The organism is Rossellomorea sp. RS05 (assembly GCF_039822645.1).
Lineage (GTDB): Bacteria > Bacillota > Bacilli > Bacillales > Bacillaceae_B > Rossellomorea > Rossellomorea marisflavi_B.
The window spans coordinates 287,105-343,983 of the sequence record NZ_JBDKWY010000003.1 but is presented as its reverse complement, the minus strand read 5'-3'; the positions used below and the strand labels follow the sequence as shown (position 1 = coordinate 343,983).

At 49.5% G+C, this 56,879-nt stretch carries 60 protein-coding genes, 2 riboswitches and 1 other annotated feature (2 of these 63 running past the window's edge); of the genes, 40 read left to right on the top strand and 20 right to left on the bottom strand.

Translation table 11 applies throughout. The features are described 5' to 3' along the window. Nucleotides 1-182: the 5' portion of a DUF6154 family protein gene (locus ABJ225_RS11545; protein ID WP_053426250.1), read on the bottom strand. It extends 64 nt beyond the left edge of the window; only the first 182 of its 246 coding nucleotides appear in the window; the start codon lies at nt 180-182; its stop codon lies beyond the left edge, outside the window. A gap of 205 nt (nt 183-387) precedes the next feature. Between ABJ225_RS11545 and ABJ225_RS11540 the strand changes: the two genes are divergently transcribed. The 3 genes from ABJ225_RS11540 to ytkD all read left to right on the top strand — a co-directional run bounded on the left by ABJ225_RS11540 (nt 388) and on the right by ytkD (nt 1,712). After that, the gene (locus tag ABJ225_RS11540) at nt 388-777 is read left to right on the top strand and encodes a phage holin family protein (RefSeq protein ID WP_286188456.1); all 390 of its coding nucleotides are present in this window, start codon (nt 388-390) and stop codon (nt 775-777) included. A gap of 57 nt (nt 778-834) precedes the next feature. Next, a complete protein-coding gene (locus tag ABJ225_RS11535; protein ID WP_347320263.1) occupies nt 835-1,158 on the top strand; it encodes a hydrolase in 324 nt (107 codons plus the stop codon). Nucleotides 1,159-1,250: 92 nt separating this feature from the next. Beyond that, nucleotides 1,251-1,712: an RNA deprotection pyrophosphohydrolase gene (gene ytkD, locus ABJ225_RS11530; RefSeq protein ID WP_218247724.1), complete on the top strand. Its 462-nt coding sequence runs from the start codon at nt 1,251-1,253 to the stop codon at nt 1,710-1,712. Here ytkD and ABJ225_RS11525 read toward each other — a convergent pair. The 3 genes from ABJ225_RS11525 to ABJ225_RS11515 are packed head-to-tail and all read right to left on the bottom strand — an operon-like array spanning nt 1,699 to nt 4,285. After that, nucleotides 1,699-2,496, bottom strand: a complete 798-nt coding sequence (locus ABJ225_RS11525; protein WP_347320261.1) for an ABC transporter permease — start codon at nt 2,494-2,496, stop codon at nt 1,699-1,701. The genes ytkD and ABJ225_RS11525 overlap by 14 nt on opposite strands. Then, the gene (locus ABJ225_RS11520; protein WP_347320259.1) at nt 2,486-3,253 is read right to left on the bottom strand and encodes an ABC transporter ATP-binding protein; all 768 of its coding nucleotides are present in this window, start codon (nt 3,251-3,253) and stop codon (nt 2,486-2,488) included. Before ABJ225_RS11520 ends, ABJ225_RS11525 begins: the two co-directional genes overlap by 11 nt. Nucleotides 3,254-3,313: 60 nt before the next feature. Then, nucleotides 3,314-4,285 carry an ABC transporter substrate-binding protein gene (locus ABJ225_RS11515; protein ID WP_218247752.1) on the bottom strand — a complete coding sequence of 324 codons (972 nt, stop codon included), beginning with the start codon at nt 4,283-4,285 and terminating at the stop codon, nt 3,314-3,316. Between the two features lie 126 nt (nt 4,286-4,411). Between ABJ225_RS11515 and ABJ225_RS11510 the strand changes: the two genes are divergently transcribed. The 3 genes from ABJ225_RS11510 to ABJ225_RS11500 all read left to right on the top strand — a co-directional run bounded on the left by ABJ225_RS11510 (nt 4,412) and on the right by ABJ225_RS11500 (nt 6,363). Further along, on the top strand, nt 4,412-5,218 hold the full coding sequence (locus ABJ225_RS11510) for an alpha/beta hydrolase family protein (protein WP_481900622.1): 807 nt from the start codon (nt 4,412-4,414) through the stop codon (nt 5,216-5,218). A 3-nt stretch (nt 5,219-5,221) separates the two neighbouring features. Beyond that, nucleotides 5,222-5,464, top strand: a complete 243-nt coding sequence (locus ABJ225_RS11505) for a DUF2584 domain-containing protein (RefSeq protein ID WP_148986086.1) — start codon at nt 5,222-5,224, stop codon at nt 5,462-5,464. Between the two features lie 86 nt (nt 5,465-5,550). Then, complete coding sequence (locus tag ABJ225_RS11500; RefSeq protein ID WP_347320257.1) at nt 5,551-6,363, top strand: YwqG family protein; 813 nt, start codon at nt 5,551-5,553, stop codon at nt 6,361-6,363. Between the two features lie 251 nt (nt 6,364-6,614). On the opposite strand, the gene ABJ225_RS11495 is transcribed toward ABJ225_RS11500, so the two are convergent. Then, complete coding sequence (locus ABJ225_RS11495; protein ID WP_347320255.1) at nt 6,615-6,947, bottom strand: hypothetical protein; 333 nt, start codon at nt 6,945-6,947, stop codon at nt 6,615-6,617. Nucleotides 6,948-7,075: 128 nt separating this feature from the next. Next, a riboswitch (cobalamin riboswitch) is annotated at nt 7,076-7,257 on the top strand. Between the two features lie 132 nt (nt 7,258-7,389). Here ABJ225_RS11495 and ABJ225_RS11490 point away from each other — a divergent pair. The 3 genes from ABJ225_RS11490 to ABJ225_RS11480 all read left to right on the top strand — a co-directional run bounded on the left by ABJ225_RS11490 (nt 7,390) and on the right by ABJ225_RS11480 (nt 9,512). Continuing rightward, nucleotides 7,390-7,929, top strand: a complete 540-nt coding sequence (locus ABJ225_RS11490; RefSeq protein WP_218247729.1) for a hypothetical protein — start codon at nt 7,390-7,392, stop codon at nt 7,927-7,929. Nucleotides 7,930-7,933: 4 nt separating this feature from the next. Then, nucleotides 7,934-8,860 (top strand): ABC transporter substrate-binding protein, encoded by a 927-nt coding sequence (locus tag ABJ225_RS11485; RefSeq protein ID WP_218247730.1) that lies wholly within the window; start codon nt 7,934-7,936, stop codon nt 8,858-8,860. 97 nt (nt 8,861-8,957) lie between these two features. Further along, a complete protein-coding gene (locus tag ABJ225_RS11480; protein ID WP_218247731.1) occupies nt 8,958-9,512 on the top strand; it encodes a biotin transporter BioY in 555 nt (184 codons plus the stop codon). 334 nt (nt 9,513-9,846) lie between these two features. Here ABJ225_RS11480 and ABJ225_RS11475 read toward each other — a convergent pair whose 3' ends face one another. The 3 genes from ABJ225_RS11475 to ABJ225_RS11465 all read right to left on the bottom strand — a co-directional run bounded on the left by ABJ225_RS11475 (nt 9,847) and on the right by ABJ225_RS11465 (nt 12,606). After that, complete coding sequence (locus tag ABJ225_RS11475) at nt 9,847-10,635, bottom strand: GNAT family N-acetyltransferase (protein WP_079516658.1); 789 nt, start codon at nt 10,633-10,635, stop codon at nt 9,847-9,849. A 308-nt stretch (nt 10,636-10,943) separates the two neighbouring features. Continuing rightward, nucleotides 10,944-11,729, bottom strand: coding sequence for a glucose 1-dehydrogenase (locus tag ABJ225_RS11470; protein ID WP_048013494.1), 786 nt, complete (start codon nt 11,727-11,729; stop codon nt 10,944-10,946). A gap of 22 nt (nt 11,730-11,751) precedes the next feature. After that, the gene (locus ABJ225_RS11465) at nt 11,752-12,606 is read right to left on the bottom strand and encodes a GRP family sugar transporter (protein ID WP_048007382.1); all 855 of its coding nucleotides are present in this window, start codon (nt 12,604-12,606) and stop codon (nt 11,752-11,754) included. A gap of 175 nt (nt 12,607-12,781) precedes the next feature. Here ABJ225_RS11465 and ABJ225_RS11460 point away from each other — a divergent pair, with 175 nt between their 5' ends. Further along, nucleotides 12,782-12,931 (top strand): lmo0937 family membrane protein, encoded by a 150-nt coding sequence (locus ABJ225_RS11460; RefSeq protein ID WP_142128989.1) that lies wholly within the window; start codon nt 12,782-12,784, stop codon nt 12,929-12,931. An 88-nt stretch (nt 12,932-13,019) separates the two neighbouring features. Here ABJ225_RS11460 and pckA read toward each other — a convergent pair whose 3' ends face one another. Further along, the gene (gene pckA, locus ABJ225_RS11455) at nt 13,020-14,606 is read right to left on the bottom strand and encodes a phosphoenolpyruvate carboxykinase (ATP) (protein ID WP_347320252.1); all 1,587 of its coding nucleotides are present in this window, start codon (nt 14,604-14,606) and stop codon (nt 13,020-13,022) included. Between the two features lie 289 nt (nt 14,607-14,895). Next, nucleotides 14,896-15,031, top strand: a riboswitch (SAM riboswitch). A 211-nt stretch (nt 15,032-15,242) separates the two neighbouring features. Between pckA and metK the strand changes: the two genes are divergently transcribed. Further along, nucleotides 15,243-16,442 (top strand): methionine adenosyltransferase, encoded by a 1,200-nt coding sequence (gene metK / locus ABJ225_RS11450; protein ID WP_048007384.1) that lies wholly within the window; start codon nt 15,243-15,245, stop codon nt 16,440-16,442. A 369-nt stretch (nt 16,443-16,811) separates the two neighbouring features. Here metK and ABJ225_RS11445 read toward each other — a convergent pair whose 3' ends face one another. Beyond that, nucleotides 16,812-17,327: a gamma carbonic anhydrase gene (locus ABJ225_RS11445; RefSeq protein WP_347320250.1), complete on the bottom strand. Its 516-nt coding sequence runs from the start codon at nt 17,325-17,327 to the stop codon at nt 16,812-16,814. An 86-nt stretch (nt 17,328-17,413) separates the two neighbouring features. On the opposite strand from ABJ225_RS11445, the gene ABJ225_RS11440 reads away from it, so the two are divergent. The 4 genes from ABJ225_RS11440 (at nt 17,414) to ABJ225_RS11425 (ending at nt 23,002) form a co-directional block, all read left to right on the top strand. Next, the gene (locus tag ABJ225_RS11440) at nt 17,414-18,217 is read left to right on the top strand and encodes an alpha/beta fold hydrolase (protein WP_053426264.1); all 804 of its coding nucleotides are present in this window, start codon (nt 17,414-17,416) and stop codon (nt 18,215-18,217) included. Between the two features lie 24 nt (nt 18,218-18,241). Continuing rightward, complete coding sequence (locus ABJ225_RS11435) at nt 18,242-19,315, top strand: tetraprenyl-beta-curcumene synthase family protein (RefSeq protein ID WP_218247735.1); 1,074 nt, start codon at nt 18,242-18,244, stop codon at nt 19,313-19,315. Nucleotides 19,316-19,516: 201 nt separating this feature from the next. Next, nucleotides 19,517-21,886 carry an immune inhibitor A domain-containing protein gene (locus ABJ225_RS11430; protein ID WP_481900621.1) on the top strand — a complete coding sequence of 790 codons (2,370 nt, stop codon included), beginning with the start codon at nt 19,517-19,519 and terminating at the stop codon, nt 21,884-21,886. 108 nt (nt 21,887-21,994) lie between these two features. Further along, nucleotides 21,995-23,002 carry an LLM class flavin-dependent oxidoreductase gene (locus ABJ225_RS11425; RefSeq protein ID WP_347320247.1) on the top strand — a complete coding sequence of 336 codons (1,008 nt, stop codon included), beginning with the start codon at nt 21,995-21,997 and terminating at the stop codon, nt 23,000-23,002. Between the two features lie 35 nt (nt 23,003-23,037). On the opposite strand, the gene mnmM is transcribed toward ABJ225_RS11425, so the two are convergent. Both mnmM and mnmL read right to left on the bottom strand, forming a co-directional pair. After that, the gene (gene mnmM / locus ABJ225_RS11420; protein WP_347320245.1) at nt 23,038-23,610 is read right to left on the bottom strand and encodes a tRNA 5-(aminomethyl)-2-thiouridylate-methyltransferase MnmM; all 573 of its coding nucleotides are present in this window, start codon (nt 23,608-23,610) and stop codon (nt 23,038-23,040) included. Beyond that, nucleotides 23,607-24,572 (bottom strand): tRNA modification radical SAM protein MnmL/YtqA, encoded by a 966-nt coding sequence (gene mnmL / locus ABJ225_RS11415; RefSeq protein WP_347320243.1) that lies wholly within the window; start codon nt 24,570-24,572, stop codon nt 23,607-23,609. Before mnmL ends, mnmM begins: the two co-directional genes overlap by 4 nt. A 177-nt stretch (nt 24,573-24,749) precedes the next feature. Here mnmL and ABJ225_RS11410 point away from each other — a divergent pair, with 177 nt between their 5' ends. From ABJ225_RS11410 to ABJ225_RS11400, 3 genes are all read left to right on the top strand, one after another. After that, nucleotides 24,750-25,043, top strand: coding sequence for a YtzC family protein (locus ABJ225_RS11410; RefSeq protein WP_347320241.1), 294 nt, complete (start codon nt 24,750-24,752; stop codon nt 25,041-25,043). Further along, a complete protein-coding gene (locus ABJ225_RS11405) occupies nt 25,040-25,198 on the top strand; it encodes a glycogen biosynthesis protein GlgD (RefSeq protein ID WP_218247738.1) in 159 nt (52 codons plus the stop codon). The genes ABJ225_RS11410 and ABJ225_RS11405 overlap by 4 nt, the downstream gene beginning before the upstream one ends. Before the next feature lie 178 nt (nt 25,199-25,376). Further along, nucleotides 25,377-26,564, top strand: coding sequence for an MDR family MFS transporter (locus tag ABJ225_RS11400; RefSeq protein ID WP_347320239.1), 1,188 nt, complete (start codon nt 25,377-25,379; stop codon nt 26,562-26,564). Between the two features lie 214 nt (nt 26,565-26,778). Here ABJ225_RS11400 and ABJ225_RS11395 read toward each other — a convergent pair whose 3' ends face one another. Then, entirely contained in the window at nt 26,779-27,300 is a 522-nt protein-coding gene (locus tag ABJ225_RS11395; protein ID WP_347320237.1) for a cupin domain-containing protein, read from the bottom strand. 152 nt (nt 27,301-27,452) lie between these two features. Here ABJ225_RS11395 and ABJ225_RS11390 point away from each other — a divergent pair, with 152 nt between their 5' ends. The 6 genes from ABJ225_RS11390 (at nt 27,453) to ABJ225_RS11365 (ending at nt 34,803) form a co-directional block, all read left to right on the top strand. Then, a complete protein-coding gene (locus ABJ225_RS11390; protein WP_218247741.1) occupies nt 27,453-28,811 on the top strand; it encodes a sigma-54 interaction domain-containing protein in 1,359 nt (452 codons plus the stop codon). A gap of 361 nt (nt 28,812-29,172) precedes the next feature. Beyond that, nucleotides 29,173-30,495, top strand: coding sequence for a GntP family permease (locus ABJ225_RS11385; RefSeq protein WP_218247742.1), 1,323 nt, complete (start codon nt 29,173-29,175; stop codon nt 30,493-30,495). A gap of 15 nt (nt 30,496-30,510) precedes the next feature. Next, on the top strand, nt 30,511-31,287 hold the full coding sequence (locus ABJ225_RS11380; protein WP_218247743.1) for a 3-hydroxybutyrate dehydrogenase: 777 nt from the start codon (nt 30,511-30,513) through the stop codon (nt 31,285-31,287). 132 nt (nt 31,288-31,419) lie between these two features. After that, nucleotides 31,420-31,637 (top strand) — a binding site (T-box leader). Nucleotides 31,638-31,729: 92 nt separating this feature from the next. Continuing rightward, on the top strand, nt 31,730-34,144 hold the full coding sequence (gene leuS, locus ABJ225_RS11375) for a leucine--tRNA ligase (RefSeq protein ID WP_056534798.1): 2,415 nt from the start codon (nt 31,730-31,732) through the stop codon (nt 34,142-34,144). A 59-nt stretch (nt 34,145-34,203) separates the two neighbouring features. Continuing rightward, on the top strand, nt 34,204-34,518 hold the full coding sequence (locus ABJ225_RS11370) for a rhodanese-like domain-containing protein (RefSeq protein ID WP_218247744.1): 315 nt from the start codon (nt 34,204-34,206) through the stop codon (nt 34,516-34,518). Nucleotides 34,519-34,620: 102 nt separating this feature from the next. Further along, a complete protein-coding gene (locus tag ABJ225_RS11365; protein ID WP_048007400.1) occupies nt 34,621-34,803 on the top strand; it encodes a sporulation protein Cse60 in 183 nt (60 codons plus the stop codon). A gap of 268 nt (nt 34,804-35,071) precedes the next feature. On the opposite strand, the gene ABJ225_RS11360 is transcribed toward ABJ225_RS11365, so the two are convergent. After that, nucleotides 35,072-36,340, bottom strand: coding sequence for a BaiN/RdsA family NAD(P)/FAD-dependent oxidoreductase (locus tag ABJ225_RS11360; protein WP_218247745.1), 1,269 nt, complete (start codon nt 36,338-36,340; stop codon nt 35,072-35,074). Between the two features lie 226 nt (nt 36,341-36,566). Here ABJ225_RS11360 and ABJ225_RS11355 point away from each other — a divergent pair, with 226 nt between their 5' ends. Both ABJ225_RS11355 and ABJ225_RS11350 read left to right on the top strand, forming a co-directional pair. Then, nucleotides 36,567-38,186: a putative polysaccharide biosynthesis protein gene (locus ABJ225_RS11355; RefSeq protein ID WP_056534803.1), complete on the top strand. Its 1,620-nt coding sequence runs from the start codon at nt 36,567-36,569 to the stop codon at nt 38,184-38,186. A 56-nt stretch (nt 38,187-38,242) separates the two neighbouring features. Beyond that, nucleotides 38,243-38,959 (top strand): pseudouridine synthase, encoded by a 717-nt coding sequence (locus ABJ225_RS11350; protein ID WP_056534805.1) that lies wholly within the window; start codon nt 38,243-38,245, stop codon nt 38,957-38,959. 653 nt (nt 38,960-39,612) lie between these two features. On the opposite strand, the gene ABJ225_RS11345 is transcribed toward ABJ225_RS11350, so the two are convergent. Then, nucleotides 39,613-39,834, bottom strand: coding sequence for a DeoR family transcriptional regulator (locus ABJ225_RS11345; RefSeq protein ID WP_056534809.1), 222 nt, complete (start codon nt 39,832-39,834; stop codon nt 39,613-39,615). A 353-nt stretch (nt 39,835-40,187) separates the two neighbouring features. On the opposite strand from ABJ225_RS11345, the gene pepV reads away from it, so the two are divergent. The 3 genes from pepV to ABJ225_RS11330 are packed head-to-tail and all read left to right on the top strand — an operon-like array spanning nt 40,188 to nt 42,795. After that, the gene (pepV, locus tag ABJ225_RS11340; RefSeq protein WP_347320232.1) at nt 40,188-41,600 is read left to right on the top strand and encodes a dipeptidase PepV; all 1,413 of its coding nucleotides are present in this window, start codon (nt 40,188-40,190) and stop codon (nt 41,598-41,600) included. Nucleotides 41,601-41,645: 45 nt separating this feature from the next. Continuing rightward, a complete protein-coding gene (gene dat / locus ABJ225_RS11335; RefSeq protein ID WP_347320230.1) occupies nt 41,646-42,503 on the top strand; it encodes a D-amino-acid transaminase in 858 nt (285 codons plus the stop codon). A 13-nt stretch (nt 42,504-42,516) separates the two neighbouring features. Beyond that, the gene (locus ABJ225_RS11330; protein WP_218247260.1) at nt 42,517-42,795 is read left to right on the top strand and encodes a hypothetical protein; all 279 of its coding nucleotides are present in this window, start codon (nt 42,517-42,519) and stop codon (nt 42,793-42,795) included. A 108-nt stretch (nt 42,796-42,903) separates the two neighbouring features. On the opposite strand, the gene cysK is transcribed toward ABJ225_RS11330, so the two are convergent. Beyond that, nucleotides 42,904-43,833, bottom strand: a complete 930-nt coding sequence (cysK, locus tag ABJ225_RS11325) for a cysteine synthase A (RefSeq protein ID WP_347320228.1) — start codon at nt 43,831-43,833, stop codon at nt 42,904-42,906. 176 nt (nt 43,834-44,009) lie between these two features. Between cysK and thpR the strand changes: the two genes are divergently transcribed. The 5 genes from thpR (at nt 44,010) to ABJ225_RS11300 (ending at nt 49,530) form a co-directional block, all read left to right on the top strand. Continuing rightward, entirely contained in the window at nt 44,010-44,594 is a 585-nt protein-coding gene (gene thpR, locus ABJ225_RS11320; RefSeq protein ID WP_347320226.1) for an RNA 2',3'-cyclic phosphodiesterase, read from the top strand. Further along, entirely contained in the window at nt 44,578-45,531 is a 954-nt protein-coding gene (locus tag ABJ225_RS11315; RefSeq protein WP_347320224.1) for an NERD domain-containing protein, read from the top strand. The genes thpR and ABJ225_RS11315 overlap by 17 nt, the downstream gene beginning before the upstream one ends. Beyond that, nucleotides 45,528-46,463, top strand: coding sequence for a diacylglycerol/lipid kinase family protein (locus ABJ225_RS11310; protein WP_347320222.1), 936 nt, complete (start codon nt 45,528-45,530; stop codon nt 46,461-46,463). Before ABJ225_RS11315 ends, ABJ225_RS11310 begins: the two co-directional genes overlap by 4 nt. Nucleotides 46,464-46,467: 4 nt before the next feature. After that, nucleotides 46,468-48,624 carry a type I pullulanase gene (pulA, locus tag ABJ225_RS11305; RefSeq protein ID WP_347320220.1) on the top strand — a complete coding sequence of 719 codons (2,157 nt, stop codon included), beginning with the start codon at nt 46,468-46,470 and terminating at the stop codon, nt 48,622-48,624. 132 nt (nt 48,625-48,756) lie between these two features. Then, nucleotides 48,757-49,530, top strand: coding sequence for a phosphotransferase family protein (locus tag ABJ225_RS11300; protein ID WP_056534826.1), 774 nt, complete (start codon nt 48,757-48,759; stop codon nt 49,528-49,530). On the opposite strand, the gene ABJ225_RS11295 is transcribed toward ABJ225_RS11300, so the two are convergent. Then, nucleotides 49,531-49,809, bottom strand: a complete 279-nt coding sequence (locus tag ABJ225_RS11295; protein WP_053427717.1) for a YtzH-like family protein — start codon at nt 49,807-49,809, stop codon at nt 49,531-49,533. Between the two features lie 212 nt (nt 49,810-50,021). Here ABJ225_RS11295 and trmB point away from each other — a divergent pair, with 212 nt between their 5' ends. Together trmB and ABJ225_RS11285 are read left to right on the top strand one after the other, a co-directional pair. After that, nucleotides 50,022-50,666, top strand: coding sequence for a tRNA (guanosine(46)-N7)-methyltransferase TrmB (gene trmB / locus ABJ225_RS11290; protein WP_056534828.1), 645 nt, complete (start codon nt 50,022-50,024; stop codon nt 50,664-50,666). 116 nt (nt 50,667-50,782) lie between these two features. Further along, a complete protein-coding gene (locus tag ABJ225_RS11285; protein ID WP_347320217.1) occupies nt 50,783-51,625 on the top strand; it encodes a YtnP family quorum-quenching lactonase in 843 nt (280 codons plus the stop codon). A 46-nt stretch (nt 51,626-51,671) separates the two neighbouring features. Here the strand turns inward: ABJ225_RS11285 and ABJ225_RS11280 are convergent, their stop codons facing one another. Further along, on the bottom strand, nt 51,672-51,983 hold the full coding sequence (locus ABJ225_RS11280; RefSeq protein ID WP_056538342.1) for a hypothetical protein: 312 nt from the start codon (nt 51,981-51,983) through the stop codon (nt 51,672-51,674). A gap of 191 nt (nt 51,984-52,174) precedes the next feature. On the opposite strand from ABJ225_RS11280, the gene ABJ225_RS11275 reads away from it, so the two are divergent. The 3 genes from ABJ225_RS11275 (at nt 52,175) to ABJ225_RS11265 (ending at nt 54,170) form a co-directional block, all read left to right on the top strand. Continuing rightward, the gene (locus ABJ225_RS11275) at nt 52,175-53,248 is read left to right on the top strand and encodes a M42 family metallopeptidase (protein ID WP_218247266.1); all 1,074 of its coding nucleotides are present in this window, start codon (nt 52,175-52,177) and stop codon (nt 53,246-53,248) included. 58 nt (nt 53,249-53,306) lie between these two features. Continuing rightward, complete coding sequence (locus ABJ225_RS11270) at nt 53,307-53,834, top strand: DUF84 family protein (RefSeq protein WP_347320215.1); 528 nt, start codon at nt 53,307-53,309, stop codon at nt 53,832-53,834. A 168-nt stretch (nt 53,835-54,002) separates the two neighbouring features. After that, complete coding sequence (locus ABJ225_RS11265) at nt 54,003-54,170, top strand: hypothetical protein (RefSeq protein ID WP_347320213.1); 168 nt, start codon at nt 54,003-54,005, stop codon at nt 54,168-54,170. Between the two features lie 43 nt (nt 54,171-54,213). On the opposite strand, the gene ABJ225_RS11260 is transcribed toward ABJ225_RS11265, so the two are convergent. Beyond that, on the bottom strand, nt 54,214-55,707 hold the full coding sequence (locus ABJ225_RS11260) for a peptide MFS transporter (protein ID WP_347320211.1): 1,494 nt from the start codon (nt 55,705-55,707) through the stop codon (nt 54,214-54,216). Nucleotides 55,708-55,913: 206 nt separating this feature from the next. After that, nucleotides 55,914-56,357: a YtoQ family protein gene (locus ABJ225_RS11255; protein ID WP_347320209.1), complete on the bottom strand. Its 444-nt coding sequence runs from the start codon at nt 56,355-56,357 to the stop codon at nt 55,914-55,916. Nucleotides 56,358-56,528: 171 nt separating this feature from the next. Here ABJ225_RS11255 and ABJ225_RS11250 point away from each other — a divergent pair, with 171 nt between their 5' ends. Continuing rightward, on the top strand, nt 56,529-56,879 hold the 5' portion of the coding sequence (locus tag ABJ225_RS11250; protein ID WP_347320207.1) for a hypothetical protein. It continues 150 nt past the right edge of the window; the window shows 351 of its 501 coding nt (coding positions 1-351); the start codon lies at nt 56,529-56,531; its stop codon lies beyond the right edge, outside the window.

Here is a 56,879-nt window from a genome sequence, read left to right as displayed (position 1 = left end):
GTTTCAAATATGTATAAACGGAAGAAGTATTCCAGTTCCCCGGTTTCCAGCTCATTCAGCATCTCAAGAAGTTCTTCCCGTGAGGTGTCTTCAAGGATGGTAAGGGCAATAAGATCCAAATCTTCATCGGTACCTTTAATCCTGCCGCGGTACATTTCATAAATCTCTTCGATCAGCTTCATGCGCTTCACCTCCCTTGTGTTCATTCTATCACGAACCCTTCTCAATTACTCCACATATTATGTGGGGACAACTCTATTTTTGTCATTACCCACCCCCGATATAAACTAATCATTTTGCTCCATTCCCATGATCAATGGATATGAGCCGGAGTGCCGGTTCTAGATGCATATGGAAGCAAGGTTTACGGAAAGGAGATGCTTACGTTTGGAAAGAGTATTATTGGTGGCAGGCTCGGGAATGGGGGCATTCATCATCCAGTTATTCGGTGAATGGAACCCCTTGTTGACTTTTCTGGTTGCCGTTGTCATCCTCGATTATTTCACCGGCGTCATCGCAGGTGCCATAGAAGGGAAACTATCGAGCAGATTCGGTCTCAAGGGAATTGCCCGGAAAGTCCTGATTTTTGCCTTGGTGACCGTCGCGCACTTATTAGATACTATATTGTCAGATCAGTACTTTATTCGTAATGCGACCATCATTTTCTATATATGCAACGAAATGATTTCCATCATTGAAAATGTCGGACGTGCAGGGGTACCTGTCCCGGAATTTTTGAAGAAAGCAGTGGAAGTCCTGAAAAAGAGAGGGAAATGAATAGAAAATGTGAAATTGAGGAAAATGAGGATAGGAAGATGAAAAGGGGTGGACCGCTTGCAGGAAGAACGGAATGATTATTACATTGAAGTCGCGACTGGTGAGATCTCAAGGAGCTCGACAGATTCCCCGTGGAACTTCAAGATCTCTGCTACAGATGAAGAAATCATCGGGCTGCGTGAGATCTTCGACTCCAACCATTCGGTGAGCTGGCAGAACTTTTACCGCGCTCACGTACCCTATGTCCAATATCACTTCGACCGGGAAAATGATGCGTACGATGGAAATCTTCATCGCGTATATGAGACCCTCCATCGATTGGGGGATGAAGAAGCCCGCACCTTCATCGAAAGCATGGGAATTCTCAAATCCTCCGACTGACCTTAACATGAAACCGGTCCACCAGAGCTTTTATGGTGGACCGGTCCTTTTTATTTGTGGTTATAATGGTAGAAAGAATGAGGTGAAGCATAATGGAACAATTCAAGGATGCAAACGGACTGGACGTCCACTTTTCATACAGGCGAGATGCCTTTTCCCTGGAATCCGGGCATGTCCTCGTCATTTGCAGGCACGGTGAAGACTGGGTGTTCACCCGCCATAAAAAGAGAGGCCTCGAATTCCCCGGGGGAAAGAGGGAAGAGGGAGAATCCCTGGAGGAAGCGGCCATACGGGAGACGTATGAAGAAACGGGGGCCGTCATCACGGAACCGGCCTTCATAGGAGAATACAAGGTGCATGGCGACGCCCCGTTCGTGAAGACGATCTTTTTCGGGGAAGTGACGGAGATCATCGACAAGGAGGACTATCTTGAAACGGATGGGATCTTCCTGTGGAACGGAGACTGGACCGGGATACAGGATGACCCATCGTTCAGTTTCATCATGAAGGACCGTGTCATTGAATTGGCACTGAAGAAGGTCACGAACGGATAAGCTTTTTCTCAATAAGTTCAACGACTTTGTACATAAGGGTGGCGCAGATGGCGATCACGAGAAGGGACATGAGGACAAGGGTGAAGTTGAACACCTGGAATCCATAAATGATCATATAGCCAAGTCCCTTGGCCGATACGAGAAATTCCCCCACGATAACCCCCACCCATGACAGTCCGACGTTCACCTTCAAAGTCGAGATGATGGTAGGGAACGAGGAAGGAAGGATCACTTCCTTAAACGTGCGACTGCGCTTTGCCCCGAATGTGTGCATCACCTTCAGGTAATTGGGGTCGACTTCCCTGAAGGAAGTGTACACAACGATCGTAGTGATGATGACGGAAATGATCGTCCCCATGGCGATGATCGATGAAAAGCCCGGTCCGAGCCCGACGATGAGGATCGGACCCAGTGCCACCTTCGGCATGGCGTTCAGGATCACAAGATAAGGATCCAGAACCTTCGAGAGGAATGGAGACCACCATAAAAGGGCGGCGAGGAGTGTCCCGAGCAGCGTCCCGAGTATGAAGCCGATTACCGTCTCCCCGAGGGTAACGGATAAGTTGGTGATGAGACTTCCATCTGAAAGTTTCTCCATGAACAGATTCCATATTTTCGTCGGGGAGCTGAAGATGAGGGGGTCGATCCAGGACTGCCTGCTCGCCGCTTCCCATGCCCCGAAAAATACAATGAAGATCAAGCCTTGGTAAAGCCATACCAGGCGTTTTTCTTTTTTCAGGCTCTGAATATACTCCTTGTGTTTTTGATGCGTGTCACGCGTCAAGGCTTTCAAGCTCCTTCCATATCATTTGGAAAAATGCAGGGTAATCATCGTGATTCCTGACATCAAACGGTGTTTGCCCGCGCAACTCGGCCGGAACCTCGAAGGTCGCATGGATTCGTCCAGGTTTGGCTGCGAACAGATAGATGCGGTCGCTCATGGCAATCGCTTCGCCGATGTCATGGGTAACGAGGATCGCTGTCTTCCCGAATGACTTCAATGTAGTGAAGACAAGATCTTCAAGCTTCAGTTTCGTCTGGTAATCGAGGGCGGAGAAAGGCTCATCAAGGAGAAGGAGCCTTGGTTCGGTGATGAGCGTCCTGATCAAGGCGGCCCGCTGCCGCATGCCTCCAGACAGTTCCCTTGGATAGAGGTTTTGTACCCCTTCAAGGCCCATTTCCTTCAACAGGGCAGAGGCCTCTTTCCTTTTCTCGGGGGTAACGGTGCCCTTGATGGACAGACCGATCAAAATATTCTCCTCAATCGTCTTCCACGGGAAGAGATAATCCTGCTGGAGCATGTATCCGGTCAGGTCCCTTCTCTCGGAAATGGAGCGCCCTTCAAGATTCACGGATCCTTCTGTGGGATCCATGAGGCCCGCGATGATGGAAAGGAGGGTGGTCTTGCCGCACCCGCTCGGTCCGATGAACGAAATGAATTCACCTTCATCCACATGAAGGGAAACATCCTCGATGGCGGAATTGGCTGATTTTAAGGAAAAGTACGTATGGCTGATGGAATCCAACGATAAAAAACTCAACAGTGAACCCTCCTGTCTGATACGTAAGAAGGGCTGACACATCCGTCAGCCCGATCTTAGCTATTCTTTGGCTGCTTTTTCGGCAATCGACGTATTCACGAGCGTATCGTGATCGATCCTTTCAGGCAGTTCTCCCGCTTCATCCATGATGTTCTGGAGATTTTCCCACTCTTCCTGATCGAGTATCGGATCGGTAGCATAGGAGCCTTGTGATTTGTAGCGGTCCACGACGGTTTCCATGATGCCGGGATCTGTATCCTCAAAGTACGGTGCAATCACATCGGCGATCTCTTTCGCACTGGCTTGATCCACCCATTGCTGTGCCTTGTAAAGGGCACGGGTGAACTTATCGACGGTTTCATCGTTCTTGTTCATATAGCTTTCTTTTGCCATGAAGGTCGTGTAAGGCACATGTCCGGACTCAGTTCCGAATGAGGCGACGATATGGCCTTTTCCTTCTTTCTCGAAGATGGAAGCGGTCGGTTCGAATAGCTGTACATAGTCACCTGTACCGGATGCGAAGGCATTCGCCACATTCGCGAAATCGATGTTCTGGATCAAGTCGAGATCCTTGTGCGGATCGATGCCGTGCTCCTTCAGCACATATTCGCCGACCATCTGTGGCATGCCGCCTTTACGCTGGCCGAGGAAGGTCGTTCCCTTCAACTGATCCCACTCGAAGTTCTCCACCTTTTCCCTGGAGACAAGGAAGGTACCGTCGGTCTGGGTGAGCTGGGCGAAGTTGATCACCGGGTCATCCGAGCCCTGGGCGTGGACATAAATGGACGTTTCCGATCCGACAAGGGCGATGTCGGCTCCGTTCGACAGGAGGGCCGTCATCGTCTTGTCCCCGCCCCAGGTGGTTTTCAGCTCGACATCCAATCCTTCGTCTTCGAAGAATCCTTTCTCGATTGCTACATATTCCGGTGCATAGAAGATCGATCGGGTGACTTCTGCCACACGTACTTTCTCAAGGGGTTCTGCCTGTTTTCCGCAGCCTGAGGTCAATAAAGCAATTCCGGCGACTGCCATGCCGGTCCGTATCCACTTTTTCACAGCCGTTTCCTCCTTTACTGCATGACCGACAATTTACCTGTCACGCACGGTTTTCATTTGCTAAACCATTGTATGTTTGGGGTAAAATATGTGTGAATACCCATGGGAAAGGAAGAGATGATGAAAAACGGGACGATTATACAAAAATATGAATTCCCTTCCCCGAATCCTTCGATCAGGATGTACGAGCTGACGTATATGTCTGGCGGATTGAAGGTGAAGGGGATGCTTGCGGAGCCAGCGAATGGCAGCGGGTACCCCGGCTTCCTGTACTTAAGGGGAGGAATCAAGGGAGTGGGGAAAGTGAGGCCAGCGAGGATCGGCCAGTTTGCTTCCCACGGCTTCATCGTCTTTGCCCCTTATTACCGGGGGAACCTCGGTGGAGAGGGAAGCGAGGACTTTGCCGGTGATGATCGCGAGGATGCCGTATCTGGAGTGGAACTTCTGCGGGATCATCCTCGGGTGACAGGAGGGGTCCATGTGTTCGGATTCTCCCGCGGCGGGGTAATGGCCCTTCTGACGGCCATCGAACAGTCTGATGTTGCTTCCGTCGTCTCCTGGGGAGGAGTAACGGACATGTTCCTTACATACGAAGAGCGGGTCGATCTGCGCCGCATGATGAAACGCGTCATCGGCGGGACCCCGAAGAAAGTACCCGAGCGTTATGAGTGGAGGACACCGCTCTTCCAGCTTGATCGCCTGAAAGCACCGGTCCTGATCATTCACGGTGAACAGGATCAGAACGTCTCCATCGAACATGCGCACCGCCTTGAAGCGGGGCTGAGGGAAATGGGGAAAACCGTTGAGACACAGTATTATCAAGCCTACACGCATTATTTCCCGCCACGTAAGAATCAGGAAATCGTTGCAGGAATGTGTGAGTGGATGAAAAAACAAGAGGGGGAATGACCGATGGGCATGCCGATGGAACTGAACACCATGATCGTAACGAAGAATAACGAAATTAGAGAAGAAGAGAATCTCTTCACGCTTGTGAAAGAGGGGTACCGCCTCTACCCGATGGAGATTCCCATTGAAGTAAGGGTGACTAAACACAGCGAGCCGAACGCCATCGGCCGAATCGAAGAACTCCGTTGGAAAGACGGGGAAACATCGATTACGTACCGGCTGCTTTCTTTGAACTCAACAAACTGAAGTAGCCGGCAGGTTCATCAATGACAGACAGGAATCCTTTCTGTATGATGGGAAAAAGATGCTTTTTTTCCAAGGAGGAGATGAATGTGGCACAATCGGTCAACCTGCAAGCGAAGCTGGCCCCTTACCGAACAGCACTTGATGGAACGGAGATTCCGTCTGTCCATCTGCATATAAAAGAAGGGAAAACCGGCCCTTATGATAGTAAGATTGCCGGGGATCCATATTTCCCGAAGGCGGATGAGTATCCTGTGGACGGGGAGGGGCACCCGATGAAACTGTTGGCCCAGATCAATTTCGGTCAGCTCCCGAAGCTCGAAGATTATCCCGAATCAGGACTCCTGCAGATATTCATTTCGGTACATGATGATCTGTACGGAATGAACATCGATCAGAAGCAGGACCAAAAGGATTTCCGCATCAGATTTATAGAAGAGCCGTTCCTGCCGAAAGAAGAGCTGATATCCGATTTTTCTTTCGTGAAAATCCCCGATGACGTGTATTTCCCTGCCACGAAGGAAGGTGCCGTCCTGGCGGAATTGACCAGTGAAACAATCAGCGCCGGCGACTACCGCTTCGAGAAGGTGTTCGGGAAGGAAAGCTGGGATCTGTTTGAATCCATGACCGATGATGGTGAAGAGGCAGACGCCCTCATGGATGAATTCTATGAAACCCAGAGCGGTTTCGGACATAAGATCGGAGGATATCCGGGCTTCACACAGGAGGATCCGCGTCAGTATGAAGATCAAGACCATGCACTCCTGCTGCTTCAGATCGACTCGGATGATGAAGTGGACATGATGTGGGGCGACTGCGGCATTGCCAACTTCTTCATAAAAAAAGAAGATCTTAAGAAGAAACAATTCGGCAATGTGGTCTATAACTGGGATTGTTCATAATACGAGCCGGCACAGGAAAACCCGAATTCATTTGCCTACGATCAGGCGATTGAATTCGGGTTTTTAACTTTTTTGGAACAAAAGAATTTTATTGGTTCCAGTGGTTGATTGGAGTGCAAGATGTAGACTCCTGCGGGAGAGTAGCTAATGTGAGACCCCGCAGGCCTGCCGATGAGGCTCACGGGCTACCCGCGGAAAGCGAAGTCTTGCACGGAAATCATAAGCGGTATAAGAAACACTAATCGAGTTCTTCATTTTTCAATCTCTTCGTAGAGGAGGTATCGTTCATCAGAAGTCTTGGCAATGAGGTAGTTGCTGTGGTCCTTCACATAATAAAGATCCGTTCCCTTCTTCAGGTGATTCGCCGTATAGTCTTTTTCAGGGTGGAACTCATCCCCGATCTTCTCCTTGATCACCCCTGCTTTCCCGTCTAGGGTGAGCGTCTTCTTCACAGGCAGCAGCACATATCCTTTCCCGTTCAACACCAGCATATCCCCGTATCCACACAACTCGTAGCTCTTTTCTTCACTTCCGCAGCCTGCCAGCAGCAGGAAAACGAAGCTCATTGGGATCAACCATTTCATGCCATCATCCCTTCTTGTTTGTTTGTCCTTTTCATTCCTATTCAGAACCGGACGGGTTCATGAGAGGGATCTGAAAAAATAGAAACACCCCAAGGGGGCTCACATGGTATAATGGTCCTTAAGTGAATAGACCTTCGCAGAAATCAGGTGCGCTCGCGCATAAAGGGAATCCGGTGAAAAACCGGAGCTGTTTCCGCAACTGTAAGTGCTGACGAACCAAGGGAAAACCCACTGTTCAACAATGAACGGGAAGTGCCTTGAAGTAGGAGGATGCACAAGCCAGGATACCTGCCTGATTTCCATCGTATTATGCTCTTCGGAAGTTAAGGGGATGGTGCGGCTTGATGCATCTTTTTTGATGATGATTGCCGGCCGTTTGGCTGGTTTTTTTATGCCCGTTTCCGCTACGATCGGTGATTCACTAAAAGAGAAGAAAGGGAGGATGAACGTGGGAAAAAAGGATTTCAGGTACATCTGTTATCCGTATATGAGGGAATCCCAGTCGACGGTCGACTTTGAAATCAGGACGGATTCCCTGGCAACGAGGATCGGTCAGGCCTCTTCATTGACAGAGGGGAGAGTCCGTGAAGATCTGCTTTATCTTTGTGAGATGGCGTATCACCTGAATGGTTCGGTGCGGGGGGAGATGGCTATCTCCCTCCAGGATCTGCAGCGATTGAGCGACCTGTATGACACGTACGTGAACGAAGTGGAAGAGGAAATCAGAACGTTCCTGCTTCCCCAGGGATGCTACGCGGCGACGGTCCTTCATACGTGCAGGAGCGAAGCGAAGAAATCGGTCAGGGCCCTACATAAGGTAAGCCTCGAACAGAAAGTGGACAATCTGCTGTTCAAATATGCGCACCTGATGGCAAATGTCCTGTTCGTCATGGCCGTGTATGTGAATAAAGGTGAAGGGGTAAAAGAAATCCCTTTTATCAGCAAGTCCTATGGACGATCAAAATCAGGCAAGGGAGAATAGTGAAATGAAAAAACAAGCATGGATCGGATTGTTCATCAGCATCGGTCTCATTCTATCAGGATGTGGAGCCGGGGAAGAAACAGCATCAACAAAAAAAGAAGAAAAGTCTACTGCCTATAGCGTCAAGGATGACCGGGGAGAAGAAGTCACATTCAAAAAGGTACCGGAGACCGTCGTTTCCCTGCAGCCGAGCAATACAGAGATCCTGTATGCCGTCGGAGCAGGGGATAAGGTGGTCGGGGTGACAGAATTCGATCATTATCCGAAGGAAGTGGAGGATCTCGAGGTCATCTCCGATTCTATGACAGTGAATACGGAAAAAGTGATTTCCCTGGATCCGGACGTGGTGATTGCCTATACAACAGGTGATGAAGCAGGAGTCAAGCAGCTTGAGGATGCGGGCATTCCCGTCTTCGTCATCCAGTCTGCTCAAACCTTTGACGACGTTTACGGCGATATCGAACAGGTGGCAAAGGTGATGGGGGCTCAAAAAAAGGGGAACGAAGTGATTGAAGGAATGAAGAAGCAAATCTCCGATGTCGGCGAAAAGGTCAAGTCCCTTGACGAAAAAGAAAAGGTCTATTTTGAAATCAGTCCAGCTCCTGAGATCTATACGGCCGGTAGCGCGACCTTCCAACAGGAGATTCTCCAGGCTGCTGGTGTGGATAATGTATTTGCCGATCAGGAGGGCTGGCCGAAGCTCGGGGAAGAAGAAATCATCAAACGGAACCCGGCAACCATCCTGACTACAGTGAACTATGTGGAAAATCCAGTAGATGAAATCAAATCCAGGACCGGCTGGGACACCATCGATGCGGTGAAGGGTGACCGGGTCATCTATCTTGATTCCGATGTCATGTCCCGACCGGGCCCGAGGATCGGTGAGGCAGTCGAAATCACAGCCAAGGCTGTTTATCCGGACCTTTTCTAGAATTGATAATCGTGTAAAAGAAAGCCTTTTCAAACTTGCTTTTGATATGTAAACTAATAATATAATTAAGTTTACATATTTTAAGGGGTGCATGTAAATGGATCGAGACAGGTTGAGAATGATTATTCAGTGCGGGGTGTTTGCGGCGATCACTGGAATCTTTGCGCAGATGGAGATTCCCCTGCCCCTCGTGCCCATCAGTGGGCAGACGTTGGCAGTGGGATTGACGGCGACGATTCTTGGGAGCCGCTACGGGGCGTTTGCCCTCATCGGATACACAGCCATCGGGGCAGCCGGACTCCCTGTGTTTGCAGGGATGAGCGGAGGTGCCCATGTCCTGGTCGGGCCGACGGGAGGGTACATCTTCGGTTTCATCGCGGCGGCTTATGTGACAGGATTGATTCTGGAGAAAACTTCTTTCAACCTGCCCATGGCCATGGTAGCCAATCTGGTCGGGATGGTCGTGACCCTGATTCTCGGGACGATCCAGTTGAAGTTCGTGGCAGACCTTGGGTGGAGCCAGGCGATGGCAGCAGGGGTCTATCCGTTCCTGGTAGGAGGAGTGATCAAGGCGGCCCTTGCCAGTTGGCTTGGGATCGTCGTACGCAATCGCTTGGTGCAGGCCAGGTTGATCAAGCCGGCAGTCGCCTGAAGACTTTCGAACAATAAAGGAAAGAGATTGGCACAAATCTAAAAAAGGCCCCTTTAATGCCGAACACGATCAGTATAGGATCTTAATACCGCTCATGATCTCCGTGCAAGACTTCGCTTTCCGCGGGTAGCCCGTGAGCCTCCTCGGCACGCCTGCGGGGTCTCACATCAGCTACTCTTCCCGCAGGAGTCTTCGTCTTGCACTCCGATCAACCGCTGGAAACGATGTAATTTGAATATTCATTAAACGAATGTAAAACCCGAATCATTTGCTTTATCGTAGGCAAGTGATTCGGGTTTTACTATGACTAAAACATGTTCGTCTCAGCCTCTTTTTAATAGCTGAACATCGACCAGTAGCCGATGTCATGAAATCCGATTCGTTTATAGATCTTGCCTGCATCCGGGTTATCATAGAAGAGGCAGAGCTCCTTTCCTTCCCTGAGAAGATCCCCCACAAGCTTGGACATGCACTTACTCGCGTAGCCTCTCTTCTTGTAATCGGCATGGGTGCAGACCCCGACAATCATGGCCGATTTCGAGTTCTCTGCGGTAGTGGAAGCGGAGGCAGCCAAACGACCGTCCCCTTCAATGTAATAGCTCCTGGCAGCACCGGCTTTCATGCTGTGCTCCTTGCTTTCCACTGAGATATTGGAGTGCTCGAATTCTGGAACGGTGAGAAGGAGTTCGACAAGGGCGGGGATGTCTTCGATTCCCGCTTCTTTCACCATGGACAGGTCACTTTGATCGAGTGATTCCCCTTGGGTGCACTTGGCATAGTGAAGATGCCTTTTCTGCTTCGTCTCCCGGGAAATGAAAGGGTCAAGCTTCAAAACGATCTCTTTCAGTCCTGAAATATAGAGGAACTCCTCATCTTTATTAATGATGGAGGCAAATCCTTCTGCATCATACTCGCCAGGTGCATATGGTATGTAGTTTTCCCGGTATCTCAGGAGTACACCGCGCAATACTCCTTCATCGGTGAAATCCCCCCAAACCTTCTGGAAATCCTGGTCGTACCCGAAGGCTTCGATATCCCCGATGATAAATAGATTTTCTGCAGGCGCCTGGGTGATAAGGTCCTGACAGATAGAGTCGTCTTCGGTGGTCAGCTGTCTGATCATGTTTGGTCTCTCCCTGTAAATTTTTTCTTGTAATCATATCAAGAGAAGGGAGGAGAGTAAAGGGAAAATTCAAAAAAATAATAAGATACCACTTCTTTATACCGCTCATGATCTCCGTGCAAGACTACGCTTTCCGCGGGTAGCACGTGAGCCTCCTCGGCACGCCTGTGGCGTCTCAACATCAGCGACTCTTCCTGTGGGAAGTCTTTACCGCTGGAAACAATAAAATACCCGAATGCATTCGCCTTACCATGGCAAATGCATTCGGGTTTTACTATGACTAAAACATGGAGTTCCAGCCTTATTACTTATCCCCTACCTGCCTGGAAGGAAGGATATTTGGTCATTCCGCCATCACAGAAGAGGGTGATGCCGGTCACGTAGCTTGCTTCCGAGGAAGCGAGGAAGGCCGCAACAGATGCGACTTCTTCAGGTTTACCGATATACCCCATTGGTATCATGCTTTCCACATCGGCACGCTGAGCTGGATCGGAAAATTTCTCTGCGTTGATCGGTGTGTTCATGGCACCGGGGCCGATGTTATTGACCCTTATCCCTTTCGGAGCATACTCGAGGGCGAGTGTTTCGGTCATGAGCTTGATGCCGCCTTTACTCGCCGCATAATGGACGAATAGGGGCCATGGAATGACTTCGTGGACGCTCGACATGTTAATGATGTTTCCTTTGATCCCATTTTCAACGAAGTACTTGAGGGCCTCCCGGCAGCCGAGGAAGGCTCCGGTCAGGTTCGTGTTGACGACTTTATTCCAGTTGTCGAGGGTCATTTCGTGTGATGGGACGGGATTTTCGACTCCTGCGTTGTTAATCATGATGTCCAGTGTCCCGAATTTTTTGATGGCGGCCTGTATGAGGTTGATGACATCGGCTTCGACCGTGACATCCCCTTGAACGATTTCTGCTTGTCCGCCAGCCTGTTCGACTTCTTTTTTCGCATCCAGTGCTTCTTTTTCATCCTTGAAGTAGTTGATGACGACCTTGGCTTTCTCCTGGCCGAATCTTACAGCCATGGAGCGTCCGAGTCCGGTGGATCCCCCCGTGATGACGACTACTTTATCCTTTAAATCGTTGTACATGTTGTTTCCTCCTCAAATGACATTATTGTTTGGCAATCCCCAACAGGACGCCTCCGATGATGATCAAAATGATCCCGAATGAGATCAGGACAAGCTGTTTTTTCGTTTTCCTCTCACCGAGGATGAAGATTCCCCCCAATGTGGAGATGACGATTCCCATTTGGGAAAGGGAGAAACTCGTCGCTACTCCGACCCGTGGCTGGGAGATGAAGAGGAACATATTTCCCAATGCCCAGATGAGACCGGGGATGATATTTCGGATGGCGTATTTATTGAATGGCTTATGTCTGAACGTCAGGATCACGGCACTGATGAACATCCCGATCGCCTGAGGGAACAGGGCCACCCAGCCATCGACGTGGAAGAGTCTTGCCACAACGACATAGATCAGATAACCGATCGTCGATACGATGAGGGTGAGGATGGCTTTCTTGAAGTTGCCCGATTCTTCTTCATTCCCTTTTTTCTCTTCATATGAGGTGAAGACGATCCCGACGACGATACAGATCAGGGCGATCACACCGAGGATGACGGTGGTTGTGGTGGACCATTCATGAAAGACGATGACGCCGAACAGTGCGGTGGAAACGAGCTGCATGCCGGTGGAAATCGGCATCGTCTTACTTACGCCGATATATTGGAACGTTTTTAATTGGTTCACCTGTCCGACCGTCCAGAATAAACCTGACACGATTCCGACGATGATGATGGTCGAATTCAGTTCTGGCTGGATGAAGAGATAGATGCCAAAGGAGAGGATAAGCGCCCCAATCGTGGTCCCAAGCACCTGGCTGTAGGGCCCGCCTCCCAGTTTTACATTGAATAACACGATGCTACCCCAGAATATTGCAGGGAGTATGGCTAAAAAGATATCCATAAGAAGCCTCTCTTTCATGGTTGCAGTAGTCTGATTTCTTCTGTGGATAGGTTTTGCCAGAGGAATTGATTGTATGTATTCAATTTTCATGTGACGGCGAAAAAGAATGAGGGGGGAGGTTTTAAAAATCCAGCCTTGGGGAATCGTAAGAGTAAACAAGGAGGTGCAGCACATCATGATTTGGACGATTATCGGTATTTTATTGATTTTATGGCTTCTTGGTCTTATTTTCAAAATTGGGGGCGCGGTGATTCACGTATTGCTCGTGATTGCCATCGTCGTGTTCATCTTCAACCGCATTACAGGGCGTAAGAAAGGACTGTAGAGGGGATTCGGTGTGTCGGAGTCCCTACATAAATAAAAGAGCCGGCATTCCTTGTTAAGGAGTGCCGGCTCTTTTATTTATGTCCAGGTCAGACGAGGGGTCCGCCCTTTGCTTCGATCTCGCCTGTCATCATGATGAACTTTTTGAAGTTCTCATTGAATTTGTAGGCCAGTTCTTTCGCTTTTGACTCGTACGCATCTTCATTCATCCAGGTTTTTTTCGGCTGGAGCACGTCATCCGGCACGCCAGGGACATGATGGGGGATATGCAGCCCGAAGATTTCATCGGTCTTCGTCTCCACGTGGGTGAGCTCCCCTTCAAGTGCCGCTTGGACCATGGAGCGCGTGTAAGACAGCTTCATCCGGCTGCCGACGCCATATTCCCCGCCGGTCCATCCGGTGTTCACGAGGTATACCTGGGCGTTATGTTCATCGATTTTCTTGCCGAGCATCTCTGCGTAGCGGATGGCAGGAAGCGGGAGGAACGGTGACCCGAAGCAGGTAGAGAAGGTTGCTTCAGGGGACGTGATGCCGCGTTCTGTGCCGGCAAGCTTGGACGTGTAACCGCTCAAGAAGTGGTACATGGCCTGCTCTTTCGTGAGCTTGCTGATCGGAGGAAGCACACCGAATGCATCTGCTGTAAGGAACACGATGGTGTTCGGGTGCCCGGCAACACTAGGATCAACGATGTTCTCCATCGCCTGAAGCGGATAGGCGGCACGCGTGTTTTCCGTCATGGAAGCGTCCTCATAATCAGACGCACGGGTATCTTCATCGACTGCAACATTCTCCAGTACGGAACCGAAGCGGATCGCATCGAAGATCTGAGGCTCTTTTTCGCGGGTCAGGCCGATGCATTTTGCATAGCAGCCGCCCTCGATATTGAATACGCCGTTCGGTGACCAGCCATGCTCGTCATCACCGATGAGCCTGCGGTTGGGATCGGCAGAAAGGGTCGTTTTGCCTGTACCTGACAGTCCGAAGAAGAGGGCGACATCGCCTTCGAGGCCGACATTGGCAGAGCAGTGCATGGAAAGGATATCCGACTCAGGGAGAACGTAGTTCATGACGGAGAAGATCGACTTCTTCATTTCACCCGCATACTCCGTGCCGCCGATAAGGACGATTCGTTTCTCGAACGAAACGATGATGAATGTTTCAGAATGGGTCCCATCTACAGCAGGATCTGCCTTGAAATGAGGGGCAGAGACAATCGTGAATTCCGGTTCGTGACCGCTCAGCTCCCCGTCTTCGGGACGGATGAAGAGCTGATGAGCGAACAGATTATGCCACGCAAGCTCATTGATCACCTGGATTGGAAGGCGGTGCTTACGGTCGGCTCCCGCATACCCGTTGAACACGAACAGTTCTTCTTTTTGTTGAAGGTAATCAAGGACCTTTCCATACAATCGGTCGAAGGATTCTTCCGAGATCGGCTGATTGACCTTGCCCCATTCGATTTTATCTTTTGAGGAGGCTTCTTCAACAATGAATTTATCCTGAGGTGAGCGTCCTGTATATTTTCCTGTTTTGGCCCTGACGGCTCCGGATGAGGTCAGGATCCCTTCGTTTCGCTGAAGGATCTTTTCCACCAGCTGTGGGACGGATAATTGATGGTGTATGTTCTCGCCGTTCAGTAATTGCGTCAACCCATTTGATTTGCTCACAGTATTCATTCGAACCCTTCCTTTATGTGAATTTTAAGTAAGTTTGCTTCTCGATGATTAGTATAACACATTGAAGATATTAGTCTATACTATATAATCTTTTTTTTTGAAAAAGAATTAAAATATCCTAGTTTCATGCTCGTATAATCCTATTTATATGCGAAATATCGGATTAACGTTAACTATTTGGGTGATTGTGATGTCTTAATGGAAAAGGGGGAGGGGATGGTTAAACCTAGCAGGGAGAAAGTGTTGACACTCCGCCGTTGAACCGTTATTATTGTACCTTGAACGGATACTCTTATCCTGAGCTGGTGGAGGGAGCAGACCCTATGAAACCCAGCAACCTGCTATGAAATAGAGGGAAACAGAACGATTTTCCCAAAAGCGAAGGTGCTAAACTGAGGCAAGGTGCAAACCTTGAACGATAAGAGAGAAAAGGCGCGGCTAAAAGTTCAACCCTTTCCTCTGCATGCTTTCCAGAGGGAGGGTTTTTTATTTGACCTGCTACATGGCAATCCCCGGGTCCGATCCCGGCAGCGGGGCCGCTGTGTTTACTTCATACTACTTAGGGAAATGAGTACCGTATCTGCTTCGCTAAATTCGCCGGAAGCCACCGGCAAATGTGTTTAAGGAGGAACCTTGATGTCAACTAAACGTCGTCTGTTTACATCTGAGTCCGTAACGGAAGGACATCCAGATAAAATTTGTGACCAAATCTCTGATTCAATTCTTGATGCTATTCTTACGAATGATCCCAATGCGCGTGTAGCTTGTGAAACATCCGTTACTACTGGTCTCGTTCTTGTTGCCGGTGAAATCACAACCAATACGTATGTCGATATCCCGAAAATCGTCCGCGAAACCATCCGTGAAATTGGATATACGCGTGCAAAATACGGTTTTGATGCTGAAACATGTGCCGTCCTCACATCAATCGATGAGCAATCGGCTGATATCGCTCAAGGGGTGGATCAGGCCCTTGAAGCCCGTGAAGGACAAATGAGCGAAGAAGAGATCGACGCCATCGGTGCCGGTGACCAAGGTCTCATGTTCGGATTCGCCTGCAATGAAACGAAGGAGCTTATGCCTCTTCCGATCTCCCTTTCTCATAAGATCTCCCGTCGCCTGACTGAAGTACGTAAAGAAGAAATCCTTCCTTACCTTCGTCCGGATGGTAAAACGCAAGTGACGGTTGAGTACGATGAGAACGACAAGCCTGTCCGCATCGACACGATTGTTATCTCTACGCAGCATCACCCTGAAGTGACGCTTGAGCAAATCCAGCGCAATCTGAAGGAATATGTGATTGATCCGGTCGTTCCAAAAGAATTGATCGACGAAAACACAAAATACTTCATCAACCCGACTGGTCGCTTCGTTATCGGTGGACCTCAAGGAGATGCCGGTCTGACAGGCCGTAAGATCATCGTTGATACGTATGGTGGATACGCCCGTCACGGCGGTGGTGCATTCTCTGGTAAGGATGCTACCAAGGTTGACCGCTCTGCGGCCTATGCTGCACGTTACGTTGCCAAAAACATCGTGGCTGCAGGACTTGCCGAGAAGTGTGAAGTTCAACTTGCTTACGCCATCGGTGTTGCACAACCCGTATCGATCTCTGTCGACACATTCGGAACCGGACAAGTATCCGAAGATGTATTGGTGGACGTTGTCCGCAATAATTTCGATCTTCGCCCGGCAGGCATCATCAAGATGCTTGATCTTCGTCGCCCGATCTACAAACAGACGGCTGCTTACGGTCACTTCGGACGTAATGACCTTGATCTTCCTTGGGAGCGTACAGACAAAGCAGACGCTCTTAAAGCAGAAGCGCTTGCTTGATTATCCTTATGAACTAAATAAGGCTGTAACATTCGTGTTTCAGTCATAGAAAAACCCGGACCGATTTGCCTGTGATATGGCAAATCAGTCCGGGTTTTTAATTTGGTCCAAGACCATGACGACTTTATTATTTCCAGCGGGTGATTGCTGGAAGAATGGCACCCCGCAGGCTTGCCGGGAAGGCTTTCGGATTATGCGAAGAAAGCGACGTCTTCCACGGAAGTCATGAGCGATATGAAGAACCTATACGGATCGTGTTCGTCATGTTATGGTCCCTTTTTCGTTTTCTCACTAACCTCTTTTTATTCCGGGTCCTTACAAACAATCCGAGTAATCTCCATCAAGTTGGGGTATCCCAAGTATAAGTGACTAGAGGGGCTTGGCGGCTTTATAATGCTGTGCTTTTTCCGCATACTCCCTTGAGATCCGCTCCATGTCCATGATATCGTCTTCATTCAACTCCCTGACCACCTTGGCGGGTCTGCCGAATGCAAGGGTGTTGGGAGGGATGACTTTCCCTTGAGGGACCAGGCTCCCGGCACCGATGAAGGCGCCTTCACCGATCTCGGCATTATCAAGGATGATCGACCCCATGCCGATCAACGCCTTTTTTCGGATTTTGCAGCTGTGCAGGATGACCGCGTGACCTACGGTGACTTCATCCTCGATGATCAGGGGGGTGTTCGGACTTTGGTGAAGCACGGAGTTATCCTGGATATTGACCTTTTTCCCGATCTTGGTCGGGGCGACATCCCCGCGGATGACGGAATTGAACCAGACGCTCGATTCTTCCCCGATCTCGACATCCCCGGAGATTGTCACATAATCTGCAATATATGCAGACTCTGCAATGAGCGGTTTTTTATTATAATATGGATAGAGCACTTTATACTAACCCCTTTCAGAAATATTTACTATAATAAATGGTAGCAGAATTTTTCGGAATTACCATCTTTAAAGGAGGATTCGCCATGTGGAAATGGGAAACGGATCAAGAAGCAAAGGCAGTCATCGTCATCATTCACGGAGCAATGGAGCATCACGGCCGTTATGGTTGGCTCATTGAAATGTGGCGCTCGGCAGGATATCATGTCGTCATGGGGGACCTGCCCGGCCAGGGTATGACCTCGAGGAGCATGAGGGGCCATATCGAATCATTCGAAGAGTACCTCATCGAAGTGAAGGATTGGATACAGGCAGCCTATCAGTTCGAGCTCCCTGTATTCGTGATCGGTCACAGCATGGGTGGACTTGTCGCCGTGCGTCTGCTCCAGGAATCGCATGTGAATCTTGCAGGGGTCATCCTCTCCTCGCCCTGCCTCGGATTGATGAATTATCCGAACAAGTCGGTGGACCTGCTTTCATATGGCCTCAATAAAGTTGCCCCATCGGTTAAATTCCCATCGGGATTATCTATCAATATGGCGACCAGGAACGCTGAAGTCCGGGAGATCGACAGCAACGATTCCCTCTATATCACGAAAGTCTCTGTCCGGTGGTACCGGGAATTGATCAATGCGATGAAGCATGCTCACCAGGAGCTTGATAAAATGCCTGACTATCCGTTGCTTGTCATGCAGGCGGGGGATGACCAGATTGTAGATAAACGGGCAGTGAAAAAATGGTTTACAGAACTTTCCTTGTCCGAAATGCATTATAAAGAATGGGCAAAATGTTATCATGAACTTTACAATGAGCCGGAGAGGGAGGAAATCTTCGAGTACTCCAAATCTTTCATTGAAAGCCGGCTGAAAACATTGGGTTATATTGTGTAATGAAGTAAGGAAGAGGTGATAAGCGTGTCCATACCAAGCGATCCATTTTCATTAATGACAAAAGTATATCGAAATGTTTTTCCACACGTTCATCACGAACTTGATCAGTGGAAAATGAAGGCCGAAGCGATCCCGAATGAAGAATTGAGGCGACAGGCCCTCTCAAGCATTGAACATAAGACGTTTCACTGTGAGGGCGGTGGCATCATGTCCCTCCTTTCCCTTGATAAGAAAGTAGAGACGATCCGTTTCATCGTGGCCTATCAAACGATCAGCGATTACCTCGACAATCTGTGTGATCGGAGCGTCTCCCTTGATCCGGATGATTTTGCCCTCCTTCACCAGTCCATGAGGGATTCCCTTGATGTCGGTGCCGAACCCGTGAACTATTATGCCCTCAGGGAAGACCAGGATGACGGCGGATACCTCGAAGCACTGGTCAGGACGTGCCAGGGTGTCCTGAAAGATCTCCGGAATTATGAAGCGATCAAAGCCGAGCTCGCCCAGCTTTGTGATTACTACTGCGATCTGCAGATACATAAGCATGTGAAACAGGAAGAGCGTGTCGGACGACTGCAGGGCTGGTTCGAGTCCCACAGGGAGAACCTTCCTGACATGGACTGGTATGAATTCTCTGCTTGCTCCGGATCGACCCTGGGAATTTTCTGCCTCGTCTCATATGCAAATCGGGAAGATTTCCATCCGTCCTATACGGATAAAATCAAGAGCGGCTACTTCCCTTATATACAGGGACTACATATCCTCCTCGATTATTTCATCGATCAGGAAGAAGACAGGGAAGGGGGAGACCTCAACTTCTGCTTTTATTATGAAAATGAAGAGCACATGAAGGAGCGGCTCCTACACTTCCTCCGTAAAGCGGATGAGCATACGGAAGGACTCCCACACGCCCATTTCCACCGATTGATCAATAAAGGGCTGATCGGCGTCTATCTGTCAGATGATAAAGCCAGGAAGCAGCGGAACGTTCATCATTTTTCAAAAGAATTCATCAATGAATCAGGCTGGATTACAAAATTCTTCTATTTCAACGGTAAAATGTATCGAAAATGGAGAAGCCGGAAAAAGACATCTTAAATCCCAAAACCTCGACATTGCTCGAGGTTTTCTTTTTTGTTTTATGAAAAAAATGGAATAATTAAGGTTCTAAGGTTTCAGGTAAGAAAGCGGATACTGGGACAATATGACTGTTTTAATTCTGAAAATATTTACTTTTCAGAAAAAAGGAGTATATTTGGTAGAGAAAGTATTTACTAGAAACTTTAGGGGGAATGGAAATTGAAGTCTAGAAAGATCATGTCTGTTGCCATGGCCGCAGCGCTCAGTGCCGGTTTATTTGCCGTCCCAGCTTCCGCTCATGATGCCACGCCGGTGAACGTCCTGAAGGACCCGGTGGAGAAGAAGGTACATAATCATGGGGAAGGACCGTTTGACCTAGCTATCGCAAATGAAGAGAAATTGATTGAGATGCTCAAGGAAAAAGGGGATATTTCAAAGAATGCTTCAGCTTCTGAAGCTGAAAAAGGATTGCAGAAGTTCCTGAAGGAAAAATCCGATGGCTTGAAGGAGCTTGAAGATGATGGAGAGCTGAAGGAAGAGAAAGAGAAGCTCGAGAAAAAGATCACCCAGAACAAAAAGAAAGGGAAGGGTCATAATAACAAAAAGAAACATCGAAACCTCGATCCTGTCCAGGAAGAAGACTATGACGGAGATGTAAGGGAAGATAAGGTGCTTGTTGTTTTGATGGAGTTCCCTGATTTCCCTCACAACTCGATTCAGGAAGATGAAACGGATATGTACTATGACGATTATGTGCAGAAGCACTATGAAGACATGGTATTCGGCGATAAAGGATACAAAGGGCCGAATGGAGAAAATCTGGTTTCCATGAAGCAATTCTATGAGCAACAAACGAATGGTGCCTACACGGTCGATGGAAAAGTGACGAAGTGGTACATGGCGAAGCATCCGGCTGCTTACTACGGGGGCAACGGAGCGAATGGCAGTGACGCAAGGCCGAGGGAACTCGTCAAGGAAGCACTTGAAGCTGTTGCGGCAGATCCAGATGTGGATCTTAGTGAGTTTGATCAAGAAGACCGTTATGATCTGAATGGAAATGGAAATACCCGTGAGCCGGATGGCCTTGTCGATCACCTTATGGTCGTACACTCTGCTGTCGGTGAAGAAGCAGGCGGTGGAAGTCTTGGAGAAGACGCCATCTGGTCCCACCGTTGGAACCTCGGCTCTGTCTTCCCAATCAAAGGAACGGAAACGGACGTTCCATACTGGAATGGCAACATGGCTGCGTATGACTACACGATTCAGCCGGCAGACGGAGCAGCAGGGGTGTTCGCCCATGAGTATGGGCATGACCTCGGACTTCCGGATGAATATGATACCCAGTATACAGGAACAGGTGAAGCAGTAGCTTACTGGTCGATCATGGCAAGCGGAAGCTGGGCAGGGAAGGTACCTGGTACAGAGCCGACCGGATTCAGTGCATGGTCCAAGGAATTCCTCCAGGCTGCTCATGGCGGCAACTGGCTGAAGTACGATGAGATTAGTCTCGATGAGCTGAACAAAAAAGGTGCAGAATTCTATCTTGACCAGGCCAATACGAAGGGCACGAATGCAGATGCATTGAAGATCACGTTGCCGGATAAAGAAACACCGGTCAACAAGCCGTTCAGCGGAAAATACAGCTACTTCAGCGGCAGTGGAAATGATCTTGATAACTCCGCAGTCGTCGATGTTAATCTTTCATCCGCATCCAGCGCAGAATTCTCCTTCAAAGCATGGTATGACATCGAGTCGGATTGGGATTATGGATCCGTTCAAGTGAGCGAGGACGGGAAGCAATGGACAACCATCCCTGGTAATATCACGACGGATGTCGACCCGAACAACCAAAACCCTGGCAACGGGATCACCGGAAAATCCGATGGCTGGATCGATGCCAAGTTTGACCTGAGTGCCTATAAAGGGAAAAACGTAAAAGTGAAGATTAACTACTGGACGGATGTAGCAGCCGTGTACCCTGGTTTATATGTAGATGATATCAAGGTGACGGCAGATGGGAAACAAGTATTCTTCGATGATGCAGAGGGCACACCGAAAGTGAAGCTTGAAGGATTCGCGAAGGATACGGGTGTCAAAAAATCAGAGCATTACTACCTTCTTGAGTGGAGAAACCATCAGGGAGTCGATGAAGGACTAGCTCACATCAAGCGTGGGAACAGCCTCATGTCATATGATCCGGGTCTTGTGATCTGGTACGCAGATGAATCCTATGACGACAACTGGACTGGTATCCACCCTGGTGATGGCTATCTTGGAGTGGTCGATGCGGATCAAAAACCGCTTAAATGGAGCGATGGTTCCGTTGCTTCCACCCGCTACCAAATCCATGATGCAGCATTCAGCATGGATAATGCCAAGAAAATGTTCATCGATTACCGCGACCTTCTCGGGTTGACGCTTGAGGATAAGGATACGAAGAAAAATCCTGAGTTCTATGACAGGAAAGACTACTCGAACAAAGCGATGCCGGATGCAGGACGAAATGTTCCTGAATATGGCCTGAAAGTAAAAGTGACGGGTCAAAGTAAAGACAAGTCCGTAGGGCGCATCGAAGTATCAAAACATTAATCTTGAAGGGTGACCGCCGACCGGCGGTCACCCTTTAAGCATGTTAGTGGACATTTTTCATTATGAAATTGATAATAATACTCACATCACACAAAGGAGATGTAAGTATTGGCCATTAAATTAAGCATTCTCGATCAATCACCGATCGCAGAAGGAATGAGCCCCCAAGAGGCTCTTCAAAATACAGTAAAACTCGCACAGCATGCCGATCGATTGGGCTATGAGCGTTTCTGGGTATCTGAACACCATGATTCCACCAGTCTCGCCGGTTCTTCACCGGAAGTATTGATCGCCCATCTTGCCCAGAATACAAAGAGGATCAAAGTAGGCTCAGGCGGAGTCATGCTTCCCCACTACAGCTCGTACAAAGTGGCAGAAAACTTCCGATTGCTCGAGGGGCTGAACCCTGAACGGATCGATCTCGGTCTCGGAAGGGCCCCTGGCGGTATGCCCATGGCCACGATGGCCCTTCACGACGGGAAACCGAGGGACGTCGACCGCTATCCTGAGCAAATCGACGATCTTCTCGGATATATGACGGATAACCTGCCGGCATCCCACCCATACCAGGGACTGACGGCTGCTCCTCAGATCGCTACGATGCCTGAAGTGTGGCTGCTCGGATCGAGTCCATCGAGCGCCATGTTGGCCGCTCAAAAAGGACTACCGTACACGTTCGCCCAGTTCATCAATGGCGAAGGAGGTCCGCAATACACCGCTGCTTACCGCAACAACTTCGTGCCAAGCCCTTATCTTGATCAGCCAAAGAATATTGTCGCTGTCTTTGCGATCTGTGGCGAAACGGATGAAGAAGCTGAAAGGATCGCCTCGAGCATCGATCTTTCTATCCTCATGATCGAACAGGGGATGCGCTCGAACGGAACCCCGAGTCCCGAGAAAGCGGCCCAGTACCACTACAGTCCGTTCGAACTTCTCCGGATCAAGGAGAATCGGAAGCGGATGGTTGTCGGAAGCCCCGAAACCGTGAAAAATAAAATCCTCGCCTTGAGCGAACAGTATCAAACAGACGAAGTCATGCTCGTGAGCATCACGTATGATTTCAACGATAAGCTGAAATCATTCAAATTGATTGCCAATGCATTGATGGACGCATAACAAAAAGGGACGGCCAGCGGGCCGTCCCTTTTTGCTTATCTTTTTTCCAGGGCCACGATGAATGGCGGATGGTTGAGCTGATTCATGAACTGATAGCGGAGGACGTGGACATAATTCTGGTCGAGCTTCTCCACATAGCGGAGGATATAATCCCTCTCCACCGCGCCTTCCGGGTGTCCGTGATAGATCACAAGGACGAGGATGCCTTCCGGCGCCATCATTTCAAGGATCTGATTGAGGGCGAGGATCGTCGTCTTAGGACGGGTCACGATCTCCTTATCTCCCCCCGGCAGGTAACCGAGATTGAAGATGGCCCCTGTCACTTTCCCGTAATGGACGGGAGGAATCACATTCATTACGGTCTCATGGCCCTGATGGAACAGGGTGACCCGAGGCGCCAATTCGTGGGTATCAAGCTGCTCTTTCGTATTCTCGATGGCTTCTTCCTGGATGTCAAAGCCGTAGACCCTGCCATTTTCTCCTACGAGCCTGGCGAGGAACAGCGTATCGTGCCCATTCCCTAGCGTGGCGTCGATCACGACATCCCCGGGGCTTACGGCACGCTCAAGAAGCTGCCTTGCAAATGGTAGAATTCTGTCTAATTTCATGTTGTCACATCCACTTTGTAATATTTTCCCTGCCAGCTCTCGCGGCGCTTCATTTCATCATCGATGGCGTTCAGGACGCTCCATTTATTCACGCTCCACATCGGGCCCACCATAAGATCGATGGGACCATCTCCGGTGATCCTGTGCACCACCATTTCGGGAGGGATGATCTCGAGCTGATCACAAACCAATTGTATGTATCGATCAAAATCAAGGAACTCAAGAAGTCCTTTTTCGTATTGTTTCACCATCGGTGTGCCTTTCAGAAGATGCAGAAGATGGATTTTGATCCCCTGTACATCGAGTTTTGCCACTTCGGCAGCGGTCTCAAGCATCATCTCGTCTGTTTCCAGTGGAAGGCCGTTGATGATATGGGAACAAACCCGGATCCCGTGCTTCCTTAACTTCCTGACACCTTCTTTGTAGCATTCATAATCATGGGCACGATTGATCAGGGCTGCCGTCTTTTCATGGACCGTCTGAAGCCCGAGCTCCACCCATAGATACGTTCTTTCGTTCAATTCAGCCAGATACTCCACCACGTCATCTGGAAGACAATCCGGGCGTGTGGCGATGGACAGGCCGATGACCCCGTCCTGCTTCAGCACGGATTCATAGCGTTCCCGTAGTACCTCGACGGGGGCGTGGGTATTGGTGAAAGCTTGGAAATAGGCAAGGTATTTGCCGTCCTTCCATTTTTTATGCATTTTATCCTTGATATCATGAAATTGTTTTTCTAATGATTCGGCCCTGTTGCCTGCAAAGTCACCAGACCCTGCTGCGCTGCAAAAGGTGCATCCACCAAATGCGGCGGTACCGTCACGGTTCGGACAGTCGAATCCTCCATCCAGTGCTACTTTGAACACTTTATGGCCGAAGTGTCCGCGCAGATGATAATTCCAGGTGTGGTAGCGTTTTTGGTCTGCTGCATATGGAAATGGGTTTGTCTCGATGGCAAACACCTCCTGATTCGTTGATTTCGGTGGTTCATCATAGAGATTTTAACATGAAAGAGGGGGAGAATGAATCCTCAGGGAACCAAAAGGCGAAGTTTACCACTTTTGAAATGGGTGAGCAGGCTCACACTAAGGGATGGGAAGTACTTCCCGAAAGCACTAAATAGGCAGGGGGATGTTCAGATGGCAACGAGGCAATCAATCGACGAGTGTATCCAGAAGTGTGAAGACGCCATCCGCGAAGGTCAGAAGCAGTACCAGGCCGGTCTCGGACAGGAACATTACAGTGACAGTGATTATACGCAGGCCATGCTAAAGATTGAGGAATCGGTCAATGACCTTGCACAGCTGTCACAAAGCGCCAATGCCCAGCAGCGTGAACAGCTTCACAGGATGCGGCTTCAGGTGCAGCATCTTCAGAATGAAATGATCCTCCTTGAGCATGATCCTTCAATGGTAGGGGGGACCCTTCATTGAAGAAACGATCCGATCAACACAACCCGGAACAGAGTGGCCGGAATAAACCGATCGATACCGAGTTCGGGAAAGAGTACAATCCTGTTGAAACCGTGAAAAAGCAGAATGAGCACAGGAGTCAACCCGTTCGGAGCAACCATCATAATGACAAATAGCAACACGGGCCAGCCCTGGATCCCAGGGCTGGCATTTTTTGTTCAAGCTCTTGAATCACCGCATCGAAGCAGCATTACATAACAGGTTTGAAGCCGGTAAATAGTTCTTGCCCCTTTCAACGAAAAGGAGTAAAATCCTCTAGGGAATTGAAATTGTGTTAGAAAGGAAGAGGAAAAAATGCCAAGATCTTTATGGCTCCTCATCATCGGAATGATGGTGAACGTTACCGGTTCTTCCTTCTTATGGCCTTTGAATACCATCTACCTACATGATCACCTTGGGAAGACATTATCCATGGCAGGCATCGTCCTCATGCTCAACGCAGGGGCAAGCGTTGCCGGGAATCTGATCGGTGGGTTTCTTTTTGATAAAATGGGCGGGTACAGGTCCATCCTTTTGGGGATCCTCATCACCCTTACAGCACTTGGAGGAATGAATCTCTGGCACGGATGGCCTCAATATGTCGTGTTCCTGACCATCGTAGGCTTCGGATCGGGGATCGTGTTCCCGTCCATGTATGCCATGGCAGGGTCCGTATGGCCGGCCGGGGGAAGGAAAGCATTCAATGCCGTTTACGTGGCCCAGAACATCGGGGTCGCCGTCGGGGCGTCACTTGGCGGCCTAGTTGCATCGTTCTCATTCAATTATATCTTCCTCGCGAACTTCTTGATGTATATTGTATTCTTCCTGATCGCCCTGTTCGGCTATAAGAAGATCTCCGCCCAGGTTTCGGGACATACGTCGGTCATTCAGGAATCCAGGCCGATACGCGACCGTTCGAAACTGACGGCGCTCCTGCTTATTTGCGGAGCGTATCTCTTATGTTGGGTCGGATATGTGCAGTGGCAGTCCACGATTGCGAGCTATACCCAGGAAATCAACATTTCCCTCAAGCAGTACAGCTTCCTGTGGACGATTAACGGGGCGCTGATCGTCCTTGCTCAACCCTTGTTGTCCCGGGTCATCAAACGGTTCGAGAATAATTTGAAGATCCAGATCATGATCGGGACGGTCATCTTCATGCTGTCATTCGCCGTTGCGGCTTTTGCCGATCAATTCATGTGGTTCGTGGCGGCCATGATCATCCTGACCGTCGGGGAGATGCTCATCTGGCCGGCCGTTCCGACCATTGCCAATTCCCTTGCGCCTAAAGGGCGGGAAGGGTTTTATCAGGGCATCGTCAACAGCACGGCAACAGGCGGCCGGATGATCGGTCCCCTTATCGGCGGATTGATGGTCGATATGTTCAGTATGCAGATCCTCTTTGTCATCCTGATCGCCTTTTATATCGCGGCCATGATCTTATCCAGCATCTATGATCGTCCATTGAAGAGAAAAGAACCGGTAACCATTTCAGCTCATTAAAAAAAGCGTACGATGCATGCATCGTACGCTTTTGGTTTCAAAACAAATTAAAAGGGCTCCCGTATCCTACGGAAGCCCACTTGCAAAAAAATTGAGGCGGATAATCCAGACGCCACATCGTCTGTTGTCACAAGGACGCGATTACCGACTTACACAATTCAACTCATCGCTATATAAGAATAACATGGTCGCTAAAAAAAGGCAACAACCTTTTTCATAAGGATGGATCGCTTGCAATCCGCCAGTGACGGATCAGGGGGCCGGTATCACCAAACACGGGATCGCCGGATGGAAGGGGGACCGAGATGATGTCCAGGCGCGAGCTCGTCCTGTCATCAGCCCTTCCTTTTTTTGTGTTGTAGTCCCTTCCGTCAGGATAGGCGCCTGCAACCTTGAAATCATCACTTGCCGAGATCCGTTTATGTCCGGTGCCTGCAGGCAGGATGAGGACGTCACCTTTTCGGAAACGTACTGTTTCCCCGAACTCTCCCCCGACTATGACCTCGGCTTCCCCGTCGATGACCCCCAACACTTCATGGGTATTGCTATGGAAATGGTGGTAATCAAATATTCCGTTCCTCCAACTGTTGCACCATCCATTCCGTTCGAACACCGTTTCGGGGCTGTCCGTTTCTCCGGATAAGGCATCTCTGTATAATAACACCGGAAGATTCGGGTTATTGGGGATGATTCCATCATCCTCAAAATACAAGATCTTTAGTTCGGCGATTTCCATCCTTCATTCCTCCATTCGTTGTTAAGGAGATTCCCTCCGTATCAAGGCTTTAAACCGTTTTCCAAAAAGTGGTGTGGATTATTTCCCCATTGACCGGCAGATGGTATGCTAGGATATAGTTATCTGAAAATTTCGGGTTTGGAGGAAGGTTGATGAGTTCATTGTTGAAGTCGGTATCGGTTGAGATGATCGAAATCATTCTCGAGAACGCGTTTGAGTGGCTTGTTGTCGTGGATGAGGGGGGGACGATCATCTATATGAACGACAGCTACTGCCGTTTCCTCGAGGTGGAAAGGGAAAGGGCCGTAGGAAGTCATGTCACGGAAATCATTGAAAATACACGCATGCATATCGTAGCGGCCAGCGGCAAAGAAGAGGTGGCCGACCTTCAATATATCAGGGGGAACTATATGATCGCCAACCGGATTCCCATCGTAGTGGATGGTCAGGTGATCGGGGCTTTCGGATCGGTCATATTCAGGGATACGAGTGAATGGATGCAGATGAGTTCCCATGTGAAGAACATGATGTCAAAGATCCAAAGCTATATCCACGATATCAACAGCGGTGTGCGCTATACCCTGAACGACATCATCGGTGATTCCGAAGTGATGCTCGAGCTGAAAGAAAAAGTCCAAATGATTGCCCCAAGCGATATTTCCATTTTGATCAGGGGAGAGAGCGGGACGGGTAAAGAGCTCTTTGCCCACAGTATCCATCAGCTCAGTGAACGGAGCTCACAGCCTTTCATCAAAGTCAACTGTGCAGCCATACCGGAGCATCTTCTGGAATCAGAACTGTTCGGATATGAAGAAGGGGCATTCACAGGAGCGAAAAAGGGAGGGAAGAAGGGGAAATTCCAGCTTGCCCACAAGGGGACCCTCTTCCTCGATGAAATTGGGGACATGCCTTTGAATATGCAGGTGAAATTGCTCCGTGCCCTCCAGGAAGGGGAGGTGGAGGCAGTCGGTTCCACAAAGGTCCAGCATGTGGACGTCCGGATCATAGCCGCCACGAACCGCCCCCTTGAAACGCTTATGGAAGAAAAGTGCTTCCGCAGCGACTTGTATTACCGGATCAATGTAATCCCTTTTCATATCCCCTCTCTTAAAGAGCGGAAGGGGGATCTTTCAAGACTTGCCTCCTTCTTTCTTGAAAAATCGATCAAATCCTCTGGGAAGCGGATCAGTGGATTCGAAGGGGATGTACTGGAAATTTTCAAATCCCACAGCTGGCCGGGGAACCTGCGGGAACTGGAAAATGTGATCCATGCCGCTACCTATCTCACCTCTGGCACCGAAATCAAAGTCAATGCCCTTCCTTCATATTTGAAGGTGGGGAATGTGTACAAACCAGGGTCGAAATCATTAAAAGAAATGATGGAAGAAACAGAACGTGCCATATTGGAAGAAACGATCCGAACCCATCCTGACAAACGGAAAGCTGCCCGTGTATTGGGATTGGGGAAATCAAGCCTGTATGAAAAATTGAACAAATATCACCTCCAATGAAGCGTGTGTCCGGAATGCCGGAATGTTGTCCGGATTTCTGGAAATAGGATGAAAGTGGCAGATTTGTGAATACTGAAAAAGCAGTAGGGAGAATCTGTCCGGAATCCCGGACAGATTTTTTTTTAGATGAAGAGGGAAAGACCGATAGACAAAAAGAATCCGTATGTTAGATTTTTTAAAAATAAGTCTAAAACGTGACAGAACGGGAAAATGAACCGCGAAAAAGAGAAGACTCCAATTAATTTTCCGAAAAGTTAAAAACTTGGCACGAACCTTGCAAGTACATTATGTGAAAGGGGAACAAAACCCGATTGGTGGGTGCTAAAAGGTGTAAACGATTACAAAAAAAGGGGGAGCAAGAATGTTAAGTATGATCGGACTTATTGGAGGACTCTTACTATTAATCTATTTAACGATGAAAGGCATGAATATCCTGGTTGTCGGTCCGGTAGCAGCACTGTTTGTGGCAATCCTCAGCGGCATGCCTCTTTTCCCGCAGCTGGCTGCAGAAGGGGAAGCGGATCTCGTAACGAACTATATGGGTGGGTTCACGGGATTTGTAGCGGCTTGGTATCTCATGTTCCTGCTCGGTTCCGTATTTGGTAAGGTGATGGAGGACAGTGGTGCAGCAGACAGCGTATCCCGCTTTGTTGTCGAGAAAATGGGAATGAAATATGCAGTGCTTGCCGTCGTGGCATCCTGTGCCATCTTGACGTATGGCGGAGTCAGCCTGTTCGTCGTCGCCTTTTCTGTCTATCCTATGGCCCTGAGCCTATTCAAGCAGGCGGATCTTCCGAGACGCTTCATCCCGGCTGCCCTGGCCCTGGGGTCCGTCACCTTCACGATGACGTCTGCTGGATCTCCGGAGATCCAGAACTGGATCCCGATTGAATATCTTGGAACCACACCTTATGCCGGCTGGGAAGTCAGCATCATCGTCGCGGTCTTCATGGCCTCGTTCGGCTACTGGTGGTTGAAACGCATGATCAAGAAAGCGCTGGCCAAAGGGGAGCGATTTGAAGCGAGAAAAGAAGATCCGATCATCGATGAAGGGCGTCCGCTTCCGAATCCGATCATGGGTCTGATCCCGCTCCTCGTCGTGCTTGGATTGTCCTTTGCCTTCCATGATTCATTGAAGCAATCGGCGCTCATCATTGCCCTGCTTGGCGGAGTCATCACCACGTATCTGTTGAACAGGAAGTATTTCAAAGGCTTCTGGGGTGCGGTATCTGAAGGAACCGTCGGTGCGCTGATCGCCATCGGAAACACGGCAGCCGTCGTAGGTTTCGGCGGCGTCGCGAAAGCGGTTCCTGCATTTGAAACAGCGGTGACGGCCATGACGAGCATTCCAGGATCTCCGTTGATCGGGGGAGCCATCGCCGTCAGTGTCATTGCCGGTATGACGGGATCATCGTCGGGTGGTCAGGCAATCGCGCTGCCACTGCTCGCGCCTCACTACATGGATATGGGTGTGAATCCGGAAGCACTGCACAGGGTCGTATCGATTTCGTCCGGGGCATTGGATTCCCTGCCGCATAATGGCTATGTCGTCACAACGATCCGCTCGATCTGTAATGAAACCCATGAAGCGGCCTATGGGGCTGTAGGTGCGTTAACGGTCATCGTGCCAGCGATAGGGGTGGTCATTGCCATCATCCTATTCTCACTTGGATTAGGTATTTAAGAAAGGAGTTCCATCATGATAGAAAATAAAATCGTATTCATCACAGGAGCTGCGCAAGGCATCGGGTATGAGATCGGCAGGGAGTTCGCGGTCAAGGGAGCGAAGGTCGTCCTGACCGATCTTGATGAAAAGAAAGTGGAAGAAGCTGCAAGCTCCCTCCGTAAAGAGGGCTTCGAGGCCAAAGGCATCAAATGCGACGTGACGTCCGAAGAGGATATCCGCGGAGCAGTAGACAGGACGGTGGAGGCATACGGTCGGGTCGATGTGCTGATCAATAATGCAGGGCTTCAGCACGTCGCCCATATCGACGAATTCCCCACCGAAAAGTTTGAACTGCTCATCAAAGTGATGCTCACTGCACCCTTCATGGCCATCAAGGCGGTATTGCCCCATATGAGGGATCAGCGGTGGGGACGGATCATCAATATGGCTTCCATCAATGGCCTCATCGGCTTTTCCGGCAAGGCTGCGTATAATTCGGCGAAGCACGGCGTCATCGGGTTGACGAAGGTTGCCGCACTTGAAACGGCAGACCAGGGGATCACGGTCAACTCCGTATGCCCGGGGTATGTCGATACCCCCCTCGTCCGGAATCAGCTCGCAGACCTTGCCTCCACTAGGGGAGTGGAGCTCGATAAGGTCGTAGAAGAAGTGATTTACCCCCTTGTTCCTCAGAAGCGGCTTCTCGATGTGAAGGAAATTGCGGATTACACCCTATTCCTCTGCAGTGATGCGGCGAAGGGCGTGACCGGTCAATCGGTCGTACTCGATGGGGGCTACACCGTCCAATAGAAGATTGAAAGCGGCGTTCGCCTGTTACACCGGGTGAACGCCGCTTTTCCTGTCATTTGGACCCCAAGAATAAAAAGGGCTTGCGTGAAGGTATACAATTGACTAAAATAGACCATATATATGATAGTACTATATGAGACGTTGATCAGGAGTAGTAATGATGAGTCCCGGAGCAGAGAGTTGACGGCTGGTGAAAGTCAATCGGAAGACCTCATGAACTCGCCTGTTGAGTCGCAGATCTGAATGGAGTAGGATCTGCCGTTTGCCGCGTTATGGTTGAATGAAGCTGAGTGCGCGTACACTAATGTGGGTGGTACCGCGGGAGTATAAACCAAACTCTCGTCCCAAATATCTTATTTGGGGCGGGAGTTTTTTGTATTTCAAGGCAATGGCCCCGATCTCCAGCTATCGAAGAAAGTAAAACCACTAAGGAGGTCTCACGATGAGTTTTAATCATAAGCAAGTCGAGACGAAATGGCAGAAACACTGGGAAGAAAACAAGACATTCAAAACGACGGAAGACCCTGGGAAGAAAAAGTTCTATGCCCTTGATATGTTCCCTTATCCTTCAGGAGCCGGGCTTCATGTAGGGCATCCGGAGGGCTTCACGGCGACGGACATCCTCTCAAGGATGAAGCGCATGCAAGGCTACAATGTCCTCCATCCGATGGGCTGGGACGCATTCGGCCTACCGGCAGAACAATATGCACTGGATACGGGGAATGATCCTGCCATCTTCACGGAACAGAACATCAACAACTTCCGCAGACAAATCAAATCCCTCGGGTTCTCTTATGACTGGGACCGCGAAGTAAATACAACGGATCCGGATTACTATAAATGGACGCAATGGATCTTCCTTAAGCTGTATGAAAAAGGTTTGGCATACGTGGACGAAGTAGCTGTCAACTGGTGCCCTGCCCTCGGTACGGTCCTTGCCAATGAAGAGGTCATCGACGGGAAGAGCGAACGTGGCGGCCACCCGGTCGAGCGCCGTCCGATGAGACAGTGGATCCTTAAAATCACAGCCTATGCCGATCGTCTTCTCGAAGACCTGAATGATGTGGACTGGCCGGAGAGCATCAAGGATATGCAGCGCAACTGGATCGGACGTTCCGAAGGCGCGGAGGTTGTCTTCAACATCGATGGCCACGATGAATCATTCGACGTATTCACCACCCGTCCCGATACGATCTTCGGCGCAACCTACGCGGTCCTTGCACCGGAACATCCCCTTGTAGAAAAGATCACAACAGGGGAGCAAAAAGAGAAGGTAGAAGCGTATCTCGACAAAGTGAAAGCAAAGAGCGATCTTGAGCGTACGGATCTTGCCAAAGAAAAAACTGGTGTATTCACCGGTGCCTACGCCATCAATCCGGCGAACGGCAAACAAATGCCGATCTGGATTGCCGACTATGTTCTCATGAGCTACGGTTCAGGAGCCATCATGGCAGTACCTGCACATGATGAACGGGATTATGAGTTCGCAAAAGAATTCGGTCTACCGATCATCGAAGTGGTTTCAGGCGGAGATATCGACAAGGAAGCCTACACAGGAGATGGGGATCACGTCAACTCCGACTTCCTCGATGGATTGGGGAAAGAAGAGGCCATCACAAAGGCGATTGCGTGGCTTGAAGAGAAGAGTATCGGTACGAAAAAAGTGACCTATCGCCTCCGTGATTGGCTGTTCAGCCGTCAACGTTATTGGGGTGAACCGATTCCGATCATCCACTGGGAAGATGGTACTGCCACGGGAGTACCTGAAAGCGAGTTGCCGTTGATCCTTCCGAAGACGACGGAAATCAAGCCTTCAGGCACGGGTGAATCCCCACTTGCCAACATCAGCGACTGGGTGAACGTCACCGATCCCGAAACAGGCAAGAAGGGCCGTCGTGAAACGAACACGATGCCACAATGGGCGGGAAGCTGCTGGTACTTCCTCCGCTACATCGATCCGCACAACAAAGAGGCCCTTGCAGATGCCGAGAAGATGAAGGAATGGCTTCCGGTTGATACGTATATCGGAGGCGCCGAGCATGCCGTCCTTCACCTTCTATACGCACGATTCTGGCATAAATTCCTTTACGATATCGGTGTGGTACCGACGAAGGAGCCGTTCCAGAAGCTGTTCAACCAGGGAATGATCCTTGGTGAAAACAATGAGAAAATGAGTAAATCCAAAGGCAACGTCGTCAACCCGGATCAAATCGTCGAGTCACACGGGGCAGATACACTCCGTTTGTACGAAATGTTCATGGGGCCGCTTGAAGCGTCTGTAGCATGGAGCACAAACGGTCTTGACGGAGCGAGACGATTCCTTGACCGTGTATGGCGCCTCCTTGTGGAAGAAGACGGGCAGCTCAGCGGAAAGGTAACGGACCGTCCGAATGAAAAACTCGATAAAACCTATCATCAAACCGTCAAAAAGGTGACCGAGGATTATGAAGGACTCCGCTTCAACACGGGTATCTCCCAGCTTATGGTCTTCATCAACGATGCATACAAAGCCGATGAACTTCCTAAGGAATATGTCGAAGGCTTCATTAAACTCTTGTCTCCGATCGCCCCTCATATGGCAGAAGAGCTTTGGAGCAAGCTCGGACATGAAGGGACCATTTCATATGAAGCGTGGCCGACATTCGATGAGTCGAAACTCATCGACAACGAAGTGGAAATCGTCCTTCAAGTGAACGGAAAGGTCCGTGCAAAAGTGATGATCCCGACAGACATGAACAAGGAAGACCTTGAACAGCTGGCGAAGGACCATGAAGAAATCAAAGCCCAGATCGAAGGGAAAACGGTTCGTAAAGTCATCGCCGTACCAGGCAAGCTCGTCAACATCGTGGCGAACTAGTTTGTTTCCGACAGCACCTTTGCTATAATCATGGTACGAACCGTGAAAGGAAGATGATGATGCAGGAAATCAAAACCATTACAACAGATGAACTTCAAAAGAAACTCGAAAACGGAGAAACGCTTGAACTCGTCGACGTACGAGAAGATGAAGAAGTGGCCGAGGGCATGATCCCGGGCGCGCGGCACATCAAGATGGGCGATATCCCCGATTCACTCGATAAGTTCGATACAGACAAGGAATATTTCCTGATCTGCCGTTCCGGTAACCGAAGCGGAAATGTAGCTCACTACCTTCAAGACCAGGGTTACAAGGTCGTCAACATGGAAGGCGGCATGCTGGACTGGTCAGGGAGTACAGAACCAAAAAAATAAGCTGATGAGAGGACGTCAATACGGGCGTCCTCTTTTTTAGGTTTATTTGTTTGAATAATAAGAAAAATGTCCATACTGTTAGCAAAAACGGGAGTGGTGAACGTGATACAGGTGAAAGTGTTCGATTATGAGCATGAAAAGGATCTGGAGCAGGATATGAACGGTTTTTTGAAGGAGCTGGATGAGAAAAAGATCGTGGATATCAAGTACCATGTAGCCGCCCTGCCGGAAGATGACGAAGAACAGATCTACTGCTTTTCTGCCATGGTGATCTACAAAAAATAAAAATAGAAGCTGGGACAAACGTGCTTCAATCATAATAAAACCCGAATGTATTTGCTTGCGGAAAGGCAAATACATTCGGGTTATTGTATTCATTCATGCTCATCTTTATTTCATTGTTTCTAGCGGTTGATTGGAGTGCGAGACGAAGACTCCTGCGGAAAGCGAAGTCTTGCACGGAAATCATGACCGGCATACAGAACCTAGACTGATTGTGTTCGTCATAACATGTCACCTTTTTTCGTTTTGTCCCCACCTCTATGCAACTTATTCAGGACTGCGCAATGGCTGCATTGGACCCTGCTAGACGACCGGTGACGAGTGCGGATGTGATATTATACCCGCCGGTATAGCCGTGAATATCAAGCACCTCTCCACAGAAGAAGAGTCCGTTCATCTTTTTGGATGCCATCGTCTTCGGTTCGATCTCCTTGATGGACACGCCACCGCCTGTGACGAAGGCCTTATCGATGGATAGGGTCCCGTTCACGGTGAATGTGAAGTGCTTCAGCAACCGGGCGAATTGGCGGAGGTGATCGACTGCGAGGTGATCACCCTTCTCATCGAGGTCGATCCCGGACTTCTCCAATAGAAAATGAAGGTAGCGCTCTGGCACGAGGCCCTTGAACAGGTTTTTAGCCGACTTTTTCCCATCGGTCTTCACCTGCTTGTGGAGGCGCTGGAACAGCTGTTCATCGTGCTCATCGGGGAAGGAATCCACTTCCATCGTGACATGGGTGAGGTTCCATTTCTTCATGGCCTTTACCACATACTGACTGCACCGGAGGACGGCCGGACCCGAGACCCCGAGATGGGTGAAGATCATATCCATGCGGTGGGTGATGATCTTTTTCCCTTTGGGGTTCATCACGCTGAGCGCCACGGAGCGGAGGGAGAGTCCCTGGAGCTCCTTGCGCTTGACGAACGGCTCATCGGATGTGAGGGGGACTTCCGTCGGGAAGAGGTCGGTGACGGTATGCCCTGCTTTCTCTGCCCACGGGTAACCGTCCCCGGTGGATCCGGTATGGGGAACGGATTTACCGCCAACGGCCACGACGACGGCAGCAGCGCCGAGTTCATCTCCGTCCTTCAGTCTTACGCCGACGGTAGCGCCGTCTTCATACAGGATCTCATCCACTGTCGTACTTGTACGGATCTGGACGTCGAGCCTTTTCATCTGATCGAGGAGGGCTTCGACGACATCCATCGCCCGGTTGGACACAGGGAACATCCGGCCGTGATCCTCCTCCTTGAGGGCGATCCCGAGATTCTCGAAAAAGGAAATGATATCTTCATTGCTGAATTCAGAGAACGCACTGTAGAGGAAGCGGCCGTTCCCAGGGATATGCTTGATGATTTCGTCCACGGGGAGGCGGTTCGTAACGTTGCATCGTCCGCCGCCTGAAATGGCGAGCTTACGGCCGAGCTTCGTCCCCTTATCGATCAGGAGGACACGGGAACCCTTTTCTGCAGCGGCAATGCTTGCCATGAGACCGGAGGGACCCCCTCCGATGACGATGACATCATATGTTTTTTTCATTGATTACACCAACTTCTATTCTGATAAGATTGTTTGTTTGAATGGAAAAAGACCCATTAAGGTTCTCTTTATTTTAAATGGGCTTGTTTTGAAAAACAACCATCCGAAAAAAATTGTCATTCGTTTCATACAGTAGTAAACTACTCATAGTGTGTAAATTTCAGAGTGTTTATTCCAAGTCTCTTTTTTGAGAATAAGTGCAACAAGGTAAATTGAGAGGGATACTATGTCATCAAAACTAATTCGCGGAACGTTTATTTTGACGCTCGGGACCTTTATTTCCAAGTTTTTGGGTCTTTTTTATGTTATACCGTTCGACCGTTTATTGAGGGGACATGAAGAAGGGGCCTCCCTTTATCAGTACGGCTATGTTCCTTACACTATATTCTTGACCGTGGCGACGGCCGGAGTGCCGCTTGCCGTGTCAAAGTTCGTATCAAAATATAATGCCATAGAAGAGTATGCGGTAGGTAGGCGGCTGTTCAAGTCGGGCCTTTTCCTCATGACCATTACCGGGATCGTTTCCTTCCTCATCATGTATGCTTTCGCTCCGATCTTTGCCGAGATGACCATCAAGAGCGATGACCAGGTCATCACGGTCGCTCAGGTGACGACGGTCATCAGGGCTGTGAGCTTCGCCCTGATCATCATCCCGTTCATGAGTTTGATCCGGGGGTTCTTCCAGGGGTATCAATCCATGGGACCGACGGCGCTCTCCCAGGTCGTCGAACAGATCGTACGGATCATCTTCCTCCTCGGAGGGATCTATGTGGTCTTGAATGTCATGAACGGCACCGTGACGACTGCCATCAGTGTCGCCACATTCGCGGCCTTCATCGGAGGGATCGCAAGCCTGGTCGTCCTCATCTGGTACTGGTTCAAACGGAAGCCGCAGCTGGACGAGCTCATGCTTGAAGACAAAGGACAGGTGCAGGTTTCCCTGCGCTCCATGTACAAGGAGATCATTGCGTATTCCGTCCCGTTCATCTTCGTTGGACTGGCGAACCCGCTCTTCCAGCTTGTGGATCAGATCACGTTCAATACCGCCATGGCAGATATCGGAAATGCCAGGGTTTCTGACCATGCATTCGCCGTTTTGAATTTCTACACGCATAAATTGGTCATCATACCGGTGTCGCTCGCGACGGCGTTTTCCATGACGTTGATTCCATTGATCACCACGTCCTATACGAGCGGTGACCGGAAGACGATGAGACGGAATATCGATCAGACCTTCCAGATCCTCTTGTTCCTGACCGTGCCGGCAGCCCTCGGCATTGCGCTTCTTGCCGAACCGACGTATACGATGTTCTATCATAGCGATGCACTTGGTACATCCGTACTGCGGGCATACGCACCGGTCGCCATCCTATTCTCCCTGTTTGCCGTCACGGCGGCGATCCTACAGGGGATCGATGAGCAGAAGTTCACGATTTTCAGCTTGCTTGTGGGGTTATTATTGAAGCTAAGCCTCAACATCCCCCTCATCAAACTGTTTGAAACGGAAGGGGCGGTCCTCGCCACCTCCATCGGCTATATCGTGGCGATCCTGATCAATCTCTACGTGATCAAGAAATACGCCCGGTATCAGTTCAGGCTCATCATCAGGAGGACGGCATTCATCGCCGCGATCAATATCGTCATGGCAGTCGTCGTACTGGCCATCTACTGGCTGCTTGTGAAATTCCTGAACCCGGCTTCAGGATTCCAGTCGATCTTCATCGTCGCCATTTGCGGCGGCGTCGGCGGACTCGTGTACTTCTACATCAGCATGAGAAGCAGGCTCGCGGACAAGCTATTCGGAGATCGCATTACCCGCTTGCGAAGCAAATTACGAATCGGATAAACCACAAAGGGGATGATCACTCATCCCCTTTTCAATTAGAAGGAGAGTGACGCATCATGCGTATTGATAAAATGCTGGCCAATATGGGCTATGGAAGCAGGAAAGAAGTCAAGAAGCTGCTGAAAGAAGGCGGACTTCAAGTGAACGGGGAAGTCGTCAAGGACGGGAAGAGCCATGTGAATCCCGAAACCGATACCGTCGTCCTGCACGGGGAAGAAGTGCAGTACAGGGAGTTCATCTATCTCCTCATGCACAAACCACCAGGCGTCATTTCCGCTACGGAGGATCAGAACGATGAAACGGTCATCGACCTCCTTCAGATGGAAGACCAGATCTTTGAACCATTTCCAGTCGGCAGGCTCGATAAAGACACAGAGGGCTTGCTACTTCTTACAAACGATGGACAGCTGTCCCACCAGCTTCTATCACCGAAACGGCACGTTCCGAAAACCTACTATGCCCGCATCGAGGGCGAGGTCACGGAATCCGACGTGAAGGCATTTGCCGCCGGCGTGACCCTCGATGATGGGTATGAAACCAAGCCAGGCAAACTGACAATCCTAGAATCTGCACCTCAATCCGAAATCGAACTAGTGATCACCGAAGGCAAATTTCATCAGGTGAAAAGGATGTTCGAAGCTGTCGGGAAGAAAGTGACCTACTTGAAGCGGATCTCCATGGGACCGCTTGGACTCGGGGACCTCGAGCTCGGTGAGTACCGGGAGCTGACGGAAGAAGAAGTGACGATGCTGAAGGAATATAAACCGGAATGAACGAAGGCGGCTCCTGACGGGGTCGCTTTTTTTGTTCGTGAGGGTAGATGCATGCTGGATAAGAACGCAGAAGTTGATAAACGTGAAGTGAGAAACAAGTATGCAGGCTAGTTAGTGGCGAAGGAATGTGTGTGCTGGTTGTGCACGAACACGAAGCGTGGAGAGGACAACTGAGTTGGGAGTATCGTACGTTAGTGCAGGTGAATGGTAGATTAAAGAACGGTTTCGTACGTAAGGGTGGTTAATCGCAAATAGAAATTGCCCGGCAAAAGTCATTCGCAAATAAAATTTGAAATGTCACAAATAAATTCAGAAAAGTCGAAATTAAATCTTTTGAATTTGCAAATAAGGTTGTTCTCAGGCTCTGAGTTTGGTGGGAAGGAAGAGAAAATCCTCATAAAGCGAGTGCGAAGAAAGTCGTTATATGTCGATCGGGGAATTTGATACTATTCTGCCTTACATATTGCTTTTAATAATGGGGAGGTTTACAAACAATCCACCATTATCGCCCGTATCAACAAAAAGTCGCAAATAAAGAATCGGATTGTATATCTGGATGTAAGCCAAAACCCCCAAAAAGGCAAGGAACGCCTTTCCGGGGGTTTCGTCTTATGCTTGTCGGGTCAGACCGACCCGCCTCCGCTTTTCTATAATCAACTCGTCATTTTTACTTTTTTTGTGGTTGTGGTCCAGTGCCCTCTTGTTGGGCTTTCGACCAGGTCGTTGTAGGCCAATACGTTGAGATCTCTTTGTATGGTGCGTGGAGTAATGCCAAATTCGTCTACAAGATCTTGAGTTGTTACTGTACCTTTCTTATTGATGTACATGTATACAGCCTTGATTCTATTCAGCATACGATTGGTTGAAGGTTTCAAGAAACCACTCCCTCATCATTATTCCAAAGGCAAAGACTACAGTGTCTACTGTGCACCACACGTGCTACCTAAGTACTAAGCGCTTTAGACAACCCCTTTTGTTGACCGCGGTTCCGGGTCATTTTATAAATTTGAAATGTCAGACAACTACATTGTAACGCTATTCCAGAAAAATATCTAGGGAATTGTTCGATTTCATCCATTCAAATGGATGGGATTGGTTCTAGAATATGTTTGTATATGAAAAAACATGTAAGATGCAGTGAATTTTCTTGTTGTTCCTGTTTGGTTTTACAAGGCAAACAGTATAAAATGGGAGGGAGAAAACTATTACATATAGAGCAGGTGTTAGAATGACGATAAACTGGATGAATGAAGTGGAAAACCGAAAGGACGATTTACTGAAGGATCTTCAGAAATTCTTGCAAATCAAAAGCGTCATGGATGAAGAAGATACTACGGAGGAAGCTCCCCTTGGTAAAGGAGTGAAGGAAGCATTGGACTATATGCTTTCTCTTGGGGAAAAGGATGGTTTCACACCGAAGAATGTCGGCAATCTTGCCGGGCATCTTGAGTTCGGTGAGGGAGAAGACCTTCTTGGGATCCTCTGCCACGTCGATGTGGTCCCTGAAGGGGATGGATGGAGTGTCGATCCGTTCGGCGGCGAAATCAAAGACGGGAAAATCTTTGCGCGTGGAGCCATTGATGATAAGGGTCCGACCATGGCGGCGTATTATGCCATGAAGATCGTGAAGGAACTCGGCGTCCCGTTTAACAAGAGGATCCGCATGATCATCGGGACGGATGAAGAGAGTGATTGGAGATGCGTCGATCACTACTTCGAGAATGAAGAAATGCCGACAATGGGCTTTGCGCCAGATGCCGACTTCCCGATCATCTATGCTGAAAAAGGGATCGCGGACTATGATCTCGTCCAGGAAGGTACACGGGATGCAGAAGCTGAAGGAATCCGCGTAAAGCACTTTGAATCCGGCCGTCGCTACAATATGGTGCCGGATCATGCGAAAGCTGTCCTTCGCATGGAGGAAGATCATACGAAATGGGTGCAATACTTTGACACCTACACGAAGAAAGAAGGCATCAAGGGTGACTGCTTCATGGAAAATGGGGAGCTTGTCATCACGATGGAAGGGGTATCGTCCCACGGGATGGAGCCTGATAATGGGAAGAACGCAGGCCTTTATCTGGCGGCGTTCCTCAGCAAGCTGCCCCTCGCTCCTTATGAGGCTGAATACTTCGGATTCACGGCCGAGCATTTCTTCAAGGATTCACGTGGTGTCCAGCTTGGGGTGAGCTTTACGGATGATATCACCGGCGATTTGACCATCAATGTCGGGAAACTCCGCTTCTCCGAGGATGATGGGGGCAGAATCGGGTTGAACATGCGTTATCCTGTTACATTCGATATGGTAAAAGGACGCAAGATCCTCGACGCAATCGAAGGGTACACCATCGAAAACTTCGATGACAGTGAACCTCACCATGTATCGGCCGATGATGACTTCGTCCGTACCCTGCAAAAGGTTTATGAAGATCAGACGGGTGAGAAAGCGGAACTCCTCAGCATCGGTGGAGGTACCTATGCAAGGAGCCTGGAAACCGGCGTGGCATTCGGTGCCCTGTTCCCGGGACGTGAAGACATTGCTCACCAAAAAGATGAATATATGTATATCGAAGATTTGCTGAAAGCGACGGCCATCTATGCCCAGGCCATCTACGAATTGACGTGTGAACAATCCTCCTAATGAGGAGGAATCTAACGACAGACTATATATAAAGGGGAGTGCAGGATGGAAACAGTATTTGTGAATGGTGAATTGATGGATCGGAAAGAAGCGAAAGTCGATATCGAAGACCGCGGATACCAGTTTGGCGATGGAATCTATGAAGTCGTCAGGGTTTATGGTGGAAAGACGTTCACCATGAAAGAGCATATGGAACGTTTCTATCAGAGTGCTGAGAAAATCAAGCTCCATATCCCTCACGAGATGGATGAGCTCACAGGATTGATCAACCGTTTGATCGAAGCCAATTCGATCCATGACGGAATTGTTTACCTTCAGGCTACTCGCGGGGTCGCCTCCCGTCAGCATCATTTCCCGGCATCTGACGTGAAAGGCAGTGTGGTCGCCTATACGAAGGAAGTGCCCGTACCACAGTCTCAGATGGATCAGGGTGTCACGGTGAAGCTTATCGAAGATGTTCGCTGGCTGCGATGTGACATCAAGAGCCTGAATCTCCTCGGCAATCTTCTTGCCAAGGAGGAAGCTGCATCTGAGGGGCATTTCGAGGCGATCCTTCACAGGGGAGATCTTGTGACAGAAGGATCTTCTTCTAATGCATTCATGGTGAAAGACGGAGTCGTGAGAACCCATCCTGCCACAAACCTGATCCTCAACGGGATCACGAGAAGGGTGATCCGGGACGTCGCCGGTTCAGAAGGGATCCCGTTCCAAGAGGACACATTTACCCTTGACGAGCTGTTGTCTGCAGATGAAGTCTTCATCGCAAGCACCACGTCCGAGGTGATGCCTGTTGTGAAAATCGGTGAACGCCTTGTAGGGGAGGGGCATCCGGGGGCTGTCACGAGAAAACTCCAGGGGGCTTTCAGGAAGCGGATCGAGCAAGAGGCTCCGGTGGCCCATTGATCGGGAGAATCCTTTGAAAGCCATTTATTCACAGCCTTTCATGCAGACAGAGCGCCGCATAGAGGAAGAGACGCAGAAAACGATCGAGACGGTCGGATACATCCATTTGTACAATGATAGAATCGAGACCCCTTCCAATGTTTTCGTCATAGGCGATGTGTTCGACGTGACCAGCAGGTCGCTATCGGCAGGCTACTGTTTCTTGTATCTCCACACCATCATCGGTGTGCGGACCTTCGTCATCAAATCTTCACCAGACCGCTTCATCCTTCACTACCGTTCATTGAAATGAGCGCAGGCAAAAAGGACCCTCCGTTTTCAAACGAAGGGTCCTTTCCTTTATCTAAAAGCTGAGACTGACTGCTCAGACCGGCCAGTGGGATTAAACGGTCTCAGAGAATCAAAAACGGAAGAGATCGCTTGAAAGGTAACGTTCTCCCGTATCGCATGCGATGCATACCACAACCTGATCCGGGGATAGCTTCTTCGCCACTTCGATGGCAGCGTAGCAGGCAGCGCCTGAGGATGGGCCGACAAGGATCCCTTCTTCGCTTGCCATCCTCCTGGCAATATCATAAGCTTGTTCATCCTCGATCCTATGAATTTCATTATAGATCTCCGTATTCAGGATTTCCGGAACGAAGCCTGGGCTTGTGCCGACGAGTTTATGCTTACCCGGCTTCCCTCCAGAGAGGACGGGGGATCCTGCCGGTTCCACGACGTGGATGTCGAGGTCGGGATAATACGTCTTCAAGCCTTCCCCTGTTCCGGTGATTGTACCTCCAGTACCTGAAGTGGCTACAAATGCGGCCAAGGGCTTGCCGATTTGTTCCATGGCTTCTGCAATTTCGATGGCAGTGGATTGCCTGTGTGCGTCAGGATTGGCGTGATTCTCGAACTGCATGGGCATGAAGCCGTTCTCGATGGACTCCGTCAGTTCCTTTGCTTTCGCAATTGCGCCAGGCATCTTTTCATCACCCGGGGTGAGAACCACTTCGGCTCCGTATGCCTTGAGAAGGTTAATCCGTTCCTGCGTCATCGTGTCAGGCATCACGAGGATTGCCCGGTACCCTCTTGCGGCTGCATTCATGGCGAGGCCGATGCCCGTGTTACCACTCGTCGGCTCAATGATGGTAGCCCCTTCTTTCAATAGGCCCGCTTTTTCCGCCTCTGTGATCATATGGTAAGCGGCCCGGTCCTTTACACTCTTGCTTGGATTATAGAATTCCAGTTTCACGTACACGTCCGCTCCTTCTACCGGAGCCAATCGATTTAGTTTCACAAGGGGGGTATCCCCGATCAAATCAGCGATGTTTTGCACAACTTTCATGATGAACATCCTTTCTGTCTTGTCTTATTATCGTTACTTTCTATCCTACTCAATCCTATAAATTCTATCAAATAAATCAGCTTTACGGGTCATTTCCCATGTATTTCCCCCTGTACTGGTTCTCTAGGTTCTCACATTTTGCTATGATGGATATACATCAAGAAAGGACGGATGATATGCGACAGCCCCATTATTTCTTTGCCCTCTCCATCCCGGAAGAAGAAAAGCTCCGTTTGGCGGATCAGGCAGACGCGTTTCCATTCAAAAAGCCGGTCCACCATCAGGACTTCCATTTGACACTGGCGTTCCTAGGGGGTTCCGAAGCCGATGCCCTGGACCTCGCCAAGTCCAAGGTGCGGGAAGTGGCAAGGGAGCATGACCCCTTCACATTGACCTTCAGTGGTTTTGACTTCTTCGGGCGAGAGGAAGCACCGCGGATCTTCTGGATGGGGGTTGAACCCTCTTATGAGCTCAATCGACTGAGGGCGGCAGTTTATGATGCCTGCCTGAACGCAGGATTTGAGTTGGACTCACGCCCGTTTGTTCCCCACATCACCGTGGCGCGCAAATGGCGGGGAGAGTATGCGTTCAATGAGCGTTCTCCAGAAATCGAACCACTTCCTATCGAATTCCCCGTAGAACACGTTGTCCTGTACCGGACACGACTGGAACACATCCCAAAATACGAGCCGGTGGCGACGTTCCCATTGAAAGGGATGACATCGGAAGAAAGAGGAGAACCTCATGGCACAGCTCATTAAACTGCAGGACTACATTTCCAGATATGAAATGGATCTTTACCGCTATCCTACCCAATTTGTCAGGCTGAAAAAACAGCAGTGGGAAAAAATGAAGGATCACTGGGAAAATGGCGACACCCATGAGGAAGCACATGGTTCGATGGAGGAGAAAGAAACCGTAAAAGATCGATTGTTTTCCTTTTTTAAGAGAAGGGGCGATCAAGAAGAGATCGAGGATTTGACCATGTATGCAGAAAGTGATGATGAAGAGGAGTTCGCCATCGATGCTGAAAGGGTGGAGGCTTCAACCGAGGATGAGTTGAAGCAGGTGTTTCTCGAGAATATCATGGATTTTCAGCTGAAATGGGCGAGTTCGACCATTTCACAACGTTCGTATGTGGACAATAGCTATTACTATGATGAACGGTTGAAGTATCTTCTTCAGCGGTTCCCGGATAATATCTTGGTGCTCTATCATCCGATTCTCAAGATCAAAAAAGCCCCTGTTGAATTTGAAACGATCCTCATCACCCCGACGGCTGTTTGGTGCCTGACCTTCCTGGAGTTCGAGGAGGGCACCGCGTATATCGGAGGGAAGGATCATTTCTGGCTGAAGAAGTGGGGACGGGAAGAAGAGAAAGTGCTGAATCCCCTGATCACCCTGCAACGAATGGAAACGATCATTGATCAGATCCTGCGCTTTGCCGGTGTGGACCTTCCTATACATAAAGGAGTCATCTGCAGAAACGGGTACATCGATTATCCCCAGGCTCCCCACCATGTCCATCTTTTGGACAAACGGAAGCATGAAGGATGGTTCGAATCCCTGCGGTCCATATCGTCCCCCATCAAGGGCGTCCAGCTCAAGGCTGCCCAGGCCATTCTCGACTATGGACATACCACGTCCTTCAAACGGATCGGCATGGATGAAGACCGATTCGTCGGGGAAGAGCCGTGAAGACCTTCTACCTTGTCAATCCCGCAGCCAAAAATCGAGGGAGTACAGAAGCCTGGGAACGATTCCGCGTGGAGGAAGGGATCATCCATGAATCCTTCGTCACCCGGCATCCGTCTGAAGTGAAGCAGGTGGTCCGGGATCTAGTGGAGAGGTATCCCGACGAGACCTTGCTACTTGTAGGGGTGGGAGGTGACGGGACGATGAAATCCATCATCAGCGCGTCGATTGGTTTCCCTCAGGTGATCATCGGGTATATTCCTTCAGGAAGCGGGAATGATTTTGCAAGGGGGTACAATTGGCCGCGGAAGCCACGTGAGGCAGAGAGCCGGATAAAATCCGGATCGCGTCACGCCTCCTTGATGGATGCAGGTGTATTTCAACTCCCTGCGGAGCCGAATGGGCACTTTGTGAATAATATAGGAATAGGATTCGATGCCCTGGTAGCGGGTCGTGCCAATCATTCCCCATGGAAGAAACGGCTTAACCGGGTTTCCCTCGGGAAGCTCATTTATCCCATCATTCTGGTGAGGGAAGCCCTTACGTTCCAGCCCTTCTCCCTGCAGGTCCGGAGAGATGGAGAAGATAGTATGTACGACAAGGTCTGGTTCATGACAGTATCCAACCATCCGTATTTTGGAGGCGGCATGAAGATCGCCCCCGATGCCCGTCCGGATGACGGCATGTTGGATGTGACCGTCGTGGCGGGACTCGGCCGCCTTAAGCTCATTGCGGTCTTTCTTTCTGTATTTGTGGGAAAACATTCGGTTTTTAAAGAAGTTCATACATTCCGCACGCGGGAGATGGTCGTGCAGGCGGATGGGGATCCCGAAATCCATGCTGATGGAGAATCGTGTGGGACACTTGCTGTGAATGGACGCATGAGCATCAGGGTGCTTCCGTCCAGTTGGAAAATGATGAATGGAAGAGGGTGAGCAGGTGTTCAATATCAGTCGTCATTATGAAGCGTTTATGGATACATTCACGACCGTCACGATCATTATCCCCCATGATCGAGTCGGGGGTGAGGAGGATTTTCATATAGTGAAGGGAGACATAACGATCCCTCTGGAGATAAAGGAAGAAATCCAGCTTGAGCACGCAAGGAAAATCGTGACCTCACTTCCGGAAGAGCTCGATCTTGAAGAGGCCTGCGAAGTGGTCGATGCGAACGGGATCAAGACCGACCTCCAAGTCGGGGCCGTCATCAGGACGGATGCCTTCGATGAGCGCTACTACTATGATGGCGAAGATCTCGGCGTACGGAAAGTGGAAGGGGGTTTCCGGTTTAAACTGTGGGCACCTACTTCGTCGGCGGTCAGACTCAAACTGATGTCGGAAAACGGTGAGGAAACGGAACGCGACATGACGCGAGAAGAAAAAGGGGTGTGGACCCTGGACATCCAGGAAGACGTGGAAGGGTTTTGTTATTCCTATCTCACCTGCATCAATCTCGTTTGGAAGGAAGCCCTGGATCCCTATGCCGTAGCGGTTTCGTTCAACAGCCGCTGGGGTGTGGTCGCGACAGAACTCGGACCTCCTTGTACATCCCTTCCGCCTGTTTCATCCCCCGTCGATGCTATCATTTATGAGCTCCATGTACGGGACTTTTCCGCAGGGGAAGAAGGTGGCATGAACGCAAGGGGGCGCTATGGTGCCTTTTCCGAGCGTGGAACCAAGACGCCTGCTGGGTACTCAAGCGGAGTCGACTATCTTAAGGAGCTCGGGATCACGCATGTGGAGCTTCTGCCTGTCAATGACTTCGGGGGCGTGCCGGATGATCCATCCGAGGAAGAATACAATTGGGGTTACAACCCATTATTTTTCAACGTCCCGGAGGGCAGCTACAGCTCGGATCCCGGTGAGCCCCTTGTCCGGATAAAGGAATTGAAAGACGTGGTGAACAGTCTTCATGATGAGGGGATCAGGGTCATCATGGATGTCGTCTACAACCATGTGTTCATAAGGGAAGAGTCATCGTTTGAAAAAATCGTGCCTGGTTACTTTTTCCGTCATGGTGAAAACGGGTTGCCTTCCAACGGGACCGGCGTAGGGAATGATTTTGCCTCGGAGCGGCTCATGGCGAGGAAGTTTATCAAGGACTCGATCCGTTTCTGGATCAAGGAATACGGGTTCGATGGCTTCCGGTTCGATCTTATGGGGATCCTTGACGTGACAACGATGAATGAGGTGTCGGATATCGCGCGGGAATCGGGTCTCATCGTCATCGGGGAAGGGTGGGACCTGAATACCCCTATCCCTCAGGAAGAAAAGGCGAATCTCCGCAATGCACGGTTGCTCCCGAACGTGGGACAGTTCAATGATTGGTTCAGGGATACCGTCAAGGGGAGCACCTTCAATCTTCACGATAAAGGGTTCATCCTTGGACATAGCGGACTTGAAAAACAGGTGGCCCAGGTTCTTTCGGGAAGCGTCGGCATCCAGAGCCGGGACCAGGGGATCTTCGATGGGCCAATCCAATCCGTCAACTATATCGAATCCCATGACAATCATACCCTTTGGGATAAGATGAAGGCTTGCATGCATGAGAGCGAGGAGCAGCTGTTCAAGCGGCAGTCCCTCGGCACCGCGATGGTCCTCCTATCGCAGGGGATCCCGTTCATTCACGCCGGTCAGGAGTTTTATCGTACAAAGGGAGGGCATGAGAACAGCTACAATGCCCCGGTCCGGATCAATCAGCTTGACTGGACGCGAAGGGAAGACCATGACAAATCCATTGCATATGTAAGGGGATTGATCGCTATACGGAAAGCCCACGGTGCCTTCAGGTTTCAGGAAGCACAACTGATCAGGCAGCATGTTAGCATCGTCACCGCTGAAAATCAATCTGTGGTCATCCGCTACTCGGAAGTCGGGGACTATGGACCTTGGAGTGAGATGATTCTTGCCTTCAATGGTGGAACAGAACCGGCCGCATTTGCACTTGGAGATGGGGAGGATTGGCTCTGCCTGGCAGAAGGGGACCGTGCGGATGCCGAAGGTCTAAACACGATAGAAGGGGACCATCTGGAGGTCGCCCCGCTGACTGTCTCCCTTGCCGTGATGCAGTCGATTTCAGGTGCGCTTGACGAATAAGGAATATGACGATAAAATTGTTCATAGATGGCTATTGATCTTATTGCCCAATAGCTATCTTTTTTATTTTATTTGAGATGAAATGTGAACAATCATATAAACATGACAAAGGACCAATAGAAGGTGAATAGATTGGAACACTTATTTGACCAAGATTGGGAAATCGTCCCTGCGGGCGGTGCCACGGGGGAAGCCTTCTTTGCCCAATACCAGGAACAGAGGCTATTCCTCAAGCGGAATTCATCGCCGTTTTTGGCGGTATTATCCGCAGAAGGCATCACGCCGAAGCTTGTCTGGACGAAACGTCTGGAAAACGGGGATGTCATCACCGCTCAGCACTGGTTGAATGGCAGAGAACTGAAACCCGCAGAAATGAAGGAAGACAGGGTTGCCCGTCTGCTGAAAAAAATCCATACATCGAAACCTCTCTTGACGATGCTTGAGCGCCTCGGCACAGAGCCTTTTCAGCCTGATCATATGTTGACGGAACTTGAGACCAGTCTTGAATTCGACCTTCTAACATTGCCCGATGTCAAGAAAGCGATGCGTTTCCTTCAGGATGGCCTGGATGAGGTTCGTCAAGGCGAATATGTCGTCTGTCACGGGGACGTCAATCATAATAACTGGCTCCTTTCCGAACAGAATCAGCTATATCTCATTGATTGGGACGGCGCCATGATTGCAGATCCGGCCTTTGATGTCGGCCTGCTCCTCTATTGGTATATCCCTGAAGATCAATGGGAGGACTGGCTCCTTCAATACGGAACGGAACTGACGGATAGCCTGAAGCTGCGAATGAAATGGTATGTGGTCGCCCAGACGATCCTCTTCATGCAGTGGCATAAAGCCAAAGGCCGTTTTCATGAAATGAACCACTGGATCGAGTATCTGCACAAAATCATCTGATCATGAATAGTTGTTCATGTCCGACACCCACTGGGACAGGTTATCTTTGTTTGTGGTGATGTGATCGGATAGATCCGAAGACGAGATGCCGCTTTGACTGTACCGATAAATCTCTTCGAGTACGGGTTTGACGTTCTCGTGGATGTCTGCGTTGACCATGAGGGACTTGACCAGTCTCTCGAGCTGTTCGCATTCGGATACGGAGCCGCAACAGTCCGTTTGATGATTACTGAGGATATCGGATAATAATTGCATTTGATTTTGAGCGTTGAGAGGCATGAAAGCCACCCTTTCTTTTGGGATTGAATTCAGATAGAGAAGGAATTCACTGATAGTGTGTGGATTCCTTTTTTTATTATGCGCGGCTCCAATGGATTTCATCTTGCACAACCATTGTGGTCGTGGTATGTTTTGTTCGAATGACGTGCCCGTGGACAAGCAGGAAGCTTGCGGGATCGGGTGCGTGAAAAATGGAAAAAAGAGGTGTCTACATGCGTGTGCGTTACAAACCATGGGCAGCTGAAAAGCTCAGTGAACATTCCGGCATAGTAGTGGCGGAGCCCGATCAACTGAAAGGGAAATGGAATGAGTTCTTTGGGAACGACAACCCCATCCATATAGAGGTAGGAACAGGCAAAGGTCAATTCGTCACCGGTATGGGGAAACAGAACCCTGAGATCAACTATATCGGGATCGAACTCTACGAGAGTGTCCTCGTGACGGCCCTCGACCGGATCCTTGAGGAAAATGTCAGCAATGTGAAGCTATTGAATGTCGATGCAAGGGATCTGAAGGAATTCTTCGATGATGGTGAAGTAGGACGGGTATATCTGAACTTCTCGGATCCTTGGCCAAAGGCCCGCCATGAGAAGCGCAGACTCACATATGAACATTTCCTCAAGCTGTATGAGGATATCCTGGTTGAGAACGGGGAAATCCATTTCAAGACCGATAACCAGGGGTTGTTCGAGTATTCCTTGAAAAGCTTTTCCTGGTACGGCCTCCGTCTGAACTACTTGAGCCTCGATCTCCATAACAGCGGGATGGAAGGGAATATCATGACGGAATACGAAGAAAAGTTCTCTGCAAAAGGGGACCGGATCTACCGGGTGGAAGCTCAATTCCAACACTCATGATCAGAAGGCTGCAGTCTGCCGTTTACCGGCTTCTGCAGCCTTTTTTTCATGTCTGCCGGATTCACGCAGCCTACTTATGCTACACTAATGGGGAACAATAAGGGAGGAATGAAGAGATGGAAAAACGGATGATTGGTGATACAACGTTTCACTGGCTGAATGGCGGGGTGACCTTCATGGATGGGGGAGCCATGTTCGGGGTCGTGCCAAAGCCATTATGGTCAAGGAAGTATGATGTGAATGAGCGCAATCAGATTGAGCTGAGGACAGATCCGATCTTTTTCCGTTGGAACGGCAAGAACGTATTGATCGAGTCGGGTATCGGAAAAGGAAAGTTAACAGACAAACAAAAGCGAAATTATGGGGTGGAAGAAGAATCTGATCTTGAGTCCGATCTTCAGTCGCTTGGGGTATCGCCGGAAGAGATCGATGTGATCCTTATGACGCATATGCATTTTGATCATGCATGCGGGTTGACGAAACGCGAGGGCGAAGACTATCGCTCGGCCTTCCCGAACGCCGTCATCCATACATCACAGGTGGAATGGGATGAGATGAGAAACCCAAATATCCGTTCAAAGAATACATATTGGAAAGAAAACTGGGAGGCCGTTGAGCATCAGGTGATGCCATTTGATGAGCAGAAAGAAGTCCTGCCCGGTATCACGATGATCCATACCGGTGGTCACAGTGACGGCCATTCCATCATCCTATTGGAAGCAGGAGGCGAAACGCTGATTCATATGGCTGACCTCATGCCGACGCACGCTCATAAGAATCCATTATGGGTGCTCGCGTACGACGACTATCCAATGACGTCGATTGGAGCCAAAGAAAAGTGGATCTCTCAGGCGATCGAAGGGGGATACTGGTTCCTCTTTTATCATGATTCCGTATATCGTGCCCTGAAATGGGATGAAGAGGGAAAAGTGTTGGACTCGGTTGAACGCAGTAGGTGATGAATGGAAAAGATCCAAAGCCGGATGGCTTTGGATCTTTTTTTGATTATAAGGGGTAAACATCAAGGATGGTGCCACTCTTCACATCAGCGATGAATTCGAACTGTTCGAGTTCCCCGTCGATCCTGCGTGAAATGCCGCCTTTGAATACCTGTGTTTCAAATGTATGCTGTTTGAAGGACTCGGGCTTCATGCTGATCCATGAGCCATCGATCTTCCCGTCTTCTTTGAAGCGTTCTTTCACGCTTTTCAGTACTTTTTCCGGAGAAACGGTCTTATGATCCTTTGCGGCACCGCTGAGGACGATCCCCCCGACAGCTCCGACAGCCGCTCCTAATGCAAATGATTTCCAGTTCATCCACTCTTCCCTCCAAAAGCACGGCTGAGACATGGAATGCCTCCCCGATATTTTCTACATGATAAGACCATTCTAACAAAGAACACGGAAAAAAGAGAATCTTATTTGAATCCAATCGGTGGTAAGAGGTGAGAAAGTTCTGTAAAATGGACGTATACATAAAGATGTGAAAAAGAAATGGGGTAAATGATATGAATCAGGATACATTGGAATTATTCAAAACGTTGACAGAACTGCCTGGTGCTCCGGGTAACGAACATGCTGTGAGGGCCTTCATGAAAGAACAGCTCTCCGCCTACTCGGATGAGCTTGTACAGGATCGCCTTGGAGGTGTATTCGGTGTCAGGAAAGGGGACAGTGATGCTCCTGTTGTCATGGTGGCCGGACATATGGATGAAGTGGGCTTCATGGTGACCTCTATCACGGAAAACGGGATGCTGCGCTTTCAGACCCTAGGAGGCTGGTGGAGCCAGGTGCTCCTCGCCCAGCGAGTTCAGGTCATCACAGACAACGGACCGATCACCGGTGTGATCGGAAGCATCCCACCTCACCTTCTGGGAGAGGCTCAGCGATCGAAGCCGATGGATATCAAGAACATGCTCATTGATATCGGTGCAGATGACAAAGAGGACGCCCTCCGGATCGGGATCAAACCTGGCCAGCAGATCGTACCGATCTGTCCGTTCACACCGATGGCCAATGAGAAGAAGATCCTGGCGAAGGCATGGGATAACCGTTACGGCTGCGGACTGTCCATCGAGCTTCTGAAGGAACTCCATGGTGAGCAGCTTCCAAACACGCTGTACTCAGGTGCCACCGTTCAGGAGGAAGTAGGATTGAGGGGGGCGCAGACGGCGGCCAACATGATCAATCCGGATCTATTCTTTGCCCTTGATGCCAGCCCGGCCAATGATATGTCAGGGGATAAAAATGAATTTGGACAGCTCGGGAAAGGGGCCCTTCTCCGGATCCTCGACCGTTCCATGGTCACCCACAGGGGCATGAGGGAATTCGTCCTAGATACAGCTGAAACCAATTCCATCCCTTATCAATACTTCGTTTCCCAGGGAGGGACGGATGCAGGCCGTGTCCACATGTCCAATGAAGGCGTGCCGAGTGCGGTCGTAGGGATTTGTTCTCGCTACATCCACACCCATGCATCCATGATCCATATCGATGATTATGCGGCTGCGAAAGAATTGATCGTAAAGCTAGTGAAACAGTGTGATCGTTCCACAGTGGAAACCATCCGTAATAACGGATGATTGATGAGACCGCCCGATAATCGTGGCGGTCTTCTTTTATGAAAATGGGGGTAAGGATATGAAGAATATCGGAGTAGGGACGACAAATCCGGCTAAGGTTTCAGCAATTCAGAAGGCAATCGGTCCCGGAGCAACAGTCTATCCAATAGAGGCGGAATCCGGAGTCAGTGCACAGCCGTTTTCTGATGAAGAGACGATCAGAGGGGCGGTGAACCGGGCGAGGAATAGTATCGGGGCGTCTCACGCAGGCATCGGGCTGGAAGGTGGGGTCGTCGACACGTCATCGGGACTTTTTCTCTGTAATTGGGGAGCCTTGGTAGACGCTGATGGCCGAGAATTTGTAGCAGGAGGGGCACGGATTCTACTACCTGACGAGATTGCCTATAAACTTCGCAGAGGCGGAGAGCTTGGGCCACTGATGGATGCATATACGAAACGGGAAGGTGTGCGTCATCGAGAAGGGGCGGTAGGGGTTTTCACGAACGGTCTGGTGACGAGGGAAGCGATGTTCATCCATGTCGTTAAACTCCTGATCGGGCAGTGGGAATATGATGGAAGAAATAGAGATAAACGCGGGAATATATGACTCGGCCCATACCAATTAGAGCCCATCCTCATAGGATAGAGTAGATCGGATGCGAAGGCATGCGATAAATCTCTTGTACAAGGGGGGTAAAACACATGGGATGCCATAAAGGACACAATGAAGGCGGCGGATGTCACCGTAACTGTTGTTGGGGCTTCAACTTCTGCTGTGATTGGGACAAATTCCTATTCGGTAACCGCTGCTGTTGCAGGCGCAATCGCTGTGAAGGTGATCGTGGAGGCTGCAGACGCCATGAAGGAAACCGGAACCACGGCGGATGCAGACGCAATGAAGGAAACCGGAACCACGGGTGTAATAAGGATTGGTAAGAACTGAATAAACAAAAGCAGCCTCTTTGATAAGCGGCTGCTTTTTTGACTTATTTAATTCCCTTCATGTAGGTCTGAATCTTAGGACTGATCAGGAAGAGGATGAGGCCCAATACGATGGACACACCACCGATGGTACCGAAATACACATTTTCTGTTGCCGGCGAGTAGAATCTGACAAGCTGTGCATTCAACGCCTGTGCAGCAGCAGGTGCCAGGAACCAAAGGCTCATGGTTTGTGCAGAGAAGGCTTGAGGAGCAAGCTTTGTTGTCGCAGAAAGGCCGACAGGCGAAAGGAGTAGTTCCCCGATGACAACGATGAAATAGCTTAGTACGAGCCAGATCGGATTCACTAGTCCGCCATCTGGAGTAAAGTAACCCGGAATGAGGATGACCAGGAATGAAAGACCTGCAAAGATCAGACCCCATGAGAATTTACGGGGGATGATTGGCTGGCGGTTACCAAGCTTCACCCATAACCATGCAAATACCGGTGCAAGGAGAAGGATGAACAATGGGTTAAGGGATTGGAACCACGCAGGTGAGATTTCAAATCCGAAAAGATCGAGTTGTGTCTTTTTATCAGCATAGGTCGCAAGGATGGTTGCACCTTGTTCCTGGATGGACCAGAACATGACCGCAGCAATGAATAGAGGGATATAGGCGATAACCTGAGAGCGTTCCTGTGTCGATGTTTTAGGGCTGTAGTACATGATCAAGAAGTACGCAAGAGGTACGACCACACCGAAGATTCCGACAATATTGATGAATACATTCAGCGTGAAGATTCCGGCTGGAATGGTCCACCCAAGGATGATGGCAAGGACGATCACGACCACTGCCGTCATCCAACCGTATTTCTTTTTCTCGGCTGCTGTCAGCGGGTTTGGCACATACGTACCGGCAAGTCCCAATGTAGAACGTTTGCTTACCATGAACACGACAAGTCCGAGGAACATCCCGATGGCTGCTGCCGCAAATCCCCAGTGGAAGCCGTAGTTCTTTTGAAGACTACCCACAACGAGTGGTGAAACGAATCCACCAAGGTTGATCCCCATATAGAAGATACTGAAAGCCGAGTCTCGGCGTGTATCTTCCTGACTGTACATTTCACCGACAACGGTTGAGACGTTCGGTTTAAGTAACCCAGTACCGATGACAATCAGTACCATGGAAACGATGAACATAGAGAAGTTCCCCGGGAATGCAAGGGCGATATGACCGAACATGATGAAGATCCCGCCGTAGAAGACGGCCTTGGACGTTCCGAATACCCGGTCGGCCAGCCACCCTCCGATGACCCCTGACATATACACCAGGGAACCGTAGATGGAAACGATGGCGAGCGCAGTACCTTCCTCGATGCCGAGTCCGCCTTTTGATACCTCGTAGTACATATAATATACAAGGATGGCTTTCATACCGTAGTATGAAAAACGCTCCCAGAATTCTGTGAAGAATAATGTGAACAACCCTTTGGGGTGACCGAAGAACCCGGTCTGAGGTACACTTTCCACAATTTTCTGTTTATTCGATGATGACATATTACAACCTCCTTATTCTTTTACTATAATATTTTAAGATTTTTATAAAGTCAAAAAGAAATTAATAAAATTTTAATTATACCAAATGTTTCTATAAATTACTAATATTAATTCGTTTTTGAATTGTCGAACTATTTTGCAAGCGCTTAACACGCAGAAAAGAATAAATTCGCCCGCCCGGGGTAAGAGGGCAGGCGATGGAATCATTATTCTTCAAAAATATAGGAAATGGCTTGAAGTGCCTGTTCAATAGTCGAGACCGTCGCATCTGCCCGCTGGGAAATTTCTTTCAACGGATGGTGAAGCTTTTCCGGACGGATCAGGATCAATGGCTTGTCCTTCGCGAGGGCAATGCCGGCATCCATGGCTGAATTCCACTGTTTGTACTCTTCTCCGAAGTAAGCGATGACGAGGTCTGCCTTTCCCATCAGGATCTTGGTGCGCAAGTTATTGAAAGCCGAAGCCGCTTCATCTTTCAAGATGGCGTTCGGCTGGGTGCCAAGGATTTCTTCCCCGATGGAATCGGATCGGTCATGGTTTTCCATCGGTCCTGAGAACTGGATGTTCAGTCCCCTTTTCTCCGCTTCGTTTTTGACATCATCCCTCCAGCTACTATGTATCTCCCCTGCCAGATATACCGTTAATTTCACTGTGATCATCCCCTATCTGTTACTGTTTCCTACACGATTTACCCCATCCGAGTCAAAATTAACCTTTCTTCCCAGTAAAAACAGCATACCTGTAAGAAAACGGGTTGTCATTATGACTATGTGAGGGTATCATAAGCGTAGGTTTAGCAGAATAAAGGAGGATGACGGAGAATGAAGCGTTATTTACCGGTTTTATTCATTCTTGCCCTTACATTAGCAGGGTGCAGCACCTCAATTGACGAAGAGAAGGATAAAACGGCGAAAGTCGTAGAAGATATGGTTGAACATAAGGTAGAACCGAAAGAGAACGCCGGGGACATGGAATTTTACCTGCCCTTCGGTGCCGAAGTGGAAAAAGAAACCTCACATAATGTGATCATCAAAAAGGGGTCGGATACGTTTATCCTCTTTAACAACCCCCAGGAAGATAAGAACAGCGACCTACTATATAAAACGTCTCTTGAAGATGAATCGGACGTGGTGAAAAAAGGAACGGTCCAAGGCAAGGATGGGTTGGGGTAT

What these genes read in the sequence shown, in the direction of transcription:
- ABJ225_RS11260 (WP_347320211.1), bottom strand. Translation starts at nt 55,707, where the DNA reads ATGTCATCATCGAATAAACAGAAAATTGTGGAAAGTGTACCTCAGACC.
- ABJ225_RS11355 (WP_056534803.1), top strand. Translation starts at nt 36,567, where the DNA reads ATGTCATCAAAACTAATTCGCGGAACGTTTATTTTGACGCTCGGGACC.
- ABJ225_RS11515 (WP_218247752.1), bottom strand. Translation starts at nt 4,285, where the DNA reads ATGGCAGTCGCCGGAATTGCTTTATTGACCTCAGGCTGCGGAAAACAG.
- ABJ225_RS11475 (WP_079516658.1), bottom strand. Translation starts at nt 10,635, where the DNA reads ATGATCAGACAGCTGACCACCGAAGACGACTCTATCTGTCAGGACCTT.
- ABJ225_RS11495 (WP_347320255.1), bottom strand. Translation starts at nt 6,947, where the DNA reads ATGAAATGGTTGATCCCAATGAGCTTCGTTTTCCTGCTGCTGGCAGGC.
- leuS (WP_056534798.1), top strand. Translation starts at nt 31,730, where the DNA reads ATGAGTTTTAATCATAAGCAAGTCGAGACGAAATGGCAGAAACACTGG.
- ABJ225_RS11485 (WP_218247730.1), top strand. Translation starts at nt 7,934, where the DNA reads ATGAAAAAACAAGCATGGATCGGATTGTTCATCAGCATCGGTCTCATT.
- cysK (WP_347320228.1), bottom strand. Translation starts at nt 43,833, where the DNA reads ATGAAAGTTGTGCAAAACATCGCTGATTTGATCGGGGATACCCCCCTT.
- ytkD (WP_218247724.1), top strand. Translation starts at nt 1,251, where the DNA reads ATGGAACAATTCAAGGATGCAAACGGACTGGACGTCCACTTTTCATAC.
- ABJ225_RS11410 (WP_347320241.1), top strand. Translation starts at nt 24,750, where the DNA reads ATGGCAACGAGGCAATCAATCGACGAGTGTATCCAGAAGTGTGAAGAC.
- pepV (WP_347320232.1), top strand. Translation starts at nt 40,188, where the DNA reads ATGACGATAAACTGGATGAATGAAGTGGAAAACCGAAAGGACGATTTA.
- ABJ225_RS11350 (WP_056534805.1), top strand. Translation starts at nt 38,243, where the DNA reads ATGCGTATTGATAAAATGCTGGCCAATATGGGCTATGGAAGCAGGAAA.
- ABJ225_RS11370 (WP_218247744.1), top strand. Translation starts at nt 34,204, where the DNA reads ATGCAGGAAATCAAAACCATTACAACAGATGAACTTCAAAAGAAACTC.
- ABJ225_RS11400 (WP_347320239.1), top strand. Translation starts at nt 25,377, where the DNA reads ATGCCAAGATCTTTATGGCTCCTCATCATCGGAATGATGGTGAACGTT.
- ABJ225_RS11465 (WP_048007382.1), bottom strand. Translation starts at nt 12,606, where the DNA reads ATGGATATCTTTTTAGCCATACTCCCTGCAATATTCTGGGGTAGCATC.
- ABJ225_RS11390 (WP_218247741.1), top strand. Translation starts at nt 27,453, where the DNA reads ATGAGTTCATTGTTGAAGTCGGTATCGGTTGAGATGATCGAAATCATT.
- ABJ225_RS11480 (WP_218247731.1), top strand. Translation starts at nt 8,958, where the DNA reads ATGGATCGAGACAGGTTGAGAATGATTATTCAGTGCGGGGTGTTTGCG.
- ABJ225_RS11395 (WP_347320237.1), bottom strand. Translation starts at nt 27,300, where the DNA reads ATGGAAATCGCCGAACTAAAGATCTTGTATTTTGAGGATGATGGAATC.
- ABJ225_RS11285 (WP_347320217.1), top strand. Translation starts at nt 50,783, where the DNA reads ATGGAAAAACGGATGATTGGTGATACAACGTTTCACTGGCTGAATGGC.
- ABJ225_RS11360 (WP_218247745.1), bottom strand. Translation starts at nt 36,340, where the DNA reads ATGAAAAAAACATATGATGTCATCGTCATCGGAGGGGGTCCCTCCGGT.
- ABJ225_RS11505 (WP_148986086.1), top strand. Translation starts at nt 5,222, where the DNA reads ATGGGCATGCCGATGGAACTGAACACCATGATCGTAACGAAGAATAAC.
- mnmM (WP_347320245.1), bottom strand. Translation starts at nt 23,610, where the DNA reads ATGAAATTAGACAGAATTCTACCATTTGCAAGGCAGCTTCTTGAGCGT.
- ABJ225_RS11440 (WP_053426264.1), top strand. Translation starts at nt 17,414, where the DNA reads ATGTGGAAATGGGAAACGGATCAAGAAGCAAAGGCAGTCATCGTCATC.
- dat (WP_347320230.1), top strand. Translation starts at nt 41,646, where the DNA reads ATGGAAACAGTATTTGTGAATGGTGAATTGATGGATCGGAAAGAAGCG.
- ABJ225_RS11270 (WP_347320215.1), top strand. Translation starts at nt 53,307, where the DNA reads ATGAAGAATATCGGAGTAGGGACGACAAATCCGGCTAAGGTTTCAGCA.
- thpR (WP_347320226.1), top strand. Translation starts at nt 44,010, where the DNA reads ATGCGACAGCCCCATTATTTCTTTGCCCTCTCCATCCCGGAAGAAGAA.
- ABJ225_RS11315 (WP_347320224.1), top strand. Translation starts at nt 44,578, where the DNA reads ATGGCACAGCTCATTAAACTGCAGGACTACATTTCCAGATATGAAATG.
- trmB (WP_056534828.1), top strand. Translation starts at nt 50,022, where the DNA reads ATGCGTGTGCGTTACAAACCATGGGCAGCTGAAAAGCTCAGTGAACAT.
- ABJ225_RS11280 (WP_056538342.1), bottom strand. Translation starts at nt 51,983, where the DNA reads ATGAACTGGAAATCATTTGCATTAGGAGCGGCTGTCGGAGCTGTCGGG.
- ABJ225_RS11490 (WP_218247729.1), top strand. Translation starts at nt 7,390, where the DNA reads ATGAACGTGGGAAAAAAGGATTTCAGGTACATCTGTTATCCGTATATG.
- ABJ225_RS11460 (WP_142128989.1), top strand. Translation starts at nt 12,782, where the DNA reads ATGATTTGGACGATTATCGGTATTTTATTGATTTTATGGCTTCTTGGT.
- ABJ225_RS11275 (WP_218247266.1), top strand. Translation starts at nt 52,175, where the DNA reads ATGAATCAGGATACATTGGAATTATTCAAAACGTTGACAGAACTGCCT.
- ABJ225_RS11510 (WP_481900622.1), top strand. Translation starts at nt 4,412, where the DNA reads ATGGGAAAGGAAGAGATGATGAAAAACGGGACGATTATACAAAAATAT.
- pckA (WP_347320252.1), bottom strand. Translation starts at nt 14,606, where the DNA reads ATGAATACTGTGAGCAAATCAAATGGGTTGACGCAATTACTGAACGGC.
- ABJ225_RS11385 (WP_218247742.1), top strand. Translation starts at nt 29,173, where the DNA reads ATGTTAAGTATGATCGGACTTATTGGAGGACTCTTACTATTAATCTAT.
- ABJ225_RS11380 (WP_218247743.1), top strand. Translation starts at nt 30,511, where the DNA reads ATGATAGAAAATAAAATCGTATTCATCACAGGAGCTGCGCAAGGCATC.
- metK (WP_048007384.1), top strand. Translation starts at nt 15,243, where the DNA reads ATGTCAACTAAACGTCGTCTGTTTACATCTGAGTCCGTAACGGAAGGA.
- ABJ225_RS11470 (WP_048013494.1), bottom strand. Translation starts at nt 11,729, where the DNA reads ATGTACAACGATTTAAAGGATAAAGTAGTCGTCATCACGGGGGGATCC.
- ABJ225_RS11295 (WP_053427717.1), bottom strand. Translation starts at nt 49,809, where the DNA reads ATGCCTCTCAACGCTCAAAATCAAATGCAATTATTATCCGATATCCTC.